The 57,671-nt window shown below is 49.4% G+C and carries 56 protein-coding genes and 1 pseudogene (1 of these 57 running past the window's edge); 28 read left to right on the top strand and 29 right to left on the bottom strand.

Annotation, left to right across the window (positions count from 1 at the left end):
• From GN112_RS01370 to GN112_RS01345, 6 genes are all read left to right on the top strand, one after another.
• A protein-coding gene (locus GN112_RS01370; RefSeq protein ID WP_155308577.1) for a proton-conducting transporter transmembrane domain-containing protein crosses the window boundary here: on the top strand, window positions 1-952 show its end. 1,004 nt of this gene lie to the left of the window's left edge; the window shows 952 of its 1,956 coding nt (coding positions 1,005-1,956); its start codon lies beyond the left edge, outside the window; the stop codon is at window positions 950-952.
• Window positions 953-1,037: 85 nt separating this feature from the next.
• Window positions 1,038-1,958: a respiratory chain complex I subunit 1 family protein gene (locus GN112_RS01365; protein ID WP_155308576.1), complete on the top strand. Its 921-nt coding sequence runs from the start codon at window positions 1,038-1,040 to the stop codon at window positions 1,956-1,958.
• A complete protein-coding gene (locus GN112_RS01360) occupies window positions 1,955-2,596 on the top strand; it encodes an NADH-quinone oxidoreductase subunit K (RefSeq protein WP_155308575.1) in 642 nt (213 codons plus the stop codon). Before GN112_RS01365 ends, GN112_RS01360 begins: the two co-directional genes overlap by 4 nt.
• A 10-nt stretch (window positions 2,597-2,606) precedes the next feature.
• Entirely contained in the window at window positions 2,607-4,028 is a 1,422-nt protein-coding gene (locus GN112_RS01355; RefSeq protein WP_155308574.1) for a proton-conducting transporter transmembrane domain-containing protein, read from the top strand.
• Complete coding sequence (locus tag GN112_RS01350) at window positions 4,028-5,545, top strand: hydrogenase large subunit (RefSeq protein WP_155308573.1); 1,518 nt, start codon at window positions 4,028-4,030, stop codon at window positions 5,543-5,545. Before GN112_RS01355 ends, GN112_RS01350 begins: the two co-directional genes overlap by 1 nt.
• Before the next feature lie 128 nt (window positions 5,546-5,673).
• Complete coding sequence (locus tag GN112_RS01345; protein WP_155308572.1) at window positions 5,674-6,417, top strand: NADH-quinone oxidoreductase subunit B family protein; 744 nt, start codon at window positions 5,674-5,676, stop codon at window positions 6,415-6,417.
• Window positions 6,418-6,426: 9 nt separating this feature from the next.
• Here GN112_RS01345 and GN112_RS01340 read toward each other — a convergent pair whose 3' ends face one another.
• Both GN112_RS01340 and GN112_RS01335 read right to left on the bottom strand, forming a co-directional pair.
• Window positions 6,427-7,851, bottom strand: a complete 1,425-nt coding sequence (locus GN112_RS01340; protein ID WP_155308571.1) for a transferase — start codon at window positions 7,849-7,851, stop codon at window positions 6,427-6,429.
• Window positions 7,848-8,420 carry a CBS domain-containing protein gene (locus GN112_RS01335; protein ID WP_155308570.1) on the bottom strand — a complete coding sequence of 191 codons (573 nt, stop codon included), beginning with the start codon at window positions 8,418-8,420 and terminating at the stop codon, window positions 7,848-7,850. Before GN112_RS01335 ends, GN112_RS01340 begins: the two co-directional genes overlap by 4 nt.
• A 447-nt stretch (window positions 8,421-8,867) precedes the next feature.
• On the opposite strand from GN112_RS01335, the gene GN112_RS01330 reads away from it, so the two are divergent.
• The 16 genes from GN112_RS01330 (at window position 8,868) to GN112_RS35085 (ending at window position 24,249) form a co-directional block, all read left to right on the top strand.
• Window positions 8,868-9,422 carry a CBS domain-containing protein gene (locus tag GN112_RS01330; protein ID WP_231716905.1) on the top strand — a complete coding sequence of 185 codons (555 nt, stop codon included), beginning with the start codon at window positions 8,868-8,870 and terminating at the stop codon, window positions 9,420-9,422.
• 72 nt (window positions 9,423-9,494) lie between these two features.
• Window positions 9,495-10,976 (top strand): SLC13 family permease, encoded by a 1,482-nt coding sequence (locus GN112_RS01325; protein WP_155308569.1) that lies wholly within the window; start codon window positions 9,495-9,497, stop codon window positions 10,974-10,976.
• A 367-nt stretch (window positions 10,977-11,343) separates the two neighbouring features.
• Window positions 11,344-11,814, top strand: coding sequence for a universal stress protein (locus GN112_RS01320; RefSeq protein WP_162458724.1), 471 nt, complete (start codon window positions 11,344-11,346; stop codon window positions 11,812-11,814).
• Between the two features lie 68 nt (window positions 11,815-11,882).
• Window positions 11,883-12,569 carry a CBS and ACT domain-containing protein gene (locus GN112_RS01315; RefSeq protein WP_155308567.1) on the top strand — a complete coding sequence of 229 codons (687 nt, stop codon included), beginning with the start codon at window positions 11,883-11,885 and terminating at the stop codon, window positions 12,567-12,569.
• A 122-nt stretch (window positions 12,570-12,691) separates the two neighbouring features.
• A complete protein-coding gene (locus GN112_RS01310; RefSeq protein WP_155308566.1) occupies window positions 12,692-13,069 on the top strand; it encodes a response regulator in 378 nt (125 codons plus the stop codon).
• 29 nt (window positions 13,070-13,098) lie between these two features.
• The gene (locus GN112_RS01305) at window positions 13,099-14,814 is read left to right on the top strand and encodes a sensor histidine kinase (protein ID WP_155308565.1); all 1,716 of its coding nucleotides are present in this window, start codon (window positions 13,099-13,101) and stop codon (window positions 14,812-14,814) included.
• Window positions 14,815-14,962: 148 nt separating this feature from the next.
• Window positions 14,963-15,409 (top strand): response regulator, encoded by a 447-nt coding sequence (locus tag GN112_RS01300; RefSeq protein WP_155308564.1) that lies wholly within the window; start codon window positions 14,963-14,965, stop codon window positions 15,407-15,409.
• A 29-nt stretch (window positions 15,410-15,438) separates the two neighbouring features.
• Window positions 15,439-17,289: an SLC13 family permease gene (locus tag GN112_RS01295; RefSeq protein ID WP_155308563.1), complete on the top strand. Its 1,851-nt coding sequence runs from the start codon at window positions 15,439-15,441 to the stop codon at window positions 17,287-17,289.
• An 11-nt stretch (window positions 17,290-17,300) separates the two neighbouring features.
• A complete protein-coding gene (locus GN112_RS01290; protein WP_155308562.1) occupies window positions 17,301-17,459 on the top strand; it encodes a hypothetical protein in 159 nt (52 codons plus the stop codon).
• A gap of 1 nt (window position 17,460) precedes the next feature.
• The gene (locus GN112_RS01285; RefSeq protein ID WP_155308561.1) at window positions 17,461-17,991 is read left to right on the top strand and encodes a hypothetical protein; all 531 of its coding nucleotides are present in this window, start codon (window positions 17,461-17,463) and stop codon (window positions 17,989-17,991) included.
• Window positions 17,992-18,078: 87 nt separating this feature from the next.
• A complete protein-coding gene (locus GN112_RS01280; protein WP_155308560.1) occupies window positions 18,079-18,984 on the top strand; it encodes a CBS domain-containing protein in 906 nt (301 codons plus the stop codon).
• Between the two features lie 413 nt (window positions 18,985-19,397).
• A complete protein-coding gene (locus GN112_RS01275; RefSeq protein ID WP_162458723.1) occupies window positions 19,398-21,086 on the top strand; it encodes an SLC13 family permease in 1,689 nt (562 codons plus the stop codon).
• Between the two features lie 54 nt (window positions 21,087-21,140).
• Window positions 21,141-22,808 carry a sensor histidine kinase gene (locus GN112_RS01270; protein WP_162458722.1) on the top strand — a complete coding sequence of 556 codons (1,668 nt, stop codon included), beginning with the start codon at window positions 21,141-21,143 and terminating at the stop codon, window positions 22,806-22,808.
• A gap of 9 nt (window positions 22,809-22,817) precedes the next feature.
• Window positions 22,818-23,273 carry a response regulator gene (locus tag GN112_RS01265; RefSeq protein ID WP_155308557.1) on the top strand — a complete coding sequence of 152 codons (456 nt, stop codon included), beginning with the start codon at window positions 22,818-22,820 and terminating at the stop codon, window positions 23,271-23,273.
• A 25-nt stretch (window positions 23,274-23,298) separates the two neighbouring features.
• Window positions 23,299-23,853, top strand: coding sequence for a CBS domain-containing protein (locus tag GN112_RS01260; RefSeq protein WP_155308556.1), 555 nt, complete (start codon window positions 23,299-23,301; stop codon window positions 23,851-23,853).
• A 153-nt stretch (window positions 23,854-24,006) separates the two neighbouring features.
• Window positions 24,007-24,249 carry a type II toxin-antitoxin system PemK/MazF family toxin gene (locus tag GN112_RS35085; protein WP_155314094.1) on the top strand — a complete coding sequence of 81 codons (243 nt, stop codon included), beginning with the start codon at window positions 24,007-24,009 and terminating at the stop codon, window positions 24,247-24,249.
• A 69-nt stretch (window positions 24,250-24,318) separates the two neighbouring features.
• On the opposite strand, the gene GN112_RS01250 is transcribed toward GN112_RS35085, so the two are convergent.
• The 7 genes from GN112_RS01250 to GN112_RS01220 all read right to left on the bottom strand — a co-directional run bounded on the left by GN112_RS01250 (window position 24,319) and on the right by GN112_RS01220 (window position 28,767).
• Window positions 24,319-24,975, bottom strand: coding sequence for a hypothetical protein (locus GN112_RS01250; RefSeq protein ID WP_155308555.1), 657 nt, complete (start codon window positions 24,973-24,975; stop codon window positions 24,319-24,321).
• A complete protein-coding gene (locus GN112_RS01245; protein WP_155308554.1) occupies window positions 24,975-25,478 on the bottom strand; it encodes a hypothetical protein in 504 nt (167 codons plus the stop codon). Before GN112_RS01245 ends, GN112_RS01250 begins: the two co-directional genes overlap by 1 nt.
• A 157-nt stretch (window positions 25,479-25,635) precedes the next feature.
• A complete protein-coding gene (locus GN112_RS01240; RefSeq protein ID WP_155308553.1) occupies window positions 25,636-25,848 on the bottom strand; it encodes a hypothetical protein in 213 nt (70 codons plus the stop codon).
• Between the two features lie 96 nt (window positions 25,849-25,944).
• Window positions 25,945-26,400, bottom strand: a complete 456-nt coding sequence (locus GN112_RS01235; RefSeq protein WP_162458721.1) for a flavodoxin family protein — start codon at window positions 26,398-26,400, stop codon at window positions 25,945-25,947.
• A gap of 379 nt (window positions 26,401-26,779) precedes the next feature.
• On the bottom strand, window positions 26,780-27,148 hold the full coding sequence (locus tag GN112_RS01230) for a DUF5615 family PIN-like protein (RefSeq protein WP_155308551.1): 369 nt from the start codon (window positions 27,146-27,148) through the stop codon (window positions 26,780-26,782).
• Window positions 27,145-27,381 carry a DUF433 domain-containing protein gene (locus tag GN112_RS01225; RefSeq protein ID WP_155308550.1) on the bottom strand — a complete coding sequence of 79 codons (237 nt, stop codon included), beginning with the start codon at window positions 27,379-27,381 and terminating at the stop codon, window positions 27,145-27,147. The genes GN112_RS01230 and GN112_RS01225 overlap by 4 nt, the downstream gene beginning before the upstream one ends.
• A gap of 1,065 nt (window positions 27,382-28,446) precedes the next feature.
• Window positions 28,447-28,767 (bottom strand): hypothetical protein, encoded by a 321-nt coding sequence (locus GN112_RS01220; RefSeq protein WP_155308549.1) that lies wholly within the window; start codon window positions 28,765-28,767, stop codon window positions 28,447-28,449.
• A 210-nt stretch (window positions 28,768-28,977) separates the two neighbouring features.
• Here GN112_RS01220 and tnpC (GN112_RS01215) point away from each other — a divergent pair, with 210 nt between their 5' ends.
• Window positions 28,978-30,372, top strand: a complete 1,395-nt coding sequence (gene tnpC / locus GN112_RS01215) for an IS66 family transposase (RefSeq protein WP_155308548.1) — start codon at window positions 28,978-28,980, stop codon at window positions 30,370-30,372.
• Window positions 30,373-30,571: 199 nt separating this feature from the next.
• Here the strand turns inward: tnpC (GN112_RS01215) and GN112_RS01210 are convergent, their stop codons facing one another.
• The 3 genes from GN112_RS01210 to GN112_RS01200 form a co-directional block, all read right to left on the bottom strand.
• A complete protein-coding gene (locus GN112_RS01210) occupies window positions 30,572-30,838 on the bottom strand; it encodes a Txe/YoeB family addiction module toxin (RefSeq protein WP_155308547.1) in 267 nt (88 codons plus the stop codon).
• Entirely contained in the window at window positions 30,832-31,074 is a 243-nt protein-coding gene (locus GN112_RS01205; RefSeq protein ID WP_083456022.1) for a type II toxin-antitoxin system Phd/YefM family antitoxin, read from the bottom strand. The genes GN112_RS01210 and GN112_RS01205 overlap by 7 nt, the downstream gene beginning before the upstream one ends.
• Before the next feature lie 340 nt (window positions 31,075-31,414).
• Window positions 31,415-32,053 carry a reverse transcriptase domain-containing protein gene (locus GN112_RS01200; RefSeq protein ID WP_155308546.1) on the bottom strand — a complete coding sequence of 213 codons (639 nt, stop codon included), beginning with the start codon at window positions 32,051-32,053 and terminating at the stop codon, window positions 31,415-31,417.
• Window positions 32,054-32,407: 354 nt separating this feature from the next.
• Here GN112_RS01200 and GN112_RS01195 point away from each other — a divergent pair, with 354 nt between their 5' ends.
• Both GN112_RS01195 and GN112_RS35035 read left to right on the top strand, forming a co-directional pair.
• Window positions 32,408-32,644, top strand: a complete 237-nt coding sequence (locus tag GN112_RS01195) for a type II toxin-antitoxin system HicB family antitoxin (RefSeq protein WP_054699606.1) — start codon at window positions 32,408-32,410, stop codon at window positions 32,642-32,644.
• Window positions 32,529-32,813: a type II toxin-antitoxin system HicA family toxin gene (locus tag GN112_RS35035; RefSeq protein ID WP_331457507.1), complete on the top strand. Its 285-nt coding sequence runs from the start codon at window positions 32,529-32,531 to the stop codon at window positions 32,811-32,813. The genes GN112_RS01195 and GN112_RS35035 overlap by 116 nt, the downstream gene beginning before the upstream one ends.
• Window positions 32,814-33,361: 548 nt before the next feature.
• Here the strand turns inward: GN112_RS35035 and GN112_RS01185 are convergent.
• From GN112_RS01185 to GN112_RS01155, 7 genes and pseudogenes are all read right to left on the bottom strand, one after another.
• Window positions 33,362-33,808, bottom strand: a complete 447-nt coding sequence (locus GN112_RS01185; RefSeq protein WP_155308508.1) for a hypothetical protein — start codon at window positions 33,806-33,808, stop codon at window positions 33,362-33,364.
• A gap of 503 nt (window positions 33,809-34,311) precedes the next feature.
• Window positions 34,312-34,596 carry a hypothetical protein gene (locus GN112_RS01180; RefSeq protein ID WP_155308544.1) on the bottom strand — a complete coding sequence of 95 codons (285 nt, stop codon included), beginning with the start codon at window positions 34,594-34,596 and terminating at the stop codon, window positions 34,312-34,314.
• A 23-nt stretch (window positions 34,597-34,619) separates the two neighbouring features.
• Complete coding sequence (gene tnpC / locus GN112_RS01175) at window positions 34,620-36,014, bottom strand: IS66 family transposase (RefSeq protein WP_155308543.1); 1,395 nt, start codon at window positions 36,012-36,014, stop codon at window positions 34,620-34,622.
• 153 nt (window positions 36,015-36,167) lie between these two features.
• A complete protein-coding gene (locus tag GN112_RS01170; RefSeq protein WP_155308542.1) occupies window positions 36,168-37,235 on the bottom strand; it encodes a hypothetical protein in 1,068 nt (355 codons plus the stop codon).
• Window positions 37,228-37,620, bottom strand: a complete 393-nt coding sequence (locus GN112_RS01165) for a hypothetical protein (RefSeq protein ID WP_155308541.1) — start codon at window positions 37,618-37,620, stop codon at window positions 37,228-37,230. Before GN112_RS01165 ends, GN112_RS01170 begins: the two co-directional genes overlap by 8 nt.
• 38 nt (window positions 37,621-37,658) lie before the next feature.
• Window positions 37,659-38,063 (bottom strand): hypothetical protein, encoded by a 405-nt coding sequence (locus tag GN112_RS01160; protein WP_155308540.1) that lies wholly within the window; start codon window positions 38,061-38,063, stop codon window positions 37,659-37,661.
• Between the two features lie 23 nt (window positions 38,064-38,086).
• A pseudogene (locus GN112_RS01155) lies at window positions 38,087-38,692 on the bottom strand (ankyrin repeat domain-containing protein); the annotation flags it as partial.
• Between the two features lie 143 nt (window positions 38,693-38,835).
• Here GN112_RS01155 and GN112_RS01145 point away from each other — a divergent pair.
• Window positions 38,836-40,200: an IS4 family transposase gene (locus GN112_RS01145; protein ID WP_155308537.1), complete on the top strand. Its 1,365-nt coding sequence runs from the start codon at window positions 38,836-38,838 to the stop codon at window positions 40,198-40,200.
• Here the strand turns inward: GN112_RS01145 and GN112_RS01140 are convergent.
• Window positions 40,115-41,920: an ABC transporter substrate-binding protein gene (locus GN112_RS01140; protein WP_155308536.1), complete on the bottom strand. Its 1,806-nt coding sequence runs from the start codon at window positions 41,918-41,920 to the stop codon at window positions 40,115-40,117. The two genes, GN112_RS01145 and GN112_RS01140, sit on opposite strands and share 86 nt — an antisense overlap.
• A gap of 348 nt (window positions 41,921-42,268) precedes the next feature.
• Window positions 42,269-42,751, bottom strand: coding sequence for a hypothetical protein (locus GN112_RS01135; protein WP_155308535.1), 483 nt, complete (start codon window positions 42,749-42,751; stop codon window positions 42,269-42,271).
• Between the two features lie 818 nt (window positions 42,752-43,569).
• Between GN112_RS01135 and ltrA (GN112_RS01130) the strand changes: the two genes are divergently transcribed.
• Window positions 43,570-44,880, top strand: a complete 1,311-nt coding sequence (gene ltrA, locus GN112_RS01130) for a group II intron reverse transcriptase/maturase (protein ID WP_231716902.1) — start codon at window positions 43,570-43,572, stop codon at window positions 44,878-44,880.
• Between the two features lie 73 nt (window positions 44,881-44,953).
• Here ltrA (GN112_RS01130) and GN112_RS01125 read toward each other — a convergent pair whose 3' ends face one another.
• From GN112_RS01125 to GN112_RS35080, 3 genes are all read right to left on the bottom strand, one after another.
• On the bottom strand, window positions 44,954-45,313 hold the full coding sequence (locus GN112_RS01125) for a hypothetical protein (protein ID WP_155308534.1): 360 nt from the start codon (window positions 45,311-45,313) through the stop codon (window positions 44,954-44,956).
• Window positions 45,314-45,552: 239 nt separating this feature from the next.
• Window positions 45,553-46,350 carry a transposase gene (locus GN112_RS01120; protein WP_197743230.1) on the bottom strand — a complete coding sequence of 266 codons (798 nt, stop codon included), beginning with the start codon at window positions 46,348-46,350 and terminating at the stop codon, window positions 45,553-45,555.
• An 88-nt stretch (window positions 46,351-46,438) separates the two neighbouring features.
• Complete coding sequence (locus tag GN112_RS35080; protein ID WP_174247681.1) at window positions 46,439-46,588, bottom strand: DNA cytosine methyltransferase; 150 nt, start codon at window positions 46,586-46,588, stop codon at window positions 46,439-46,441.
• Window positions 46,589-46,938: 350 nt separating this feature from the next.
• Here GN112_RS35080 and GN112_RS34160 point away from each other — a divergent pair, with 350 nt between their 5' ends.
• Complete coding sequence (locus GN112_RS34160; protein ID WP_231716904.1) at window positions 46,939-48,195, top strand: hypothetical protein; 1,257 nt, start codon at window positions 46,939-46,941, stop codon at window positions 48,193-48,195.
• 300 nt (window positions 48,196-48,495) lie between these two features.
• On the opposite strand, the gene GN112_RS01105 is transcribed toward GN112_RS34160, so the two are convergent.
• The 5 genes from GN112_RS01105 to GN112_RS01085 all read right to left on the bottom strand — a co-directional run bounded on the left by GN112_RS01105 (window position 48,496) and on the right by GN112_RS01085 (window position 57,521).
• Window positions 48,496-48,675 carry a type II toxin-antitoxin system HicA family toxin gene (locus GN112_RS01105; RefSeq protein WP_155308532.1) on the bottom strand — a complete coding sequence of 60 codons (180 nt, stop codon included), beginning with the start codon at window positions 48,673-48,675 and terminating at the stop codon, window positions 48,496-48,498.
• Entirely contained in the window at window positions 48,672-48,890 is a 219-nt protein-coding gene (locus GN112_RS01100) for a type II toxin-antitoxin system HicB family antitoxin (protein ID WP_155308531.1), read from the bottom strand. The genes GN112_RS01105 and GN112_RS01100 overlap by 4 nt, the downstream gene beginning before the upstream one ends.
• Before the next feature lie 112 nt (window positions 48,891-49,002).
• Window positions 49,003-50,097 (bottom strand): group II intron reverse transcriptase/maturase, encoded by a 1,095-nt coding sequence (ltrA, locus tag GN112_RS35030; protein ID WP_155314092.1) that lies wholly within the window; start codon window positions 50,095-50,097, stop codon window positions 49,003-49,005.
• Between the two features lie 560 nt (window positions 50,098-50,657).
• Complete coding sequence (locus tag GN112_RS01090; protein ID WP_155308530.1) at window positions 50,658-56,144, bottom strand: hypothetical protein; 5,487 nt, start codon at window positions 56,142-56,144, stop codon at window positions 50,658-50,660.
• A 45-nt stretch (window positions 56,145-56,189) separates the two neighbouring features.
• Window positions 56,190-57,521 carry an IS701 family transposase gene (locus GN112_RS01085; protein ID WP_155308529.1) on the bottom strand — a complete coding sequence of 444 codons (1,332 nt, stop codon included), beginning with the start codon at window positions 57,519-57,521 and terminating at the stop codon, window positions 56,190-56,192.
• Between the last annotated feature and the right edge of the window lie 150 nt (window positions 57,522-57,671).

The raw sequence follows: 57,671 nt of genomic DNA, 5'->3' as shown, positions 1-57,671 counted from the left end.
GCATGTGCTCAACCATGCCATTTTCAAATCCCTGCTGTTCATGGGGGCCGGCATGATCCTGCATAAAACCGGAACCCGCACCATCGATGCCCTGGGCGGCCTGCTGAAACGGATGAAGATTACCGGGGTGACATTCCTCATCGGCTCCCTGGCCATTGCCGGCCTTCCTCCCTTCAACGGTTTCGTGAGCGAATTTCTCATCTATCTGGGCAGCTTTCGGGGTATTGCCGGAAATCCGGAGGTCTTCGCCCTCAGCCTGCTGGCCATCGTCGGCCTGGCGCTGATCGGTGGTCTGGCGCTGGCCTGTTTCACCAAGGTGGTCGGCGTGGTGTTCCAGGGCGAGCCGAGAAGTCCGGCAGCCGAGCAGGTCGATGAAAAAGGCCCGGCCATGCTGCTGCCCATGCTCATCCTGGCCGCCGGTTGCGCCCTGATCGGCATCTATCCCGGCGCCTTCATGTTTCTGGCCACCAAAGCGGTCGCCTCCCTGGGCCTTCCCTATGGCCGCATTCCCACTTTGCCATTTGCCCATCTGTCGGCCAACATCACCCTGGCGGCCACGCTCTTTCTGGCAGCCGTGCTGTTCATTCTGGCCCTGCGCAAAATCCTCTACCAGGGAAAACCGATGGGCCGGGGCGGCACCTGGGGATGCGGTTTTACGCAGCCGACCGCCCGCATGCAGTACACCGGGTCGTCATACGCCGGATCGATCCTGGAATTTTTCAAACCGGTGGCCCCGCTTCAGGAGGATCATCCGCCGGTGGAGGGTCTTTTCCCGAGCACGACCCATTACCACAGCCAGATCCATGACATTGTGGCGTTGCATCTGGATCGTTTCGTGGTGGCGCCGGTGGTATGGCTGTTCGATAAATTACGCTGGATCCAGCATGGCGACATTCACCTGTACATCGGTTACATCCTGCTGGCGATCGTGGTTCTGCTCTTTTTCGTCTGATTGTCAAGAATGCCGTCTTCAGGCACGCCATCGCCACGTCGAATGTGCCGGGCGATTTGTTTTCCAGTAGCAATGGGAAGAGCTTATGATTGAATCTGTCTTATTGTGGGTGTTTGCCCTGTTATCCGCTCCGCTGTTTGCCGGGGTCATCTTCAAAGTCAAGGCCTTTTTCGGCGGCCGCCGGGGATCTCCGCTGCTGATCAATTACTACACCCTGTTCAAGCTGATTAAAAAAGGATCGGTGTACAGTACCAGCACCACCTTCATTTTCAAGCTGGGGCCGGTGGTTTCCCTGGGGGCGGTGGCCACCGCCCTGCTCTTCATGCCGCTGGCCGGCCATGCGCCGGTACTCTCATTCAACGGCGATGTGATCTTCATCCTCTATCTTCTTGGGTTGGCCCGCTTCTTCACCATTGCCGCGGCCATGGACACCGCCTCCCCGTTTGAAGGCATGGGCGCTGCCCGGGAGGCGTATTTCCCGATCATCTGCGAAGCCAGCATTTTCATGATCCTGATTCTCTTCTACCGCCTGACCGGTGACCTGGCCCTGGCCCGCTACTTTTCCGGCGGGCAGCCGTTCGGTCTCTGGCAGACGGCCGGCCCGCCCCTTCTGTTCGTGGTGATGGCCCTGTTTATCATTCTGCTGACCGAAAACGCCCGCGTGCCGGTCGATGATCCCGCCACCCACCTCGAGCTGACCATGATCCATGAAGTAATGGTGCTGGATCACAGCGGTCCCGATTTCGCCTTCATCGAACTGGGATCGTTTCTCAAACTCTTTTTTTACGCCGCCATGATCGCCCGCCTGATCCTGCCCTTCGAGCTGGGCAACTCATTTCTGAACCTGGGGCTTTTTTCAGCCGGCGTGCTGATCGTGGTGGTGGCGGTCGGCATCATCGAATCGGTCATGGCCCGCTACCGCATGGACCGGGTGCCCAAATTCGTGCTGACCGCTTTTGCCCTCGCTTTTTTTGCAACCGCCATCACGTTGGAGTTTTTGAAATGATCAACCCGATCGATACCATCCTGTCGCTGGCGCTGTTGTCGATTCTCTTCTCCTTTGGATCGAGCCGGCTGCCATCCCTGATCAAAGTCCTGGCCTTCCAGGGCATCGTCGTGTGCATCGTTCCCCTGTTCATCGGCCATGCCATGTCCGGCGGCAACCTCGCCTTTGTCATCGCCACGCTGACCATCCGCGGCATTGTCATTCCCGGATGCATCTACCTGGCCATCAAGAAAGTTGCCATCGCACGGGAGGTGGAGCCGATTGTCGGTTACCATGCATCGATTTTTTGCGGGCTTCTGCTGATTGTCGGCGCGACCATGGCCAGCCGCCATTTCGACATCGCTTACAGCAGTCTCAGCGATCTTCTCCTGCCGACGGCCATTGCTCTGCTGGGCGCCGGAATGTTTCTGCTCATGGCCCGCCGCAACGCCATCGCCATGGTGCTCGGGTACATGATGATGGAAAACGGCATCTATCTGGTGGGCACCACCTTCTCCATCCGGGCCCGCCACATCGTGGAATTCGGCATCCTGCTGGACATCCTCGCCGGTGTCATGATCATGGCCGTTATCCTGCAGAACATGAAACAGACCTTTGATGATGTGGACACGGCCCGCTTACGGACCCTCAAGGAGTAAATGAACCGGCATGCTTGAAATCATCTTTCTGATCCCCTTTGTCACCGGTGCCGCGGCTTTTTTTCTGCCCCGGGCCATTGGGCGCACCTTATTGGTACTGACCGGCGCCATCCATCTGCTGTTTTCGCTGTTCGTCTGGGTCAGCCAGCCGGCCGCCCGCTTTCCGGAATACTTTGCCATTGCACCGGAAGGACTTTTATCCCTGCTGGTCATTTCGCTGCTCTTTTTTCTCATCTCTATTTACACCATCGGCTACCTCAAGGCGTCGGCCGTCCAGCGTGAGAATATCTTTACCGGATCCATGCTGCTGTTCCTGTCGACCATGACCATGGTGACCCTGTCGGACCATATTATGGTCATGTGGATCGCCATTGAAGCCACCACCCTGGCCAGCGCGCCCCTGATCTACACCCATCGCAGCGCATCGGCCCTGGAAGCCACCTGGAAATACGTGCTGATCTGTTCGGTGGGCATCGCCATGGCCCTGTTGGGTTCCGTGCTGGTCACGGTCGCCATGGATGTGGGCCATGTTGAGGCACAGGTCTCCTTTACCGCCCTCACCGGCATCGCCGGCCAACTGGATCCTGGCTGGCTGAAAGCCGGATTCGTCTTCATTCTGGTCGGATACGGCACCAAAATGGGCCTGGCGCCCATGCACACCTGGCTGCCCGACGCCCACAGTGAAGCGCCCAGTCCGGCCTCGGCCCTGCTTTCCGGTGTGCTGCTCAATTGCGCCTACCTGGGGATCTTTAAAACCAACGCCATTATGCACGCTGCGGGCCTGGACGGATTTTCAGGACCCATCCTGATCATCTTCGGCCTGCTCTCCATCATGGCCGCAGCGACGTTTATTCTCAAACAGACCGAGTACAAACGCATGCTGGCCTATTCCAGCATCGAGAACATGGGCATCATCGCTTTCGGTACCGGTATCGGTGGCACGGCCGCCTACGGTGCCATGATCTGCCTGATTCATCACAGCCTGATCAAGTCCAGCCTTTTCCTCACTTCCGGCAACATCCTTCTGGGATTCGGCAGCCGGCTGATCGAAAAGACCGGTTCCCTGGCCACCCGCATGCCCAAAACCTTTGTGGCCTTTTTCGGGGGTTTCGCGGCCATCTCCGGGTTCCCCCCGTTCGGCCTCTTCATCGGCGAAGTGCTGATTATCATCGCCGCTTTTCGGTCGGGCAATGTGGTGGTAACCGCTGTTTTTATTCTCAGTCTGTGTGTGATTTTTGCCGGCCTGGCCAACAACGTCATGCGCATATCATTCAGTCCGGCCGACAGCAACACACCAATCAAAGACCAGACCAGCCTGGTGTGGCCGCAGTACGCATTGCTGCTCACCTCGGTGGCGCTCTGCTTCTGGATGCCCGAAACCCTGCAGCAGACCATTGTCCATGCGGTCAAGGCCATTGGTGGAGGATTCTGATGACAACCGGTTTCAACGACTTTACCCCCATCCGTAACGGCGAGGCGATCCCGCTCTCCTCGGTCTCTCACCTGCCCTTTGATGAGTTCGCCGCCCAGGCCCTGGGAATCATCGCCAACGGCGGAAAAGTGGTTCAGTTCTTCGCCTACCCGGCGGACGGTAAGGTTCGCCTGATGGCCGTTTTGCGCTCCGACGCGCTCTTTGTGGCCACCTGCGACGCCCCGGAGCGCTATCCGGCCCTGAGCGTGCACTGTGAGCCGTTCCACCTGTTCGAAAGAGAAATCGCCGAGCAGTACGGCATCCGCCCCGAGGGGCATCCATGGATGAAAATGGTCCGCTACCACGCCAACTGCCGCGGGGTTGAGGACATCTTCGGCAATGACTACGCCGAAGATATTCCCGGCAACTATGATTATTACCAGGTGTCCGGGGAAGAAATTCACGAGGTCGCCGTGGGCCCGGTTCACGCCGGAGTCATCGAACCGGGCCATTTCCGGTTCAACTGCATTGGCGAACGGGTGCTGAATTTGGAGATTCAACTGGGCTACCAGCACCGCGGTGTGGAAGAACTCCTTCTCCAGGCAGATCCCGGGCGACTGCCCTTCATCGCCGAGAACATTGCCGGCGACACCTCCATCGGCCACAGCCTGTGCCATGCCCAGGCCATGGAAGCGCTGTGCGGCAGTGCCGTTGATATGGGCGCCAAACGCATCCGCACGATTGCCCTTGAGCTTGAACGCATCGCCAACCATGTGGGCGACCTGGGGGCGCTCAGCGGCGATGTGGCCTTCCTTCCGCCGGCCAATTACTGCGGGCGCATGCGCGGCGATTTTCTTAACATGAGTCTTCTGCTTTGCGGCAATCGTTTTGGCAAAGGACTGGTCAGGCCCGGCGGCGTCCGTTTTGCCCTGACGGACGAAATCCGCCTTGATCTATCCTCCCGGATCGATGACCTCAAGCCCCAGGTCGATCATGTTCTGGCACTGCTGATGAACACGCCCAGTGTCCTGGCCCGGTTCGAGGGCTGTGGCCGGGTCAGCCGCGATGACGCGGAAAAACTGGGTCTGGTGGGACCGGCCGGCAGGGCCTGCGGTTTGCCCTACGATGTCCGGCGGGCATTTCCCACCGAGTATTATGATCGGCTGGATATACCCGAAAATGCCGAATCCACCGGGGACGTCCGGGCCAGGGCCAAGGTGCGCTGCGATGAGGTGATGCAGTCCATCGCCATCATCGAATCCCTGCTTGGGGATGCGACGGAAACCGCAACCGCCCTTCGACCGGAAGGCTGTCCCGCTTCGGACAGCCTGGTGGTAACCCTTAACGAAGCCTGGCGCGGGGAGCTGTCGCATTGTGTGCTAACGGATCATCGCGGGGGCATGTTGCGCTACAAAATCAAGGATCCCTCTTTCCACAACTGGAACGGGCTCTCCATGTCGCTGAGAGATACGGGAATTTCTGACTTTCCGCTGAACAACAAGAGTTATAACCTTTCCTATTGCGGGTTCGATCTATAGCATTCAAGATAATGTTTTTGGGCGGCGTTATCGGTCGTCGCGGTATGGGTTATACAGCTTCCTCCCTCTGGCCTTGCCAAAAACATTATCTTGAATGCTATATGAGATTATAAGGAAATGAATCAATTATGCTGAGTGTGCTGAAAAACAGGTTGGAACAGGGGTGCCGGACCTCCCGTTACCCCAAAGAGACGGTCGAGTTGCCGCCCCGCTACCGGGGACGGCCGGAAATCGATGCGCAGGCTCCGGCGGATCTGGCCGACGCCTGCGCCGCCGCCTGCCCCCAGGCGGCCATCGATGCATCGGCCCGAACCATCGACATGGGGCGCTGCGTCTTCTGCGGCACCTGCGAACGAGTTTCCGAAGGGCGCTTTGTGCGCTTCACTCAGGATTATGAAACTGCCGTAGCGGAGAAATCGCAACTGGTCACCCGGGGCGAGCTTCCCGACCTGGCCGCCCACAGCCGACAGCACTTCAAGAAACTCTTCGGCCGATCCCTGCAGCTTCGCCAGGTATCCGCCGCCGGATGCAATGCCTGCGAGGCGGACCTGAACGTACTGGCAACGCCCTTTTTCGATCTGGCCCGCTTCGGCATCAATTTCGTGGCCTCTCCGCGCCACGCCGACGGCATTGTCGTGACCGGTCCCGTCTCGCGCAACATGAAAACGGCCCTGATGCAGACCTTTGAGGCCACACCCGAGCCGCGCGTGGTAATTGCCGTAGGCAGCTGCACCCTCTCGGGCGGCCCTTTCCGGGGTAGCCCGGAAATCACTGAAGGACTGGACACCCTGCTTCCCGTCGATCTGTTTATCCCGGGGTGCCCGCCCCACCCCATGACCAACCTGCATGCCCTGCTCAGTTTCTTTAAATAGAAACCGTTTTTACGGTTGAATAATAATCGTCGGGTACAGGCCTTCCTTGTCACCGCCCTTGGGATAGGGCTGGATGGTATTGAACGAGATATTCTGGTTGCGCTGGGCGTGGCCCCGGTTGTTATTGTTGCTATAGAAGGCGCCATTGGCCTCCAAAATGTGATGGATCCGCTCCTGGAATCCGGTGACAAAACTCTTTCCGCTGCCCTCGAACAGCATGCGTCCCTTGCTCATCCGACTTTCGATCTTCGAGAAATCCTTGAGCGACATGCTGTTGGCCTGCAAATCATCGGCATTTTTGATCAACCCCCAGACCAGGTGGCCGGGTGGAATGACCAGCGGCTTGCTGATATCGATGATCGTGTGGGGCATAACCACACACTCCTGTCCGATTTTGAGACGGGCATTGGGACGCCCTCTCAGGAAGCTATTGAACCCGACGAAGACGGTCTTGCCCATGTCGGCCTCGATGATCTTGGCGCCGTGGGCCGTGACGTCGTTGCCCTCCAGAACCGAGTTGATGATATAGCAGTTTTCCTGGGCATTGGCCCCCTTACCGAGGGTCGAATTTTGCAAAAAGGCCCGCTGGGCAACGAGAACGTTATCACCAATGCTGGTCTTGGGCTTGATGACGGCAAACCGGTCCACCGACGCACTGGTCGGAACCGTCACCGGCGCCTTGAAGTTGACGATATTGAAAACCTGTTCGAATGCCGCCTTACGATCCTCCACAAAATCCATGAAAACGCCCTGGGGCACGTTGCCTGGTGTAAAGTAGATATAATTGGTCAGCCGATCGCTGGGATGGCGGTACAGGAAATTGAATTCGTCCGGCAGGCGCACCCACACGGTTCCCGGGTCGACATTCAAGTGGCTGATTTCACCGGCCTGGACATACGCATAGGCACCCACCAGACAGTCCCGGATGGTGGTCAGATCCACCGTGGAAAAAGGCCCGTAAAAGCATCCGTCGGATGGCGACCCATGAATATTGGCGTAATGGGTCGACACGGTGTCGCGGATAAAAAACGTCTCCAAGGTTTCCGGATCATGGGAAAAATTATGGACCAGGGTCTTGATCAGGAAACTGTCGTCTATGCATATCTCTTCATCCTGGTCCACGGGGATATTGAAATCCTGATATTGAAACAGGTCTCCTTTTTGTTTCAATTCATCCCCCCGGATATCGCTCTTGTAAAGCAATGAATTGGTCACACGCACTTTACCCAGGAAATAGCTGCCCGATAAATTGGAATGCCGAAACACGAAATTAAGCGGATGATGGGGAGTCAGGCCATAAAAGGCATAGAATCGGGTCATTTGCCGGGTGGGAATGAGCTTGTTGACCAGCGGATTGACATCGAATTCCAATTCTCGCAGGTTAATATTGACACGCTGGACAATCCGGTCAAACAGTTTCTCTAATTCTTTCATCCTGTCTCTCCATTGGCATTTTGAGATTCCTTCATCGAATGATAAACCGCGGCAAAAACATCGGCGAGCCTGAGTATGCCAACGATCTCAGACTTCCGGGTCACTAAAAGAGACAAGTTTCCCCCCGCAGTGAGCTGATGCAAGGCCACATCCAGGGATGCATTTTCATCCACATACTCACCCTCGGTGGGGCGCTGCATGAAATGGGTCACGTTCATGGAGGCGGCTTTGGAATAGACATCCAGAATCGATTGTGATGTTTTTAAATGTTCTTCCTGCTGCAGGGCGACGGCTTTACGGGAAAAACCGAATTGCGTGAATTTACGGATTTGATCCAGGTTGGCGTCCTTGGGCTCCAGGGCGGTTAGGAAATCCATCTGGCTCAGCTTGCCGATCACCTTCTTGTTTTTATCCAGGATCAGCACCGCCCGGTGGGAGTAACGGTTCTGCTGGAACTGTTCCTGAGCCTCTTCCAGGGCCAGCACAGCCTCGAATAACGTGGCCTCTTCCGGAACGGTGGCATACTCCGAAATCGGCACCATCAGATCTTTGACAAGGTGATTCTTCAATGAACATCCTCCAGCTGTATGGTTAGGCGATAATCGTCGGTCAAGCAGGATCATCTTCTCCAAGGCGAAGGTAGGGGGTGGTACGGGGGCCGCCGCCCTTGCATGGACAATTTTAGACGTCGGATAATTTTGCCGTAACTATCACGAATAAGTCATCAAATCAAATGAAACCATTTTGGGCTGAAAAATTCGTATGACCCTTTGACGCCCAAAATTGAGAACCGCCAGGCGGGGTCGCCCATATGACGGAAAACCGTTTTCAACCGTATGCCGGTCACCACTGTCGGATGTATCAAAACCGAACACCATTCTCTTGATCTTTTCCCTCCCCCTATGGTAGACAACTTGTTCGAATTCAAAATCAAATTCCCCCCGCGAAACAAACAGCACAACCCGTATCATGGGCAACGCGCCCAATAGAAAATTGACGTTTAGAGAAGGAGGTTCATGGTGAAAAAGTACAAAATTGAAGACCTGATGGTCCCCCTGTCGGAATACGCCACGGTGACTGTCGGTGCAACCCTATTCGAGGCGGTACTGGCCCTGGAAAAGGCCCAGGCCGATTTCGATCAGACCAAGTATCGACATCGGGCGGTTCTGGTCCTCGACAACAAGGGAGAGGTCGTCGGCAAAATCAGCCAGCACACCGCCTTGAAGGCGCTGGAGCCGCAATACCTCAAAATGGCCTCCAGGGCATCGGCGTCCCACTACGGATTCAGCGTCTCTTTCCTTAAGGATCTTCAGGACCAGTACAGCCTGCTCGATGGTGCCCTGGAAGGGATTTGCCAGAAAGCCGCCGACACCAAGGTCGAGCAATTCATGTCCAAGCTGACCGAAGGTGAAGTCATCGATGCCGATGCATCCCTGGACCGGGCCATCCACATGCTGGTCATGGGGCATTACCAGTCCCTGATGGTTAAAAAGGCGGGTAAAATGGTCGGCATATTGAGGCTCACCGACGTCTTTGCAGCCGTATTTCATGTGATGAAAAGCTGCTCTTAGTTCAACAGTTACCGACAGTCACGCAAATGGGGAGCATGATCTGTTGCAAATGGGTTTAGAGGAGGTTGTTGTATGGCTAATGATGTCGACATCGCGGGTTCGAATTATAACTATAAAAAATTGATCTGGCTTTTTTTGGGCGTCGCTTTTTTCGTTGTCACATACTATTCACCCATGTGGCCGGATGCCATTGATCCCACGGGCAAGCATTTCGCCCTTTCCAAGGAGGGCAAAGGCGCCCTTGCCGTCTTCCTGCTGGCCGGCACATGGTGGGTGTTTGAAGTGGTGCCCATCGGTGTGACCAGCCTGGCCATCGGCGTGCTCCAGGCGCTCTTTCTGATCCGTCCGGCCAAAGTGGCCTTCAAGGATTTCATGGATCCGTCGGTCATGTTCATCTTCGGCTCCATCGTCATCGGTCTGGTATTCACCAAGACCGGCCTGACCCGCCGCCTGGCCTACAAGATGCTCGCCATCGTGGGCGAAAAAACAAGCATGATCTACCTGGGCTGCTTTCTGGTCACGGCGGCGCTGACCCATATCATGGCCCACACGGCCGTGGCCGCCACGATCTACCCGCTGCTGGTGGCCATCTACGCCCTTTATGGGGAAGGCGACAAGCCCACCAAATTCGGCAAGGGACTGTTCATGGGCATGGCCTATGTGGCCGGTGCCGGCAGCATCGTCACCCTGCTGGGTGCCGCCCGGGGTGCCGTGGCCATCGGTTTTTTCAAGGATGTCATGAACCAGGACATCGGTTTCTTTGAACTCACCTATTACATGTTCCCCATCGGCTGGCTGATGACGTTCCTGCTGTGGGGCTTCTTCATGATTTTCTGCAAACCGGAAAAAAAGGCCATCCCCGGTTTGAAAGAGCGGGCCAAACGCCTGTATGCCGAACTGGGCGGCATTACCCGCAAGGAAGTGGTTGCCGCCACCATCGTGGGGCTGTGCATTCTGGCCCTGGCCGTATCGGCCATCCTCAAGGCGGCGATACCGGGTTTCGTTCCGCCCCACAAAACGGCCCTGATTCTCATGTCCACGATTCTCTTCTTCATCACCGGCATCCTTGACATCAACGATCTGGAATCGATTCCCTGGAACATCATCCTGCTGTTCGCCGGTGCCATGAGCATCGGTTTCTGCCTCTGGGACACCGGCGCGGCCGAGTGGATGGCCATCAACTGGCTGGTCATGTTCCAGAATGCCAACTGGTTCGTCTTCGTAATGGGTATCGCTTTCTTCGTGCTGATGATGACCAACTTCATCATGAACGTGGCCGCCATTGCCATCTCCCTGCCGGTGGCCCTGGTGATCGCCCCCTACCTCAACGTGGCCGGCGAGGTGATTCTCTTCGCTTCCCTGGTCACCGCCGGGATGCCCTTTTTGCTCCTGGTGGGCGCGGCACCCAACGCCATCGCCTACGACTCCAAGCAATTCACCACCGGCGAGTTCTTTCTCTACGGGATCCCGGCCAGCGTTCTCCTGATGGTGGTCACCGGGTTTGCCGTCTATGTGCTGTGGCCAATCATGGGCATGCCGATTCTGCTGAAATAGGATTATCCGTTACCCTGCCCGGCGCCGTTGAATCGGTGCCGGGCGGCATCATCAAACCAAGCGCGTGGGTGAGCACCGTTCTCATCCATGCGCTTTTTTGTTTCGTCCGGTTCCCACCACGTCAGTGGCGACTTCTCCGGGCATGAGCAGCCCTTCCTCCCCTTTTACACCCTGTCAAAAGGTCCGACACCGACGTATTGGCCGTTTTCCCCCAACACGATCTTGACGAATAGTTAACCCACCGGTTTTTTATACTTTTTTCATTTTCCCGACACGGTCTTCAAGTGGCATAGCGATTGCTCAAACCATGGCAAGGGAGCAGCACCCATCCCGATCCATTCCAACCGGTTTCAGAAAGGAGTGCCTGATGACAGAAAAGCTTAAAATTTTGACCGCCGTCGACCTTTCGGATTTTTCAGCGACAACCGTCCGTTATGGAATCTGGATGGCCGAAAAAACCGATGCGGAACTGATCCTGATCAATGTGATCAATCAGCGGGACCTGGACATGGTCCGGCGGGCCATGGTGGGCTATGATTCCTTTTCCTTCCCCAACTACCTCGAAGAACAGATCCATGACCGAAAGACAAGAATGCAGGAGTTGTTTGAAGATGCCGCCCATAGCGGGATCAATTGCCGCTATCTGGTCAAGGACGGCATCCCCTATTACGAAATCCTCGAGGCCATCAAGGCGGAAGCAGCCAACATGCTGATTCTGAGCACCAAAGGCCGCAGCAATCTGGTCGATGTCGTGGTCGGCTCGACGGCGAGAAAGCTGTTTCGTCGATGCACGGTTCCGCTGATCACCATCCCGGCCACATATGCACAGGTCCCCTGATACAGGGCCAAATGGTGTGAGCGGCCCCGCTTCTCCTCACCGGGCAACATCTCAAAGGAGATTCTATCATGTTAGTCAGATACTGGATGAGCAAACCGGCAATTACCGTCGAAAAAACACAGACCATGCAGCAGGCCATGGCCTTGATCAAAGAGAAGCGCATCCGCCTGCTGCCCGTCACCGACAACAATCAATTGTGTGGTGTCGTCAGCGACCGTGACCTGAAACGGTCCTCCGCCTCAGATGCCACCAGCCTGGACGTTCATGAACTGCTCTATCTGATTTCAAAAATCAAGGTCGCCGAAATCATGACCCGCGAAGTGATCACCATGCACCAGGACTGGACCATGGAAGAAGCCGCCGATCTCATGCTGCTGCACAAAATTTCCGGTGCCCCGGTTGTTGACGACGACGGTGCGATCAGTGGCGTGATTACCCAGTCGGATATGTTCAGGGCCACGCTTTACCTGACCGGCCTGAAAAAACGGGGTTTTCAGATCTCCCTGATTCTGGAGGACACCCCCGGATCAATTATGGAAATCGCCAACGTCATCAGACAGTTCGGTGGACGGATAGCCAGCATCCTGTCGACTTACGAGCGCGCCCCCAGCGGTTATCGCAATGTCTACCTGAGGTTCTATGAGGTCTCCAGGGACCGGATCGACGAAATGACGGAAATTCTCAAACAGAAGGCCAAGTTGAGATATCTGGTGGACCACCGCGAAAACCGCCGGATGGTTTTTGATAAACACTGATGCGGTCAACCGACCGGACGGGTCAGCAGCAAAGTGGTCCAGGCCGCTCACGACCATACGGTATGGGTCGTAATCTGAAGTTTTTCTTTGATGTTGCCTACCGCACGTGAAAGGGCAGCAAGGTGAACAAGCCATATCACCTTCTCATTGCAGACAAAAACCCCCACATCAGAAATTTTCTGAAACGGGAATTCACGGCGTCGGGATATATTGTTCATCTTGCAGAAACCGGAAAAGAATTGCTCAACATCACATATGGGCCAACCCCACTGGACCTGTTGATCATCGATCCTGATTTTCCGGATGCCGATGAGAGTTATTTAACCAAAAAATTACAGAATCGCATGCCTCAACTGCCGGTGGTTCTGCACACGTTGAACACCGAACTGGACACCGGGTTCCCGCCCCTGCGGGTCGCCCAGTTGATCGAGAAAGACGGCAGCAGTGTTGAAAATCTCAAACAAGCCGTCGCCAAAATGTTGGCTGCCCTGGTTCCTTAAAAACAACGGTTTAATCGACAGGAAACGCCATGCCTCAAAAATCCACGAAAAACAGCGCCCCAGCCTATGCCGGTGTGAAACGGTTTGTCCTGATCAATATGATCGTGGTGCCGTTCATTCCTTTCCTTCTGGCCCTGATCATCGGCAACCACTCCTTTTCCAAATCATTGCAGGAAAACACGATCAGCGCCATGGAACGAATCGCTGCCGATCATCGCCAAATGATCGAGTCATTCCTCCTGGAACGTAAAAATGATCTGGAACTGATCGTCAACACAACCCGCTTCGATGAAATTGTGCAACCTGGCCGATTGGACGCTGTTTTCGACGAGCTTCAGCAGACTTCCAGTGCATTCGTGGACCTGGGAATTTTCGATGCCACGGGCATGCATGTGGCCTACCACGGTCCTTTTGACCTTACCGGAAAAAATTATCGCCAAACCGACTGGTTCCAACAGACACTGGAAAATTCCATCTACATCAGCGATGTTTTTCTGGGCTTTCGCAACGTTCCCCATTTCATCATTGCCGTGGCCCAAAAAGAAGCCGGACGGAATTGGGTGATCCGCGCCACGGTCGATTCCCAGCGGTTCAACAATCTGGTTCGCAAAATCCGCATCGGTAAAACCGGCGAAGCCTATTTGCTCAACCGCCAGGGCGTGTTGCAGACCGACCGGCGCAGCGGCGGCAACCTCATGGAAACCCCGGCCGAAAAAATTCCGCTGCCCGCCAACGGGCGGACCATCAACAGCTTTATCCATCGCCAGGGAACGGAAGAACCGTTTCTCTATGCCACCTGCTGGCTCAAGGACAACAACTGGATCCTGGTGATCCGCCAGGAAAAAGCCGACGCCTTCATGGCGCTGCAGAATGCGCGGCTGCCGATCCTGTTCATCTGTCTGGTGGGCGGTGGCTGCATCGTTGCCGCCGCCTTTACCCTGACCGGGGTCATCGTAAGAAAAATGGAACAGACCGATGCGGAAAAAGCGCTGTTGAATCAGCAGCTCATCGGTGCCTCCCGGCTTGCCGAACTGGGCGAAATGGCTGCCGGGTTCGCCCATGAGATCAACAACCCCCTGCAGATCATCAGCAGTGAGCTGTCGATGATCCGGGTCCTGCACGAGGAAATGGTCGAGTCCGCTGAGCTGACGCCGGGTGAGTCCTTCGATCAGGTGAACGACAGTGTGGCACAGATCAAGATGCAGCTGGAGCGATGCGCCCGCATCACCGCGGCAATTCTAAAATTTGGCCGCCAAGGAGAATCCAGCGCCGAAGAGCTGGATCTGACGGTCGTCATTCCGGAAATCACTCATATGGCTCAGAAGAAGGCAGAAGTCAACGGCATCCTGCTTCAAAAAGAACTCCCGTCTCTGCCCATCCGGGTGTATGCCGACGCCTCCCGTCTCCAGCAGGTGGTCCTGAATCTGCTCAATAATGCCATGGATGCCATTATGGACCATCACGGCACGGCGGGAGGAAGCGTCATCGTTTCCATTTCACAGGGAGATAACGAATCGGCGACCATCAGTGTGAAGGACAACGGTTCCGGGATTACACAGGAAAACATGGAAAAGATCTTCTCTCCATTTTTCACGACCAAGCCGGTTGGGAAAGGGACGGGACTCGGTCTTTCGGTCTGTTACGGTATTGTGCAGCAAATGGGCGGCAAAATGGAAGTTGCCAGCAGCGTCGGTCAGGGAACCACATTCTCCATTGTTCTGCCTGCGCTGCCGTCCGCTGCATGATGGCCCCATGAGCAGACATGGCGCGTGTGCCCCATGCCACGATAGTGTTTTTCGATATTTCCCCGGTGGGCTGCCAGGGAATTTTCTTTAACGGTGCAACCGCAGCATTCATCCGGTAGCACCCTATTTGTAAAACAGGAGTGAAAGGATGGAAAACTTAAAGATGATGCTCGTTGATGATGAGGAACGATTTCTCTCCACGACAAAGAAATTATTGGAGAGAAAGGGATTCGAGGTTCAGACCGCCTCCAGCGGTGGCCAGGCGCTTGAATTGCTTCGTTCCGAGCCGGTTCACGTCGTGGTTCTGGACGTAAAAATGCCAGGCATGGATGGCGTGGCCACGCTTCGTGAAATCAAACGCCAGTTTCCCATGGTGGAGGTCATCATGCTCACCGGCCATGCCACCGTGGAATCGGCCATCGATGGTCTCAAATCCGGTGCCGTCGACTATCTGATGAAGCCGGCCGACCTGGAAGAAATCGTCGCCAAGGCAACGAATGCCTTTAACCGGCGGGTGGACATCGAAGAAAAAATCCGTGTGGCACGCATGCGCGGATTGATGAAATCGCCCCGCGAGATGCTGAAAAACGCCTGAACCGTAACGTGAAAAAGAGGGGTTTATCAATGGCCAAGAAGGAAAAAAAAGTCACCGGATACGACAAATATGTGGACTGGAAGATGTTCTCGATTCCAGTGGTACTTCTGTTTGTGCTGCTTTTGATGCCCACGCCATACGGGATGAAGGATGTGGGCACCGAGTACCGCATCGGCCCCAAAGCCGTCATTGAACATGTTACCCAGGCTTTCTTCAATACGTCCAGCGACAGCGCCCTGCAGTGGCAGCTGCTGGCTGCCCGGATCATGGAACAGAACATGAACATGGGCGCGTTGACGCGTGACCGTTATTTGAAACGCGACCTCAAATGGTGCCGCCAGAACAAGATCAAGGCCGTCAAGGCCAATTTCGAGAAGGCCCGCAGTTTCATCGACACCCAGGTGGATGATGCGACTTACCTGGCACTGATGAAAGCATCGATGACCCTCCGCAAGGATGGGTTGAAGTACGAAGAGCTCACTGAAAAAGATCGCATCGAAGCCGACAAAGGGGCCTGGTTCATCAAGGTCTCCATCGCCATGGGGGTCTTCGTGGTGCTCTGTTTCCTCACCGAGTGCATCCCGCTTCCCGGCGTCTCTTTCTGCATCGGCCTGATTCTGGTATTCAGCGGCGTCACCTCGCGAAAAGAGGTGGCCATGCTCTATTGGGATGACGCCTGCTGGTTCATCATGGGCAGCCTGATGTTTGCCGCCGCGTTTGTCAAGACAGGCGTGGACAAACGGGTCTGCCTGATGATGTTCAGGAAACTGGCCGTTCCCAACGTGCGTTGGATCACGCTGATCTTCATTGTGATCATCGCTCCCCTGGCCGCGTTTATTTCCGACCACGCCCTGGCCGCCATGTTCCTGCCCATTGGCATGCTGCTTTACCAGAACAGCCTCACCCGGGAAACCCCCAGCGATCCGGAACTGGGCAAAATGCTGATGATCGCCATTGCCATGGCCTGTAACATCGGCGGTCCCGGCGCACCATCGGGCGGTGCCCGCAACGTCATCATGATGACCTACCTGGCCGACATGTTCGGCCAGGACATCGGCTATTTCCAGTGGATCACCTACTGTTTCCCCTACCTGTTCGTCATGATCCCGGTTTCCTGGCTGATCCTCAACTGGCGCTTCAAGCCCACGATCACCTCCCTCGCGCCGGCCATGGACCATCTGCAGACCGAAATCGGCCGTATGGGCGGCTGGAATCGCAAACAGATCATTGCCCTGATCATCTTTCTGGTGATGGTGTTCGGCTGGTTCACCGAAAAAGAGTTTTACAACATGGGCATTTATCCGGTTCGCCTGGGCATCGGTGTCATCGCCGTGGGCGGTGCCGTGGCCTACCTGTTGGCCGGCATCGTCAACTGGCGCGATTATCAGGACCGGGTTGACTGGGGCGTGATCTGGTTATACGCCGGCGCCATTATCTTTGGGCGCACCCTGGACAGCACCGGCGCCGCCTACTGGCTGGCCCGCAGCGCCATTGACGCCCTGGCCCCCCTGGGGATGGACTCCGGTTTGCCGCTGATGGCCACCAGCAACGGATTGACCGCCATCCTGACCAACCTGATGGCCGACGGACCGGCCGCTGCGGCCGTGGGACCGATTGCCCTGAACATGGCCGGGTTGGTGCATCCGGGCACCACATTCCTGCCTTTTATGGCCATGTCCACGGCGATTTCTTCCTCTTTTGCCTACTGCCTGATCATCGGCACGCCGCCCAATGCCATCGTCTACGCCAGCGGCTATCTGGAACCCAAGGACTATCTGCGGGTGGGCCTGCCCATCTGGGTCATGGCCAACATCGTTTTGCTGCTCCTGACGGCGGTGTACTGGGTATTTCGTGGATTTGGCGGTCTTCCAGGATTTTAGGAGAAAACTGAATGATCAAAAAAGACGATAATCCAAAGTTTCAAAAATTCGGACTGTGCTACCAGGACGGTCGCGTCTGGTTCACCCGCGAGGCGGAACGGCGATTCTATTTCATTCTGACCCTGATCATGCTGGTCACTGGCATCCTGTACAAGATAGGAGCGGTGTAACATGCAACACCAATGGCCATCCCTTTACGTTCGGACCCTGACCGCGCTGCTGACCCGCCCGGGCACCTTTTTCGCCAATGGATTTGCGGCCATTTCAATGGGACAAGCGACCGCCATTCTCATCGTTTCAGGTCTCTTTTTCGCGGTCAGCGGCACCTTTATGGCCCCTGGCACGGCATCCGTAAGCATGGGCGTCATCTGGTTTGTGAATGCCATCGGCATGGTCGCCATCGCCACCGCCATCGGCTATGTGGCGCTGGCAACCACGGCCGGCCGGCGGTACGCCTTTTCGCGCCTGTGGCGTATCTTTTCGCTCAGTTCGGGGACCGTCCTTTTGATCGCCTGGGTGCCGTCGGCATTCTTGCTGACCGAACCCTGGAAGTGGTGGCTGATTGGAACCGGCATGGTCAAGGGGCTGGGAATGAGCAAGCTCCGTGCCGTCATTACGGTGCTGTTCACCTTCGGCGCCACCGTGATGTTGATCTATTGGCTCTTGCCACTCGCCCATTCGCTGAAATCGCTTGCGGCGTAGGGCGATCGTAACAACGTTCCCGGTACCCATGACCGTTCGCCAAACGATGATTGTGACCGACCTAACGCCTTAAAGGAGGCAGGCAACATGACCCATAAAACCAAAGTATTGATGGTAGACGACGAAACCCAGTTTCGGGAAACCTCCCGGAAGCTGCTCGAGAAAAAAGGTTTCGAGACCCTGATGGCCGCCAATGGCCGCGAGGCCCTGGATCAGCTGGACAAGCAGCCCGATGTGGTGGTGCTGGACATTCGCATGCCCGATATGGACGGCAACGAAACCCTGGCCGAAATCCAGAAGCGGGTTCCCGGTCTGCCGGTGATCATGCTCACCGGCCATGGCGCCGACGAGAGTGCCAAACATGCCCTCAGCCACGGCGCTGTCGATTATCTGTCCAAACCCTGTGACATCGACCTGTTGGCATCCCGCATCATGGTCGCCATCGAGCACAGTAAGGCCGGTGATGAGGGCCAGGAGCAGGAACGACGGGTCGAGGAAGTAATGATTCCCCTGGCCGAATACACCACGCTGAATGAGAATCAGACCGTTGCCGAAGGGATTCAGGAACTGAAAAAATCCTTTACCCCCCAGATTCATACCAGCCGGATCATGGAAACCGGCCACCGCAGTCTGCTGGTTTTTGACGGTGCCGGTGAACTGAAAGGGATTCTGTCCATCATGGATCTTTTGGAGGGCATCATGCCCGGCTATCTTTCCGCCCCCAAACCATCCACGGCCGACAGCCTGCAATACTCCCCCATGTTCTGGACCGGCATGTTCAGCGTGGAGGCACATCGCTTGGCGGCCACCAGTGTTGGCGACCTCATGTCCCCTACCCCGCCGAGCATCGATGCCACGGCCAATCTCATGGAGGCCGCCTATATGATGGTCCAGTACCGCTGCCGCCGGATGATCGTATTCAAGGACGGCAAGGTGACCGGCGTCATCCGTGAACAGGATCTGTTTTTCGAATTGGAACGGGCGCTGCGTTAACCCGCCGTAGTACCCACCACCCCGAACCCGGAAACGGCACCTCCCCAGCTTCCCATCCGTTTCCGGGTTTTTTTTCATGGTCTTGCCGCGGGGCGGCCGGGTACGGAAAAAATACTCGCTTTCTCTCCTCCGTCATGGACAACAACGATCAAACGGCTCATTCAGTACCACCCGGCACCTTTACACCCTGTAAAACTTGCTGACAGGAAACGATTCCAACAGGTGTCGGCAATCTTTTCAACCAGTATTTTTATTATTTGTTTTCAACATGTTATCAATACGCTGAGTTCTCATCAACGATGGCATGTGCATTGCTCCCGCTAAAGCGAACGAGGGGAGACGTGTACCCATCCAAATGGGTATCAACATGCACCAGGGGTGGTGCCAAACAAGGAATTGATCAAGGAGGCAGCATGTCACATCAAACTGCAGTGGACCACGGTTTCGACCCATTGCTGGCGGACGGAATCGATGAACGCAAATGGACGTGGAAAAACAGGCCCGGATACAAACCGGCACTTTTTATCCTTGCCGCGGTTATCTTCACTTTTGCTGTCATGATGCCACCCACCCAGGGCATGCTTGACATGGTAAAAATTGAAAAACCCGCCGGCTACGCCCTGCCTGCGGGGGCCACGACCATTACGGACACGGTAAACAAAAAACTGCGCCCAGAGGCGTTCAAGGCAGCCCAAACCGGCGAAACCGAAGCCACCGGTGCAGCGCACGACAAGCATGTAAATCCCCTGTTAACCCACTACGAGGTGGCTCAGATAGCCAAGCTGACCGTCTGCATTCTCTTTCTGGCGGCCTTTTTGTGGGGCACCGAGGCCCTTCCCCTGGGGGCCACCGATATCATGGTGGGGGTGATGCTCTACCTGTTTGCCATTTTGCCGATCAACGAAATTTCCAAGGCGTACATGAAAGACGCCGTATTTTTCATCTTCGGCATTCTGGCCGTGGCCGTGGGGGTGGCCAAAACCGGCCTGGACAAACGCATCGGCCTGATTCTGCTCTCGCGCATCAAGAGTGCCAAGTCCTTTGCATTTTTGTTTCTGCCGATGCTGGCCATTTCAGCCGGCTTTCTGTCCGAGCATGCCCTGGTCGCCCTGCTGATTCCCGTGCTCATGGGCATATACAAGGTGACCTGCAAAATGAATGGGGTCAAAAAAGACCGCGCCCTGGCCATTTTCCTGCTTCTGGGCGTCTGCTTCGCCGCCAACCACGGTGGCCCCGGTTCACCGGCGGCCGGCGGCCGCAATGCCATCATGGTGGGGTATCTGGCTGAATACGGGATGCCCATCAGCTTTGTGGAGTGGATGAAAATCGGTATGCCGTTCGTTCCGGTGATGTCCTGGGCAATCGGTCTGGTCATGTATTTGCGGCTCAAACCCAAATTCAAGGTGCCGGATGTCAACCCCAGTGAAATCGTCAAGCAGGAAGTCAAAAGCATGCCCAAGTTCGGCGGCCAGGAAGCCATCATGGCCGTCATTCTGGTGGTTTTGGTCCTGGCCTGGATCATCTTGGGCGAGCATGCCGGTTTGGGCGGGCCGACCTTGTATGCGGTAATGGCCATGTTCCTGTGCCGCATTCTCACCTGGGACGACATTCAAAACGGCGTGGCCTTCGATGTGGTCGGCCTGTATGCCGCTGCCTGCGCCATGGGCGTAGCCCTCAAATTCAGCGGCGGAGCCCTGTGGCTGGCCAGCACGTTTGTCGACCTGCTGCCCGATTTTCTCACCAAGGGTGACGGACTGGTCATCGGCGTCAGCCTGCTGACCGGTACGATGACCAATTTCATGAGCGACGGGGCCACGGTCGCCGCCCTGGGACCCATCGTCCTGCCCATGGCCACCCTGGCCAATGTGAGTGTCTGGAAGGTGGGGCTGATCACCTCATTCTCCTCATCGTTCGCCAATTTCCTGGTGGTGGGAACGCCCAACAACGCCATCTGCTTCGGCATGGGCAAGGATCCGGAAACCGGCGAGCGGCTTCTGGATGTCATGGATTTTGTTAAGTTCGGTCTGCCCATCACGCTGCTGGCCTGGCTGGTGCTCTGGCTGTGGGGGGTACTCGGTTACTGGCAATTCCTCGCCTGGTAGACCATCGATGCGCGTTGCCACAGTTAAAACATGGGCCCTCATTTGGAGTCTGGCATGAAACTGACCCATTATAAAAACCTGCGCTTGAAACTTATCGCCATCACGTTGGCCGTGTCCATCGGTCCGCTGATTCTCCTGGGCACGGCCATCTATTACCAGTTCGGCAAGCTCTACCAGGAACGTATCGAAGACCAGATTCGTACCCTGGCCAGAACCCAGAGCAATGCCGTGGATGTTTTCCTGCGCGAACGCACCACCATCCTGGCCATGATCGTTGAGACCCAGTCCTTCGAGACGCTCAACAATCCGGAAAATCTCTCCAAACTCTTCTGGCAGATCAACCAGCGCGCCGAGGGGTTGGGACTGGTCGATCTGGGCGTCATTGACAAGGAGGGCAATCAGCTGGCTTACGCCGGCCCGTATAATCTGCAGGGACTCAACTACTATCAACAACCCTGGTTCGATGAGGTGTTGCGCCGGGGTCAATTCATCAGTAACGTATTCATGGGATTTCGCCAGGTCCCCCATGTCATCATTGCCGTCAAGGGGGTCACGGGAAATAATAGCTGGATCCTGAGAGCGACCATCGATTCCGAAATTCTCAACCGGCTGGTGAGAAGTGCCCAGGTGGGCACCAGCGGCGACGCGTTCATTGTCAACCGCGATGGCGTTTTCCAGACCAGCCCGCGATTCAAGGGGGTCATTCTCGGCCAGTCGAAAATCGAAACCCAGCGTTTCGGGGAAGGGACCACCGTCATCGAAACGCGGGAAGATAGCGGCGATATTCGTTACATCGGCGGCGCCTGGCTCAAGGATCGGGAATGGATGCTGGTCATCAGCCAAATCGCTGGCCAGGAACACGGCTGGATGGGAAACGCCCGCAACACCGAGATCATGATCATCGCCACCGGGTGCGTGGTGATCCTTTTTGCCATCGTCCTGATATCCAACACGCTGGTGCGTCACCTGGAGCAGGCCGACTGTGAAATGAACGAACTCAACAGTCAACTGATCCAGCAGGACAAGCTGGCTGCATTGGGTAAAATGGCCGCCGGCATCGCCCACGAAATCAACAACCCGTTGGCAGTGATCGGCGAAAAGGCTGGATGGATGGAGGATCTGCTGGCAGAAGAGGAATTTCAGAACAGCGAAAACTATAAGGAGTTTGCCGCATCCATCGGAAAGATCGAAGAGCATGTGGACCGGGCCAGGAAAATTACGCATAACATGCTGGGGTTTGCCCGCCGCATGGAACCGCGTCTGGACGATGTCGAGATCAACCACGTGCTTGATCAGACCATTGAGATGCTGTCCAATCATGCACGCATCAACGATATTGAAATTGTGAAACACTATACCGATCGGTTGCCGATAATCGCCAGTGACCAATCCCAGCTCCAGCAGGTGTTCCTGAACCTGATCAACAATGCCATCGACGCCATCGGCAGCGACGGTACAATTGATGTTTCCACCGGTATGGAAAAGGAGTATATTCGTATCAGCATTCACGACAATGGACCTGGAATTCCCGAGGCGATCCAGAAAAAGATTTTCGATCCGTTCTTTACCACCAAACATAATGGTAAAGGGACCGGCCTGGGACTTTCCATCAGTTATACCATCATTGAAAAAATGGGCGGCCAAATCTCCATAGACAGCCACGAAGACCAGGGAACCACCTTCGTGGTCCTTCTGCCACTGGTGCTGCCGGAAAAAAAATAAGGGGGAGACATGAATACATTCAGAATTCTGGTTGTGGATGACGAGACCGACTTTCTGGAAACCATCGTCAATCGTCTTAACAAGCGTAAGCTGGATGCCACGGGGGTGACCAGTGGCGAGGCGGCCATTGACGTGCTCAAAGAAGAACTTTACGACGTGGTGCTGCTGGACATTAAAATGCCCGGCGGCATGGATGGTATCGAAACCTTGAGGGAGATCAAGCGCATCCAGCCGCTGGTGGAAGTACTCCTGCTCACCGGCCACGCCTCGGTGGAAACCAGTATCGAAGGCATGAAACAAGGTGCATTTGACTACCTTCTGAAACCCATGAAATTCGAGGACCTGCTCACCAAGATGGCCCAGGCGTTCGAAAAAAAAGCCACCCATGACAAAAAGATCCGCGATGCCAAAATTCAGGAGCTGATCCGATACCCCAGCCGAGTCTTTGATCAGGAAAAAAAGTAGTCAAATCAGCCCGGAAAGGAACACGATGAAATCAACGACTGTTTTCAAACTGATGGTGCCCTTGTCGGAATATGCCCGGGTCTCCATCACGGCCACCCTTGACGAAGCGGTAGCAGCACTTTCCAAATCCCAAAAGGGCTTCGATCCCTCGAAATACCCCCATCGTGCCGTTCTCGTGGTGGACGAACACAACATGGTGGTCGGGAAAATCAGCCAGACCCAGGTGCTGAAAGCGTTGGAGCCCAAATATTTCGAAGAACTCGAAGTTGATGCCGACATGGGGATCAATCGGCTCAGCAACTATATCCTCAGAACCATGGTCGATAAATACGACCTGTTCAAGGAGCCGTTTGATGAAGCATGCCAAAGGGCGGCCAAGCTGCCGATCCGGCAGATCATGATCAAGCCCAAAGCAGACGAATTCATCGACCAGGACGAATCCCTTGGCCAGGCGATTCACCGGCTGGTCATGGGCTGCCATCAATCCCTTATCGTTCGCGAAGGCAAAATGGTCATCGGCATTCTTAGACTGACGGATGTCTTTTCCGCAGCCGCTGAAATCATGTGCCCGGCCCCGTAGCCCCGTATTCCGGCGCTCCGATGCATCGGACGCCTCAGGCGGGTTGTCGCCATCGGTTGTGGCGGCAACCCGCCTTTTCTTTTACCCCATTGTTGTAAAAAAGGTAATGCCGGACAAAGCCTGGTCAGTGCAGAATTCCTCATTTAAAATGATATCGGCAACAAATATTCAGGAACCATCACCATCATCCCAATTACCTCCCAGAAACTGGAAAAAATTTACCCGTTCGAGGTAAAGATTAAAAAAGGAACTGCCCACCTTCCAAAGGACTCCAAGGTTAAAGCTGACCAAATCCGACCCATTGACAAACGGCGTATCGTCAAACGAATCGGAGCCTTGGATAACGAATTGATAATTCGCGTGGAAACCGCTTTAAAAATTCACTTAAATCTCTGATCCTTAAGCGTCATTTTACGATTGGATTTTTCAATCAGCTTGATAACATAACAAATAGGATTGAATAGCTTAAAACCCCTCTTTCAACCAACGGAAAAATGCACGATGGCGGTTGGCAATGTTTTCAGATAGAATTTGGTTTTCGTGCTGCCAGCTCTGATAGCTATCGCGAATCGACCGTTTTGCCACTTCGGTGAGTTTTCCGGTGCTTATCGCGTCGAGCAGGGCCTCAATTCCTTTGTGCCGGATGTCCGCATCCACATGGGAACGCACGCGTGGCTGAAGTCGGTCCAGTAATTGAGCCTTAGCACGCTTTGTGTCGTAAACGATCGGCCCGTCCTCAGCCATTTCAAACACCACTTCCACGGATGGGGTACTCACCGTGTAAGTGACGCGACCAGTGGGCGCCGGCTGGCTTCCATAGCCGTAGATAGTCAGTTTGGCCGTAGTGCCGGGTGGCCACATGTCTGGCAAAGGTGGTGTGTAGCGCAACATGTCCGCATGCGGCACAAGGGTAGCGGCCTGATCGCGGGCCAAACGTTCGATCCGTACGGCTTTGTTTTCTATTGCCATTTGGGTATCCTCAGCTGAAATGTCATTCGCAATAGTCGTCGTGCATCGGGGGACCATAAAAAAAACGAAGACAGCAGCAAAGAGGCTCAATCGCCACCGCTGTGATGCTGACGAAGCATCGATGGCATCCTTAAAAAGTGCGTTGCGTTTCATTAAACATTTCTGACGCTCGCCACAGTTGTGCGTGACAGCGCTGGTGTTGCCGGAAAAACATCGCCATACCAGAGAAAATCAGTATCTTTGTGCCTTGATCGCCGCCTGGAGCTATTCAGTGAGGCCAGAAGCGCACGTGCCGTCTGGGCAATCTGGCTGGGGTCGAGATACGGGTCGCAGACATAGCCATCGGTGCCAGCGCCGGCATCGGTAAGGGCATCGCGAAGATTCCAGACATCGATGGCCTCTCCCACCGACCCGCTACTGTTCCTCGAGCTGCGGATAGTGGTCTCGATGATCTCGCGTGGTCTCAGACCACCGACCACAAAGGCGTGGTCAATGTTCGCATTGCCGCTCTTGACGATGGAGCCGAGCAGCGCAGACATCCCGCCCCCATGCAGCGCGCAGAGAATCGCAAAACTGACGGCTGCATGCTCTCCGCAATGACCGCAACCGACCTGCAGAATGAAGGCGGCATGATCATTCAGACTATAAGTATGCATGTCATCAATACTGTTCGGCACATTCATTGATAAGAGTATTGAGCAATAACTTTGGCGATATTCACATCAAATATTTCTAACAAATTATTTTTTACTGCTAATAACCAGTGAATACCAATTTTATAAAACTGTTTTAATTTTTCTCCAAGAAGAGTTACTAACCCGCAAACATATGGTCTTTTGCATTTGAATTGGAGCATGAAGATGAAGTTAGCAAGGTTTCGTTCTTATTATTTTCTTCAGATTCATGCTCATCTTTTTCATTTTCTCTGCTTATTATTTCCGTATCTTGTTTGAATGATAATAACAATAGATAAGCAATCATATACAAGTAGAATTGTATCTGTACGCCATGAGGAGATTGGCTCATTAAGTGAATTCCCTTGAAGGTTCTTTTTATGAAGCGAAAAAAAGTTTGACTTGCCACCTGTAAGCGTAAAGCATTATAATTTCGTAAGTTGTTAAATCATTTCTGTTTAAGTGGGGCTTTCATTGCCTCCAACGTAAAGCCCATATCCTCAACAGATTCTTGCTCGCATATTGCTGCAACAACGGCCTTTCTATTTTGATTTCCAAGTTGGCTGGACCAACTTCGCGGCCTATTGTTCTCAAATGTATAAAAGCAATAAAGACGATCAATGAACGCTTTCATCCAAGATGTGATATTGTAATTGTGGGTTGGAGATACCAATACCAAACCTTTTGATGAATACAGTTTTGCGTATAGTGATGTCATGCCGTCAATTAATCCTGTGCATATTTTTGTTTTTCTGCACTGTTCGCACCCAATACACCCCTTGAATTGTACATCAGTTAAGTTCCATGTTGTTGCAGGAATACTAAGTTGTTTAACTCCTGAAATGATGGTTTTTAACAATATATCTGAATTGCCATTTTTTCCTTGGGCTACCGCTAAATCCAAGAACTTTATTTTCAGGTTTGGTATGTGACAAATCAATTATTAATGATTCTGGCATGGTTGTTTTTTCAAAAGTTAACGGGCTGCGGATCAGCGGCAGGTTCGCCGCCTAATGTGTCGCGTAGCGACACGATTAGGTGGCGGTTCTGTCCGCTGCACCCGCTTGATGGCTGGCGCGTAGCGACAGCCATCAAGCGGATGGCAATCCGCAGCCCGATGGCGTGGCGCGAAGCGCCACGCCATCGTTTCAGTTCACCAGGGCGCAGGGATGGATAGAAAATCCTTTAAAAATGAATAAGATTTTAGGGGAACAATGCATCTCAAAAATGCCTCGGCCCCTGCGCTCTGGTGAAACTGGTGGTTCTGCCAAAAGGCAATTTGTTTATTTGCGAAGAGGAAGGATGCGAGCTCTAGATTTCTTTTCATCAATGGTAATCAAAGCCCCTTCATCGAGATGCTTTTCAAACTGATGTATCGCAGAAATGATATAACCGGATAAATGTTCAGGCGTTACATCCTGGATCCTAATTTGAATGACGCTTGGAAAATCCGTATTCGTTGCAGCGAGTATGGTGCCAAAATCCAAGTCGTGTGTAAAAATGACATATCCATTGGACTTGGCATATTCAAAAATTGTTTGGTCAGGCGCATTTGGTTTTCCAATAGACGACCAATGTTGGGCTTCCCAGCCGGCATCTTCAAACACAGATACCCACTGAGGGGAAAGATTCATATCTATCAGAAATTTCATGCAGATTCCTGTATAAGCGGGATATCAATCTCCTCGACACGCCAGGCAGCATAAGCAAGGGCTTCGTCAATATCTTCAGATTCAAGATAAGGATAAAGATTCAATATTTTTTCCTTGCTGTGGCCCGATGCCACTAATCCTACAATTGTACCGGCTGTTACCCGCATACCACGAATACAAGGTTTGCCTCCCATTACCCTTGAATCGAAGGTAATTCTTGCAATTGTCGACATGCTATTCTCCTAAATATAAGTTTAACTAACTTATAATAATACAGAAATTTAATACGCATGGCAAGCATCATTAAAACGCAGTTTTGTTTAGGGATCGGGTAGCCGGGGGATGTTGCCATCCCCAGGCCCCCTCAGAACCGTACGTGACAGTTTCCCGTCATACGGCTCAAGCATTCCGAAAGGCCAGCCTTTGTGAGACCACCCGCCGGGGTTAATAAAACGACTCCGACTTCGCGATACTTACTGACAGCCACAATGCCCATGGGCTTGAAGGCGCATCAGCTGTCTACATAGACGCCGTCATTTGCTTTCCTTCATGAATGCGGTTCTCCCAGTTTTCACGCGATGGAACACCTGCAGGACGTTAGCTCCCTTTCGGGCCGGGCCAAGTTCGAACCCGTATCCGATCCATTACAGACCGGCATTCGCTTTTTCCTGCTTCTTACGCCCGCATCCCCAACAGCGTGCCTTGCGGTTTCGCCTGCCGGATACATCCCGGCGGAGATACGGGGTTTCCACGTTCCACACAATTGCCAATTTGCGAGTGACTTAGGTTTGCCTTCTACACCGGCGGCACAACATCCCCGTATGGGCAGTTAGGAAACCCATAACCTGACCGCGATACCGTTTGGTCCAAGCCTGCCAGCCTCTTTGGCTTGTTCTCGTTGACGATGCTTGACGGCATTCACATTACATTAACCCTATCATTCCAACCCTAGCCCTTACCCGGATGAGGCTTCCAGGAAGGTATCCACCTCACGGTTTCCACCCCTCCCGCAAACGCGGGATTTGGTACATTGTCGAAAAGGGCTCCATACCAACTGCACGCGCAGCAAGCATGCCTCCTAGGGTACCAGCAGGGGAATGCTGGGATTGGTCAAGGCACCGTGACGGCCTTGCCAATCAGCCAATTGTGCGACATCGTGTCGCACTCCAACGCCATGCTAAGGGGCCGGGAAAAGGCACAGCCGAAGATCCAAAAAGCCTCGTAGTTTCAAGCAGTGCCATCTGTTCAAAATGGCACCGTAACTCCCGGTCCCACTTAAGCAACAGGTTCGCAATTTATCAGTCCGTAATTTGCAGTACATTTAAAAACATATCTTTAGATGCATTTATGAGGTCTTGTCGTTCTTGATCAGTAGCATCAAACTCAACATTGATGACAAATTTATCATTTGCTCCATATTTGATTGTAAATGTACGATGACCTATAACAACACTATTTACAATGTAATGGCCGGTCAAATGTTCATCATCACTTTCGATGTGACACTCTTTTCCGGGAAACTCGTAATTAAATTGAACGAGAAAATATGGACCTATTGAATTTACCACCTCATCAATGTCGTCATAATTGTCAGGCTCATCGAGATCATTATCAAACATAATCTGATAATAATCGCCATTTACCGAAACCCAGCATTTTTTATACTTTAAATGTAAGCGTTCACGGGGTATATTGGGCGCTCAATCCGGCGCACTTTTTTCGCTCCGCTAACCTCTCGTAATTTCAACATTCCCATACAAAATCAATAACTTGTTGAAATAATTAAAAATATCTAGACTTTCCATTTCTGGTATGCTATCGTGCTTTTCATGAAGTCCGATAGACCCATTTCAGATGCCGATTGGCAAGCTACTGCTGAACCGGTACGCCAGTACATCGTTTCTCTGGAAGATGAGCTGCGGGCGATTAAAACTCAAAACGACAAGCTGGAGAAAAACAACGAGAAGCTTGAAAAGCAAAAACGCCAAAACTCGACCAACTCCAGCAAACCGCCCTCATCCGATCCGCCCTATAACAAACCCAAACGCGAAAAGCCCAAAGGCGAGCGCAAACCGGGCGGACAAAAAGGACACCCGGGGCATGGGCAAATGCTGCTAACGCCCAACAATACTCAAAATGTGATGCCCAAGTGCTGCGGTTGCGGTCTCCATTCATCAGATTGGGATAATCTGCGACCCTTTCATACTCACCAACATATCGAATTGCCTGAAATCGAGATGGACATCACCCATTTTGTTCTGCACCAAGGTCAATGCCCTCGGTGCGGCAAGATTGTCAAAGCACAGGTTCCGGAGGCGTTTAGCACCGGCTACGGCCCGCGGTTTTGTGCGTTTATCGCCGAACTGAGTGGCATCAAGGCCATGAGTCGGAGAAATGTGCAGCAACTGGTCCACTCCGTGTTTGATATCAAAATCGCCACCGGCACGATCCAAAAGGTTATCGACCGCGCTTCCGAGGCCATTGCCTCCACCTATGAGCGTATCGGCCAGGTGGCCCGCAGCAGTGAGTGCAACTTCATCGATGAAACCAGCTGGTTTGAAAAACACAATCTGCAATGGCTCTGGGTAATGGTCAATACGATGGTGGCCTTTTTCCGCATCGATCCGAAAAGATCCAAACAGGCCTTTCTCGAACTGATCGCCGACTGGAAAGGCATCTTGATCAGCGACGGTTATGGCCTTTATTGCAAATGGGTCCATGGCCGGCAAACCTGCCTGGCCCATTTGATCCGAAAGGCCAAGGCGTTAATCGAGAGTAGAAAACTCAACGAAAGGCGAGGCGGCAAGTTAATTTTGGCACATTTGAATACCCTGATCGAATTTTCAAAAAACAAACCGCCACCTTTAAAATGGGAGCGTTTTTATAACTCCTTGTTGCTCATCCTCAGCCTTTTTGAAGACGACACCGATGATGCCGGACGCCTGGCCAGGCAAATAATACGAGAAATTGACGCATTGTGGACCTTTCTCGAACATGATGGCGTCGAACCCACCAACAACCGTGCCGAACGCTCTCTGCGCTTTGGCGTGCTATGGCGCAAATGTAGTCTGGGAACGCAAAGCGACAAAGGCAACCGCTGGGTCGAACGAATCTTGTCTGTAAAAGAAACCTGCCGACTGAGAGATAAAGCCACATTCCCGTTTCTGGTCGAATGCCTGGAATGTTACTTTGCAGGCATCTCTGTTGATGTGAGTTGGATCTAAGCCTCTCTTCAGCTAATAGCCCCGTGACCGTTTACCTTTAAATTTACCATAGTATTTTTCTGTTGCGAACGAAAAATTAAGGGGACGGGAAACGATAACCGAAGACGTATCTTTATAAAGTTGGAAAATCTGTTAAAGAATGCCTGCAAAAAGCGGCACAGCTTTTCCCGGTCTCACTTAAATGACGGGTTCTGCCTTGCTATTCATAATGTGTCCACATACGGATAACTTTTACAATCTTTTGGTCTTCGATAACCTCATAGACCAGTCGGTGTTGAATGTTTATACGACGGGAATATGCGCCAGCTAAATCGCCTACAAGTTTTTCATAGAAAGGAGGGGTCTGATAAGGATTTTCCCGCAATATTTCGATAATATTTTCGGCCTTTGTCTTGAGGCCGGCGGCGGATAATTTTTTCGCGTCTTTTTGTGCTTGTTTTGTAAAAACGACCTTGTAATTTACCAATCGAGTTCCTCTTTGCAATCCTCGACAGGTGTTGCCAAACCTTCACGAATTGACTCGCGCATGCCTGGGATGTTTAACAGGTACATTGTTTCTTGGATTGCCCGCCAATCGTCCTCGGATAGCAGAACAGCATTGCCTCTTTTACTTGTAATTACAATTGGTTCATGGGACAATGCGGTTTGGTCGATAAGACGGTAAAGTTTCGATCTTGCCTCAGTGGCTGATAAAGTCGGCATAAGTCACCTCAACGTATTTTTCATAAAACGTACGCCAATACGTACGACTTGTCAAGGTCTTTACAGGCAGAACGCTCAGCTTCACCGGCCGGGCGGATGGTTCGAACTATTCGGACTAACAATGATGAAATTCATGCAAGCACAGTGCTTTTTTAAAAATGCCGCCGTCCGCCCGGTCCTGTGTTCCGGGTAAAGGCACCGGTTACCCGGCGCCCTCCCCACTTCCCCGTACGTGAAGATTTCCCTCATACGGTTCTTCGATTCAGGCCCTTTTTACCGAGCCGTCAACCCATCAGGCGACACCCCGATGGGCGCATAACTTTGCCGCCCTGCAAGTTCTTTAGATATTATGGACGATTCGGGGGCGTGGGAGGGGATAGCGAGCAAGAATATTATCGAACTTCTTGTGGCTGATATACCCGTCCCGGTGCCGTCTGCCGAGCCAGCGCCTCCACGCTCTTTGGGCGTACTCGTACACCACCTCCAGCACCTTGAAATTGCTCCTCACCCCAAAATATTGATAAAACCCCCTCAGCTTGCTGCACAGCGTTTCGTGCTGCTCGCCTATGGGATCATGCCGGTTTTTCTTGCACCAGCTCCACAGCATGCGCATAAAGCGGTTGCGCCTTTTGCGCGCGGTTTTCTTTTTGATCACCCAGTTGCCCTTAAGGCTTTTGCCCCAGTAAAAGGTAAACCCAAGAAAATCAAAGGTCCCTTGAGGCTTTGCTTCTCGCGCCGGTCTTCCGAATGCGATCAGTCGGGTCTTTTGCGGATGAAGGGTTAGTGCGTACCGCTCAAAGCGCTTCGGTAGCACTTCCATCAGTCGCCTGGCATCCGTCTCCAATTGGAATCCAATGATAAAATCATCGGCGAAGCGGATCAGGAAACACTTACCCCGCATGCGCGGTTGGACCGTCTTGACGAACCAGTCATCCAGCACGTAGTGCAAAAAAATATTACTGAGCGTCGGTGAAATCACCCCGCCTTATGCTATACATTTTTCGGGGCTCAATACAGAGCCTGCAATCTCGCTCCATCCAGCTTCAGACCTCCGTTACCGGTTTTGCCTGTGGATTTCGCTAATGAGCTGTTGGCTAAACTTTACTCATGTGGGACTTGCACCCACTGGGTAACAACATCGAATTTCATCCTCCTTTGTGGTGGAATCCCAACGATTCGGATTTATCTGGGCACTAGAAAGCTGTTGTTATGAGGCCCTTCATATTTTATAATATCCAAATACAATGGCAACTATTACAAGCTGGGGTCACATTGGCATTATGAAATAAAACATTTTTATCCATTTTTTTAGATGGGTTAGGAATTCGTAAAAATGATCAACTACACAGCCAAATACACAAAAATCGATTCAGGGTACATGGGCCAATTAGTTGAATGGCCCGAGGTCCTCACCGAAGGCAAAGACCTTGAAGAATGCCGAGCCATGCTTCGGGATGCTCTCAATGAGATGGTGCTTGCTTACCGCCAAACTGGCAGGGAAATGCCGAACGGAAACGCTCTTATTGAGCAACTGGCCATTGAGGTTCAGCATGTCGGTCAAACGGCGTGATCTCATCCGACACATGGAACAGCATGGTTTTTACCTCGTAAGGGAAGGTGCAAATCATGCCATATATACAAATGGAACCAAAGTCATTCCTGTAAAACGCCATAGGCAACTCGATAGAATTACCGCAAATGAACTCTGCAAACAAGCCGGAATAAAACCCAAGTTCTAAGCAGCCCTCCTAATATTGGGGTTACATCAACCCTCTGCTATCGCTTAGCCTCATAACGTGGCCATCAGTTGCCGCCAGGGCTCCTACTGAAAGACCAAGTATTTGATGTTGACTCGTTTGATACTGACTTCCCAAATTCGCCCGGCCCTGGCGGTCAAATGCATGGCAGGGTTATAAGCTGCCCTTCTTAATTGGAGTCCAAGAACCTCCACTGCCATGATAAGTTTCAGCACTTAGTTTGAAAAGTTGCGTACAGCGAGGGCACTGAAAATAGTAAACCAATACATCCTCCCACGGATCTTTTGATTGAATTTCGGAAAACGGTGTGTTTGTTGTTTTTAGGTGCTGATCCGGCCAAAAGTCACTTTCAATTATAGTTCCATCTGCAATGTTATCTTGAACAACTCTGATCGCCTGTCTAAGATCAGATGGAAAATTAATCCTGTAGTTCTGACAAACCTCTTTGCAATGTTCGCATCCGTATTCGCTCATAGTATTTTTGCTTATAACGATTTAATCAGCCGCCCGGCTTTTGGGGTCGGCTGAATTTATTGGTTGGTTGCCCTTTGTTCTTTGAATCTTTGCATAATATGATTGATTCTATCCCCGATCTTATTGAAACGTTCCAGATCTCCGTTAAGGATGTCGGTCCCATGGTCTTTGAGCAATACTGCTGACCGCGCGATCTGTTGGTCTTGGTTTAGGATGTTTTTCTTCTTTTTCTTTTTTCGTTTTGCGAACGGTTTCCAGCCGGGTACCAAGCATCTGACTCCAACCGAACGATCGTGTTTGTCTTCAAGGGAAACCATGGCATCCATTCCGTAACTAACGCCCTCAACAACTAAAGTGATGGCCCCATTAGACAAGCGAAACTGGAACTGATTTACATACTTGCCTTTAGGCAGGGGCGCCGAAGCAAAGCCGAATTCGTCAATAAGAAACTGGAACTCACGCCTGCAAACAGATCTGAAATGTTGTAAAGCTTGTTCATTCATTTTTCATGCAACCAACGGTTGAGTTGAGACGCGCGCGCTTTTTGCGCGTCGATTCTCAAACGATTTGTTAGCGCTTCCTTTAACCTTTTTCCTTTTCATAGTCTTGAAATTTAATAAGTGAAAGCAAACCCATAAGGCCTATCAATAAAAATATTGTCAGTAATATCATGGCTTTGCCAGAACTCCAATTGATGCTGTTAAAGGTAAAAAGAAAAAATACAATCTCAATGAGAAAGCCCGATGTGAATGCTATAATCGCGGTAGACGGAATATGCCCCTGTTCATATCTGTTGATTATTCTTTCCCATTTGGGATTGAGTAAGACAAAGAGCCTAAAGCAACATAGAAATGCTGAGGCGAGGATATAGACCGATACCCTGAATGATGGATTATAGAAAAAGCTCTTTTTGTCGTTACTCATCATTAATCCAGAGCGCTAACGCTGCTTTTCAGCGGGCGCGAGCTTTTTGTGCTCCGCTGAAAAAGCCTTGTTATGTTTATTCTTAATAACAGGAAAAGCTTTTTTCTGGTTTAGCCTCTGGAGTATGCGTATCAATATAGAACTTGATATTTTTTTTGTCTTCCTCATTTACATCTATTCGTTTGTCAATATCACAATACAAATATTTTATAGACTCCTCTGCTTTCTTGGCTAAACGAGACCCCCCTTTATAATACGATGCCAAATCTTTTAATCTTTCTATATTAGAAGAGTATCTCAACAAAAATATATACTCAACTTCTCTACCATCGATTTTTTTTACATTAAACGATTTGTAAACGGTCACGGGGCTATTAGCTGAAGAGAGGCTTAGATCCAACTCACATCAACAGAGATGCCTGCAAAGTAACATTCCAGGCATTCGACTATAAACGGAAATGTGGCTTTATCTCTCAGTCGGCAGGTTTCTTTTACAGACAAGATTCGTTCGACCCAGCGGTTGCCTTTGTCGCTTTGCGTTCCCAGACTACATTTGCGCCATAGCACGCCAAAGCGCAGAGAGCGTTCGGCACGGTTGTTGGTGGGTTCGACGCCATCATGTTCGAGAAAGGTCCACAATGCGTCAATTTCTCGTATTATTTGCCTGGCCAGGCGACCGGCACCGTCGGTGTCGTCTTCAAAAAGGCTGAGGATGAGCAACAAGGAGTTATAAAAACGCTCCCATTTTAAAGGTGGCGGTTTGTTTTTTGAAAATTCGATCAGGGTATTCAAATGTGCCAAGATTAACTTGCCGCCTCGCCTTTCGTTGAGTTTTCTACTCTCGATTAACGCCTTGGCCTTTCGGATCAAATGGGCCAGGCAGGTTTGCCGGCCATGGACCCATTTGCAATAAAGGCGATAACCATCGCTGATCAAGATGCCTTTCCAGTCGGCGATCAGTTCGAGAAAGGCCTGTTTGGATCTTTTCGGATCGATGCGGAAAAAGGCCACCATCGTATTGACCATTACCCAGAGCCATTGCAGATTGTGCTTTTTAAACCAACTGGTTTCATCGATGAAGTTGCACTCACTGCTGCGGGCCACCTGGCCGATACGCTCATAGGTGGAGGCAATGGCCTCGGAAGCGCGGTCGATAACCTTTTGGATCGTGCCGGTGGCGATTTTGATATCAAACACGGAGTGGACCAGTTGCTGCACATTTCTCCGACTCATGGCCTTGATACCACTCAGTTCGGCGATAAACGCACAAAACCGCGGGCCGTAGCCGGTGCTAAACGCCTCCGGAACCTGTGCTTTGACAATCTTGCCGCACCCAGGGCATTGACCTTGGTGCAGAACAAAATGGGTGATGTCCATCTCGATTTCAGGCAATTCGATATGTTGGTGAGTATGAAAGGGTCGCAGATTATCCCAATCCGATGAATGGAGACCGCAACCGCAGCACTCGGGCATCACATTTTGAGTATTGTTGGGCGTTAGCAGCATTTGCCCATGCCCCGGGTGTCCTTTTTGTCCGCCCGGCTTGCGTTCGCCTTTGGGCTTTTCGCGTTTGGGTTTGTTATAGGGCGGATCGGATGAGGGCGGTTTGCTGGAGTTGGTCGAGTTTTGGCGTTTTTGCTTTTCAAGCTTCTCGTTGTTTTTCTCCAGCTTGTCGTTTTGAGTTTTAATCGCCCGCAGCTCATCTTCCAAAGAAACGATGTACTGGCGTACCGGTTCAGCAGTAGCTTGCCAATCGGCATCTGAAATGGGTCTATCGGGCTTCATGAAAAGCACGATAGCATACTAGAAATGGAAAGTCTAGATATTTTTAATTATTTCAATAAGTTATTGATTTTGTATAAAAATATTGAAATTACGAGAGGTTAGCGGAGCGAAAAAAGTGCGCCGGATTGAGCGCCCAATATACCCCGTGAACGCTTACAACGATTTTGATATAGAATTAGAGGAAAATAGCGCTTCTGAGGTAACAAGTATTTCACCACTATCCATCTGAGCAATATTCTTTGCATATTCGGACAAGGATAAATAAGGTTGATCTAACCAAGATTTTCTGAATTTATCTAAGTATGCCAATACTCTATCCCCATCGATATATGCAATTTTTCCCAATATAAAATTGTCTACCTTAGTTAGTACATATTTCTTATCGATAATAATGTATGGATATTCATCATAAAATTCATCATTAACAGCAGGCCTAACATTATTGTAACCTGCTAAAAATAGTGTTCTATTTGGCAATAACAAATAGCCACCTGATAAAAATTGAGCTGAATACGGTCCAAGGCTATTATATCTGTAAAAATAGTAATCTATGTTAACAATAGCTTTAAAATCGATTTTCTCGTTTTTTATCGAAGTGTATAAATACTCCATTAATTTAGGACTGCTCATCAGCTCTTGAAATGAATGCCCACCCAAAAAAACATACACAGATTCACGAGCGTTTTTAATGATATTTTCATAATGCACAACTTCTGGAAATGTAATACTATGTATGCTCGTTTCCTTAACAAATTTTTCTTTCGTCCTAATATCATAACCTTCTGTGACTATTTTGAATTGATATATCCCTTGCTCAACAGCTTGCACTCTGACTTCAAACTCATCGATTTCTCCAGCGCTATATTTAAACTTCTGATCTGTAATTAAGAATTCTGTTTTAGTTGAATTTATCTCTACAGTGTATGAATATTTCGCGACTGGCGCGAGTGGTCCTCTTGGAAATGTGTAAATCTTATATTTCTTATAATCGATAATTTTTACAAATAGTTTATCAACAAGAACTGTTCCATCTCCAGAATTCGATAATATAAATTTGACAATTTTTTCATATTTTGAATTCCCAGAGTTACGAGACAATGCTGAAAAATTATAATTTGGCTCGATTTTATCTGAGTATGGTTTAATATCGACATTAATAGGATACTCAGCTACAGAAATCCCTGGCACTAAGAGCAGCACAATGAAAAATATTTTATTCATTTGTAATCTCTATTAGTTCTAGGTTTGATTTTTGTCTTTTGTGCTTATCATATGCGAATGCAGATATACTAAGTATCGTTACTAGTGTGGCAATATATGCAAGCACTAACATTTTCCTTGTTTTTTCCTTACTTTTTAATTTTACCCATTCAATTATTTTTTCTTCTCCTATCTTGTCTGGGATTGAATTACCAATCAGGTGTTCTAATGCCTTGTTTCTATCAATATCATTCTTATACTTATCCAATATTTTTTCAGCTTCTTTGACTGGCTTCGTATTAAGCCATGCTCTCCATGAAAATAATGCAATAATCGCTAAGTAAGCTACAAGAGACAAAGGTTCTCCAGCTACTTCCCCTATTATTTCAATTAATTCCTTATCCATAATAATTCCAGTTCATATAAGAAAACATAACGCTGAAATCAGCGGCGCGACTTTTTGCGTCCGCTGGATTTATTTGTTCGGCCTTTATTAGAGTTTAGAGCAGCTCCAATGCCAACCACGATGATCCACCCTATTAACAGGCCTAATACATTACCAAAAATGAATGGACCAGAATGATTCACCCAATTTCTAATAAAATATCCACGTAATAAACTAAAATCCATTTTTATAGCTGAAGTAATGAATACCATTGGATATCCGATCATAGAAATCAACCCAGTAATGAAACCATCAGGAAAGCCTTCACCTTCGATTTTCTGGTTGTCACCTGAACTTTCCGAGGTTTCGATATCGTTAGATGCCCCCTCGATTTTAGCAACTGCAATTCCTAAATTACTTGTGGCAATTAAGACTGTCAGAAATACTATAATTAATCGCTTCATCTAATACCCTCATTTTTTTGGCTTTATTCACTGATAGTTTTCTTGAGTTGCCTTGCAATGGAATCGTGTCCTTTGGCTTTCGCCCAGTCCGCAGCAGTCATACCTCGGTTATCCGACGTATCAACAATAGCTTTATTATCTATTAGCAAATTGATGGTCTCCTTATGTCCATTTGCTGCTGCTCCCATAAGCGCAGTTATACCATACTTCGAGTCTTTAATATTCACTTTCGCACCATTAGCTAATAGTGTTTTTGCAACCTTTGTATGACCATACATTGAGGCTACCATAAGCGCAGTTCGATTTAATTTGCTTTTTGCATTTACATCAGCGCCTTTAGCTATTAATGCTTCGACAATGTCAAGATACCCATACTGTGAGGCGCTTATGAGGGCGGTGATGCCCAGGTCCACACCGGTGTCTTTCAAGTTAACATCTGCATTGGCATCAAGTAGAAGGTGTACAACATCAGTGTGGCCTTAGCAGGCAACCATTAATGCTGTCAATCCTTGATTTGAATCTTGAACGTTGGGATCGGCACCATGGTTCAGAAGAATAGCTACAATGTCTTTATGGCCATGTTCTGATGCGTACATAAGTGCAGTTACTCCGCTACTATCTTTGGCATCGACTTTGGTGCCTTGACCAGCCCTTTCAAGGTAGTACTATCGGGCCACTTTAACTGATTGAACTTATGTATAAAACACTGAACAAATGCCTCTGTCTGAAGTACGGTACAGCAAAACAACTGTACCCAGAGGAGGTGGATCCTATGTTGAGTCCTGTTTTCACGCCGTTCATCAAGAGTTCCCCGATTTCCGTTATGGCCCGCGGCATGGTAGAGCGGGTGCTGAATCCCGAGCAGTTAGACGAATGGTTCGATACCACAGCAAAGGAGCAATACACAAAGGACCTTTTGTTTTCGACCCTTTTTAACCTGATGAGCCAGGTTGTCCAGGGCAGCCAGCGGTCGATTCACGCGGCTTTCCAGACCTCAAAAGAGGATATTACCGTTTCAATCACGTCAATTTACAACAAGTTGAACGGCATGGAACCCAGCACATCGGCAGCGTTGGTCCGATATGCCGCTGAGCAAGTGGAACCAATTATCCAAAAGCTGTTGGGGAAACAGAACTCCCCTTTGCCTGGCAAACGGATCAAGCTGCTTGATGGCAACTGTATCGAAAAAAGTCATCACCGAATCAAAGAGTTGCGGTCCATAGCGGCGGGTCCGCTTCCAGGAAAATCATTGGTTGTGTATGATCCGATGTTACACCTGCCCATCGATGTGTTTCCTTGTGAAGACGGCCATGCACAAGAACGCTCAATGTTGAAAACGGTGCTTGAAACCATTGTTGCCGATGATGTCTGGATTGCCGATCGCAATTTCTGCGTGGTTGAATTCACCTGCGGCATCGATAAGCGGGATGCGTGGTTCATCATCCGGGAGCATGGGAATTATCCTTTCGAGTTAATTGGAAAGGGAAAATATATCGGCAAAATTGAAACCGGAGCGGTATATGAGCAACCCATTCGGGTTCGTGATGAGGCCGGCGAAGAGCACCCCTTCAGGCGGATTCGCGTGAAGCTGAAGGGCGAAACCCGTGATGGAGATACCGAGATCCTCATCATCACGAATCTGTCAAAAAGCGCAGCGAACGCAAAGACAGTCGCGAGGTTGTATCGGGACCGTTGGACCATCGAAACCGCCTTTCAACGTCTCGCTGAATATTTAAATTCTGAAATTAACACCTTGGGCTATCCTCGTGCTGCCCTTTTCGGTTTTTGCGTTGCCCTGGTCGCCTACATCGGCATGTCCGTTGTAAAAGCCGCGCTGGGCAGTGTGCATGGTATCGATTTCATAGATCAAAATGTATCGGGCTATTATGTGGCCAATGAAATCGAAGGCGTCTACCAAGGGATGATGATCGTCATCGACGTTGAGCATTGGGTTGTTTTTCGGGATATGCCAACAGGCGACCTGGTTCGGTTACTTAAGAAACTATCTGGCAACGTAAAATTATCAAAGTACCAAAAGCACCCTCGAGGGCCTAAAAAACCACGGCCAAAGCGAATTGCAATGAAAAATAAACCACATGTCTCAACCGCAAGAATTCTTGCGGAGAGAAAAAAGTAAAAGTACTACCTTGAAAGGGCTGGTGGTCCGAATCTAAGTTTATTTTTACCTTTTCATGTATTGAGGCCAGGGTTTCCTTACCTGGCAGCCGCAGGGGCGGTTGCTTTTCCACGAACCGGTACAGGTTCCGCTCAAAGCGCTTCAAAGCTGCACTTTGACATCCATTCTGACGAACGAGCTGGTCCATATCATTACCCAGTGATACAGCATCGTCAATGTCACCGCGCACGGAAAACGCATCGCTGCCTATACCCTTGAATGCCATTCCGATCCCTGCATCGTAGGACAAACGGTTGCTGGAGTTATAGAGGCGCGGATCCGCAAATAAACCGGTCGGCACCTCCACCCACTCAATACATGAAGAGCTCTCATTGCCCCAAATGTCCCTGGTGATTCTTTCCTTAGCGCATTTAGAGACGGTAATGGGTACTTTATTACCTGGCAGACAGGCATCGCAGTGCTTTCCATAAGCTTCGAGATAATTTTTGTATATCGCACTGACAATCACGCTGTCCGGTTTGAGGCGCGCATTGTTAAAATCTCCTAAAAAGAGAGCAGTCAACTCTGTTTCATAATTTAACTCCCGGGCGTCAAAGCTGTCAGGCTTCAGTAGAGGCACTTTTTTTGGGGTTTTGGTCACGGATGTTTTCTTAAGATGTGCTTCATAATTTTGCTTGTTTATCTCCTTTTGCAATTTCCCCAGCAGCCTTTCAGGTGAATCTTTTACAAGAATATCTCTAAAGTCCGATTGTTGATGATTCGCTATGCTTATCCCCGAAACGTGATAGTCATAAGCCTTCCATACGCCATCTTTGACAAAAAAATCAAAGGTAAAAAAATTACTACCGGACTGTTCTAAAGTTGCAAACATAAAAGGTCGATTCTCATCGTTTTTATATGCCTTCTGGTCACCTTTATATTTCAAACTGAAAAAATGATTGCTGTTGCGTTGGATTCCCTTTTCCATTTTAAAGGCTACTTCTTCTCCATTGTTATTTTCGTCGCTAAGATAGCCTATCATAAATTTAATGAATCCATTTTCTAAAAGCTTTTGGTGAAGAATTAAAAATGATTGCTGTTGTTCAGACGTAAACTGATTCCAGTACCTGTTACCCAGCGCGCACCTTGAAAATTCATGAAAATCAAACAAGCCGCTTAAAATCGAACGAATTGATGCTCTTTTGTCCTCACCTATTTCGACAAAACTTGTTGTATTGACATCTAAATCTAATGTTGTAATTGTTTTATTTATAGTGCTCTGGAGCGTTCTAATAAGCGTCCCTCTTTCTAATCTCATCACCCATTTCATTCTGTCTTGAGAAGGTTTATGGCCATGGTTTGCGGCTTTTTGATACCACTTGATCGCTTCTATATTACTTTGCTGAACACCTTTACCGGACTCATATAAACACCCTAAATGAAAAGGCGCATATATATGGCCTTGATTTGCCGCTTTCAGGTACCACCTGGCGGCTTCTTTAAAATTTTCCTGGACCGGTTTACCGTCATAATGAATCGATTTGATTCGTTTGACCTCTTCTCCGTACTGATAGAGTTCTCCTAAGAGATATTGCGATTCAAGATCACCATTCTCAGCTGATAGTAGTACCCTATTAAAATCAGGTCCATTTCCCGCCCAGCCTATATTAAAAATTGAAATAATAAATGAACATACAAAAAAAACAAACTTCATTTTAGAAGCGGATGTTATTGAAATCATGTGAAAGATTCCTTATCTTATGAAGAAATATATTAAACATTCAAGTCGAGAATATTATTTAAAATCGCAAAATGTGATTTTAAAATACAAAAGCTTCCGAGAAGAAAAAGCGGTCAATCATGGTATGATTAAACATTTTTTCTAACATTATCCGGCCACCAGATATTGTGTCTGCCCGGAAACACTCACAGTAACTTTTATATATTATTAAAGATTCTCCGTCTCCGTTTTGAAGCACAACCCGAGCTAAGCGGGCCGGGAATAAAAACCGCCAACTGTTCAAAATAATTAGGGCTTTCAACAGACTACAATAGTCAAAATGCCACCGCTTTTCCCGGTCCGCTTAAGCTACTGGTTGGCAGTATTTTTACGACGCCTCTGTATGTATGGAGTGCCATTTCTAAATTTTGCCAGTAGCTTGCCTTCTTCAGTGATTGGTTTTGACCAATTGAATTTTATGCCTCTGACCCTATGGGAGTTTAAGAAAGTCGTATATTTATTTTCCCAAACGAGGTTGCACCGTGGTCCAAAGTTGATTTCTGAAAGAGTATTTACAAGTTTGAGATAAGTCTTAATACCAACATTTCGGAAATCAAGCATTTTTGCGATTAGATATCCAGGCCTTGGATCTTTTTCACTTGAAATAACAAATTCGAAAACTTCATCCAATGTTGCAGCTTCTTGATTATGCCAGTGCCATTGACAAATATTATTTCTTAAAGTTTCTGGAAATCCTAAGGAAAATAGCAAATCCAATTTTGGCCATGGTTTAGTAATGTCATCACTCTCGGTCATTTCTTTGAGAATATCTTTTACATTTTGTTTTACCATATGAAATTTCTTCTCTGCCAACGTGAAAGTGAGGGGCCGGGAGATTAAAACTTGAGGCCTTCATTATATTTACTGGATGTCAATTACCGACATACGTTAAAAAATGCACGGCTTCTCCCGGTCCCGCTCAACTGTTAGGTTGTGTGCCGGGCACGGCACACATCTTAAAAGTGAGCCAAGCATATCAGTCGGTTGGATCGCTTGGCAAGTCTTAGACCCAGCCCGATGGAGGCGAAGGGTGTAGCGACATGGCAACTGGGTATCCGGCAACGGTGCCTGGGGAGGAAGCCGCCCTGCTGCGGCAGGGCCGTCGCGAAGGTACGGGGTGACGAACAGAAATCGAGTCAGGCGCGCATCTGTGGGACCAGCCTGCAACACAAGGTTAAGTCCTCTATCCATCTCAGGCAGTGCTCGTATACTCGGCGCTTACGTACCGAAAGATGTGTGTTTACCCCGGGAGGCCCGCTGCATCTCGGGACTTGTCGTGTGAAATTGCCGGTAGGGGGGATTCCGGCCACCAAAACCCCCGGCATCGTCGGAAGACCGGCTCCTGACCGGCGATGAGCCAAACTCCGCTATGGAGAGGGACACGAAACCAAAGGATCCGGCGGCGGCAGATGATCCGAGTGAGCAAACCGCAAGGTGCGCCCACCGTGCAGCGGGAGTCAGCAGAGGGCATAATGTAACCGGAGGAAACGAGATGCGCGAGCTACCCGCGGGTCAAGCGTAACAGGAGGCTCACCCCGGTGAAAGGCCCGAACGGTGCCCGGCCCGAATGGTACGGGTAAATGAAAATGACCATTAGGAGACGTGTACTTATGAACATAAAGCCACAGCAGATGGAAATGTTTGTAGCGTCGCGGCTTGCCGAAAGTCTGGGAGGCAGAGAGCAGTTGTTGGAGTTGATTCTCGAACGACGTAATGTGCTCAGAGCAATGAACCAGGTCGTTGCCAATAAAGGCGCCCCGGGTGTGGACGGCATGAAAACCAACCACTTGAAAGGGTACCTGAAAAGGCACTGGCCGAAGATCAAGCAGGACCTGCTAAATGGGGATTATCGTCCCTTACCGGTCAGAAGGAAGGAGATCGACAAACCGGATGGCGGTGTCCGCCTGCTTGGTATCCCCACGGTATTGGACCGCCTTATCCAACAGACGATAGCTCAGGTATTGGAGCAGATCTGGGACCCGACCTTTTCTGAGTACAGCTACGGATTCAGACCAGGACGATCAGCCCATGACGCTGTCCTACAAGCCAAAGGCTATCTGCTGGACGGGTACACCCACGTGGTTGACATGGATTTGTCCAAGTTTTTTGACCGAGTTAACCACGACCGGCTTTTAAGCCGGCTGGCCACCAGGGTCCGGGACAAACGGGTCTTGAAATTGATCCGCCGGTACCTTACGGCCGGAACGATGATCGGGGGGCTTGTCAGTCCCAGCATAGAAGGAACGCCCCAGGGTGGTCCTCTGTCGCCGTTGCTCTCCAACATCGTACTCGATGAACTGGATAAGGAATTGGAGAAGCGGGGTCACCAATTCGTCAGGTATGCTGACGACTTCAGGATCTACTGCAAAAGCCGGAAAGCCGCCGAGCGTGTGAACAAGAGCATCACGAAGTTCATCACCGCGAAGCTCAAGCTCAAGGTGAACGAGGAGAAAAGCGCAGTGAGCCGACCATGGCTCCGCAAATTCCTGGGATTTACCTTTATCAGTATGTGTGGACAGACCAAGATCCGGATCCACCGGAAAACAATTTCACGTTTCAAGGAGCGAGTCCGGGAACTGACGAACCGTAATCAAGGGAGAAGTCTGAGCCAGATTATCAAAGATCTGAATCAGTACCTGATTGGCTGGTGGAACTATTATCGCCTGACAGAAGCCAGGCACCTGTTCAAGTCACTCAATGGCTGGATCATCCGCCGGCTGCGGTGCGTTGTCTGGAAACAATGGAAAAACCCCAGGACCAAGGTCCGAAACCTCAAAAAGCTTGGCATTGCGCATAAGGACGCCATGCTTTGCGGTAACGCCCGCAAAAAGTACTGGCGCATGAGCAAGGTCAAGTGGGTGATATTTGCTCTACCAAACCGTTACTTCTTCGAACGAGGACTATTCCTGCCTGCTCAATAACCTTCCTGATCAGCCGAACCGCCTTGGTACGCGATCCGTATGCCGGGTGGTGTGGGAGGGGGTGGCCGCGAGGCTACTCCCTATCCCGATATACAGAAGCTTTCATTATATCAGATAGTTCTTTAATAACTTTTGAAAAGGATTTCGAGATATCAATTTCGATAATTATTTTGTTTGAACTTGGTTTATCGAGAATTTTTACAGCCTTTTTTGGAATGTCAATAATTGATATTGCGTCGCTAAATTCGCGCCAGCTTTTAATTCCAAGACCTTTGCAAGGGTAAAAGTCTCTCCATGTTATTTGCGACAAATCATATAGCGATAAGGACTCACCAAAATGTTTTCGTATACCATTACATAGCCGCTTAGAAAGATTTAAAATTTTTGCGACTTCATCAATGCTTTTCTTATCATAAAGTGATGAATTGTTCATTACTTTTGCCTGTATAACGCCATGCTAAGGGGCCGGGAAAAGGCACAGCCGAAGATCCAAAAATCCTCGTAGTTTCAAGCAGGGGTTTCCGGGTCAGGGGTTTCCGGGTCGCACCAGGGGTTTCCGGGTCGCACCAAATTAAACCATTGTAATTAAGTGGAAAAAGACATTTTCTACACCCATTATTGTAGCTTAGATGGCATGTTTGAGCCGCAAAAACATCATTTTAATATCATGACCTAAAGAACCAAGGGGATGGTATTGTCCCAAGGCTCTTTCAATTCGTCTTTATGCTGAGGGATGCGATCCTCGTTCCCGTATTTCTCTATGGTTTCTCGTAGATGATATTCATCGCTTCGTAATCGGCGTTTCTTTTTACCTATTGATTTGATTCCCAAAGCTGTCTGTAGCTTTTTAATGAATGGTTCTCCACCTACAGCAATACTTTCTACGAAATGTTTTTGTCGCTGCGGTTTTTCTATCAGCTGGCTTGAGATCCAATCTAAATGGGCTGTGGCTAATCTTTCATGCGAGTCCACATTAAGCAATCTTTTTAGCGCACGGTGATCGATTAAGCGATATCGGTCCTTCGGGTGTTGGATTTCATGATATCCACTCCATTTCCATTCTGACGGGTGGTTCACGACACCTGCCCGAACCATGTTCAGGTCGACATATACCAGGCATCGCCATAAATGTTTGCCGGATTCGATGGCAGTTGCATGATAGCGGTCTTGCCAAAAGGCACCTTTTCGTTTTTTGCGTCGATTATATTCCTGTGCCGTTCTGCCAGCTATCAACTGCATGGCTCCGGGGATGGCCTGAGGGTTCTCACTTGATGATAGAATGAGATGAATATGATTGGATGTGATAATAAAATTGAGGATTGATAGACTGAACTTCATTTTTGCTTCGAAGAGGAGTTCCATCCAACGTGTTCGATCTTTGGCGAATTTTAAAAGAAAATCTCTTTTGTGGCATCGGTGGGTGATGTGCCAATTATATCCAGGAATAAAGTGTCTGTAAGCGCGTGCCATCGTTTATATTTGCTTAGAATAGGTTTTTTGGCCCTAAAAGTGGCCGCCTAAGGTGCTTTCAGAGGCTATTTTTTCATCTTTTATTCTTTTATGTCAATTGGTTAATTTGGTGCGACCCCCTATCCTCAGAATGAGTTGCGGAATTTGGAAAGTTCTCAAGATAAGTCTTTTGGGCAAAATTATTCCATTCACTTGAAAATACGCATCGCCCGCCGTGTTCCTCAAAGCCAATACGCATTCCTCCAATACCGGAAAACAGATCAACAAACCGGAACAATGAATTATTTTGTGACTCATTATTTAAAAATGGGAGAAGACGTTGCCGGATTGCATCAGCAAGATAGGGTGGAGGACTATATTCACGAACTTCCCATCGACGGACTGTTCTTACATCTACGTCCAGAATATATGAAATTTCCTGATTATAACGGATTTTGGGGAGTTTGATTCCAATAAGCCGAACATACAGTGGCCTATCCCCCGACAAAAACACAACATGTTGATATTATTGAAGATTTGAGTCTAGACTTTTTACTAATAATTTTATATAGTTAGAGACACATCCCGCCAAAGGAGGTCTCTAACTATATGGGAATAGCAGATACAAGATCCGCTAACCGAAACAACAGAATCATATGTTTGCCCTTTTCTCAAGGCAATTATGAATGCAACATACTCAACCCGGTTGATTTCAGAACTTCCGTAAACAAAAGGATCGAACTGTTTCCGGAATTATTCCCGGCTGAAATCGAAAATGGATATCGGATGAAGGATCTTTATTACTCAAAAAAACAATCCATATGGATCCGTCGAATTAAAATATCCGGTGTTGCTTACACCATTCGTCCTTCATTTGTACTGCCATACCTCGTTGGATTTGTTGACGAAATCGAAGATGCAATGTTTTTTAGAAAGTTCGACATACCATTTTGGGCCATAAGTCGTGTTTTCGGAAAAGATCCCATGTATTGGTATCGAATCGAACAATCTATCGGGCGAAACAGCATTGTCGGAACAACTGTCCGAAATCCTCAAGATGTTCCCGAACATCTTGCCGCTGATGAAAAGCATACTCGAATTTTAGGTGAAAAAACGTATGTGGCCACGACAGTTGGTGATGGCTGTATTCTCGGTGCAGCCGTTGCCAAAGACGCCGGAGAACAAGCGTTAACAGATGCGTATCAAGTGTACAAACAAGAGGCCCAGTGTATAAAGCCGGAATATTCACCGGAAACCGTGAATATGGACGGCTGGAAAGCCACCCGAAATGCGTGGCAATTCCTCTTCCCGGCAGTAGTTATCATTTGCTGTTTTCTTCATGTGTTTATCAAAATTCGTGACCGTGCCAAAAAGAAATACCGAGATATTTTTGAAAACGCCGCATCAAAGCTATGGGAGTGTTATCGCGCTGAAAGTAAGGCATCGTTTTCCCAAAGAATAAGAAGGTTGTACGAATGGTGCGAAAAGAATGCTGTGCCATCCGTTATCATAGATCCCATAACGAAGTTACGGAAAAACATTGCCGCCTATCGTGTTGCCTACGATCATCCTAAAGCACACCGAACCAGTAACATGGTTGACCGGTTGATGCAAAGAATGGATCGCCACCTGTACAGTACCCAATATTTTCATGGATCGATGGATGCAGCGCAGTTGAGTATTCGAGGATGGACGCTCATCAATAATTTTTCACCATACAATCCTCGAACGGTTAAGTTGCACAATGGATTTAAAAGTCCGGCGGAACAGCTAAACCAATTCAGATATCACAACAACTGGTTGCAAAACTTGTACGTTTCGGCTTCTTTGGGTGGGTACCGGAGACCTCCCCAAAATCCGATATAATCAGGAAATTTCTTTCTGGGTATATCGTGTTCTTGCTTCTTTAATTAGGTCAAGAGCGTTTTCTTTGTACATTGCATTTCCTTAATCAGAGGGAATATTTGAGGTCATAATGTCCGCTTTTTATCCCTTTGTCAAGAAGGATCGTTCTTTTGCGATATGGTATTGCTCTAACGTCCAGCTTCAGCCGCTGGCGGATTAATTGCAATTAATAAGGACAAAATGACAATCTTTCAAATAACACTTAAATTCAACAAAACGCCCGCGATAAGCCAGTCGGACTGCAAGCTGTTGGTTCGGTCTTTATTCTGCACCCAGATTCTTCAAGATCTTTTTTGCCAATGGTTCTTTTATTTCATTGTGTCTGGGGACAGCTTCAATCGTTCCATTCTTTGGGTTGATCCAAAGTGAATGTGAAGCGCCCTCTCTCTTCAAGTAGCAACCCGAAATTCTCAACCGGCGCTCTAAGTCTCGTCGTTTCATCCTATCAGTACCTTATCTTGGATTGCGTCATTTGGTAAGCCCCGAAGAATGTCAGTCTTTCGATCTTCAAAAATTAACTCAATGGCCTGTCGCAAATTAGTCTTGGTTTCCTCTATCGTTTCGCCCTGTCCGTTGGCGCCAGGCACCTCAGGACAGATAGCCCAGAAGCCGCCTTCAGGTGCAGTCTCTATGATTGCTGTGAATTCTGCCTTCATTAGCATCTCCTATAGTTTGTTATTGACCGAATCGGGATAGGGAGGAGCCTCACGACTCCCCTCCTCCCACACCACCGGGCATACGGATCACGTACCACGGCGGTTCGGTTGATTAAGTCGGTTTTACAAACAGTCTTGGCAATCCTAGACGTGCGAAATACTTTGCCGGTAATGCAAAAGCTAAACCCGGACTGCGGCTCAGCCTCCATGGACCATGCGCCGATTTCGACGTATTCCAAGCAAGATCTCTACTCACTCCACGCTTTCTCAACTCCCAATAGCCACGGCGACCCCATTGCTTCCAGAGGTAACACCGAAGACGTCTTTTAATCCAGGCGTCCAGTTCTCTTAGAACGTGCCGCACCTCTGTGAAATTAAAGTACGCATGCCGGCCTAACATAAACCGGCGAAGCTCCTTCACAATTACTTCGATACGTCTACCACGTGTTCGACAGGTGATTTCTCTAATCCTATCCTTGAAACGTTTGATCGCCTTCAAGCTAATGCGTCTGTTCTGGCGAGAACTGAGAGTAAACCCTAGAAACTGACGTTTCCATGGCCGATCAACCGCACTTTTTGCCTCATTAACTGAGAGCTTTAAGTGACAATTCAAAAATCGGCTGATACTTCGCAAAACCCTCGTTCCGGCCCGTTTACTTCTGACATAGATGTTACAGTCATCCGCATAACGCACAAACCGGTGACCTCGTCGCTCCAGTTCACGATCCAGATTATCAAGCAGAAGGTTAGCCAGCAACGGAGACAACGGCCCTCCTTGTGGAGTTCCCATTTCCGTTTTAAGTAAACTGCCTTCATGCTCTACTACGGATCGTAGAAAACTTTGAATCAGATCATTTACCCGCCTATCTCTAACACGTTTCAGGACCACGCTCATCAGCTTATCGTGATTTACTCGGTCGAAAAACTTCTCGAGATCCATGTCAACAACCCAGCGATATCCCTGTTTGAGATACCTTTGGGACTGTTTAATGGCTTGGTGGGCGCTCCTCTTGGGCCTGAATCCATAACTGAAATCAGAAAAGGTTGAGTCCCACTCTTCCTGCAATACCTGCAATAATGCCTGCTGGATAAATCGATCCAGCACGGTGGGGATACCAAGCTGTCGTATCCCTCCTCCAGGCTTAGGTATTTCTACTCGTCTTACTGGTTGCGGTTCATATGTCCCGCTCAGTAATTGACCACGGATCTTTGGCCACTTCCCTTCTCAGGGAACCGTTCGGGCCTTCGTCGGGTGAGGCCTCCGCTTCTCACGGCTCGTTTCCAATCACGCTTTGGCGTGACTTCCTAGACTACTATGCCTTCTGCTGACTTCTGTACAGCGCTCAGAGTGAATTACTCCACCCTCAGTCTTTATATTTCAAAAGACACCGTACAGATCTCCCGGGGTAAGACACAGAACTTTCTGCGCGTAAACGCCGGATTTATAAAGCACACCCCAATTGCGGATGGAGGACTTCGTGGTCACGTGCCCACTCGTCCCGGATGTACCACACCTCAGATCCGGTTCCTGTTCGTCGCCCCGCGCTTTCGGATTGGGCTTCCTCCAGACCCCGCCTCACGACGACGCCCTTGCCCTTCTCCTAACCTTAGGCTCCGCGAACACCTGGTACGAGGACTTGCACCTCGCTAGTTCTGTGCCATGCCCGGCACACACGGTTAAATCACCGGCAGCAAAAAGCAGAGCGAGGAACGAGCGGTGCTTTTTGCTGTCCGAGTGTATGTGATTGTTAGCCAATTATTCCATTATTAAGTGAAAGCTGGAGGAACTGGCCACTGATTGTCGATACGCCCTTGATTTACCGCTTGGAATGTATTGATTGTGGCGACTCCATAATCTTTGTAGTGCTCTGGTTTAACCGGACTTTGCTTTACAGTATTATCCATACCTGTACGCTGTTTAAATATTCTATCAACTCCCTTATTCATGATATCGTTTACAATTGCCGGGGAATTATGATCGCCCGGTATATCATCCCAGAGCAATGCATGGCCTATTTCATGGCTAAGAGTTTCACCAATAAGCCTGCCATACACTTTTGTAGCAACAGAAATGAGGTTTGAATGCCCGGGCAAATCTGTTTTGATTTGTAATATTAATGCCTGCGTTTCAGTATCTACATCGATATCATCTGGCTCATCATACATTCCCGGATATATTTCGATTGTTTCGTTAAATGTGTCAGCATTAGTCGCACTGGATGTAACACCTAATTGTCCTTTACTACTTGGATCATTATTTTTAACGGTAGCAACAACCACATTACTAGCTGGTACATGAGCCGGTACATTTTCGCTATAACTTCCAACTTTCCAAAAAACACGAACATTTGATTTTGACAACAAATACTCAACTACTTTTTTCATCTCATCTACAATTGCGTTCTTCTGCGTAGGCAGCTTGATACTTGTCAATGCTTCATCAAATAAGGCTTTATCTTCGGTTACAGTGACACATTGAGGAACGGATAACTGGATTCGTTCGATCGCAATTTGGTTTCCTCCAGCATCAAGCAACTTAACTGTCAAAGTTTGTTTACCCGGTTTTATACCTCGTACTCGAGTTATAGGCGAGTTTGGATTGTCTATTTTCAAAGCGTTTGGATCAGCTGACCATTGCAAATGTGAACCACTTGGAGCATCAATCAAGCCTACCCCAATATCAATGACCAACGATTTATCGTTTGCCGAAGGCTTAAACGCTCGGTGGTCTGCCGATGAAGTTTCGTCTGTAAGGAAAATGACTGGTTTGGTCGCGCTATCTTGCGCAGTCTTTCGGGCGTCAACCTCAACTTTCTCACCGCTGGAACGAGTCACTTTTATAGATGCTTTGTTCTGACCAGCGGTCTTTGTTAGTTGCTCAACTTCTTTATTTGTTGCCCCTTTTTCCTGCTTCTTCGTTGGCTCGCCCACCATCGAACTTATGGCGCTGTATGCCAGTTTGTTGGCCTGATCCTTGGTAATTTGCTTATTTTTCTCAGCTTCACTTACGGTCTTCAGTGTTTTACCAATGTCTTTCTTCATGGATTCTTGTTTTTTAAGATCAGCTGCCATGCCAGCCAAGTCAGTGACGCTTTTCGATGTGGTCTTTAACGCTTCAATCGCATTTGCCTGTGTGCCAGCTAGACCTGTCATGTCCTTGAATACGTCACTCTTGCCCAGTAGATTGAATGCAGCACCCAATCCGGTTGGATCAGGCGCATTCGGTGCATTCTGCATGTTGATGATGCTGGAAGGAAGATCCTTTACCTGAAGATTATCTGTATCGCCTCTTCGACTCTCGGTTGATACCGAGTCAATAGCTGTAGGTTTAGTACCACATGGCACATCATCAAAGCGCCAATGTCTGGTTTCATCAATTTCTTCACAACTATTACATTTGCCCATAACTGATTCCGCATAAACTCCTTTCGTTGGAACGCTAATCCTAAATGGGTCAGGTTTCGTTGTCGGCTGATAATAAGCAATCAAGTCTTCTACACTCCTGAAAACTGGATCGAGACGCTCACCAGGCACGACTTTTAGCACCAAATTGTTGCCGACAATGCCCATAATCTTATTCTCGACTACGCTCGCGACGCTTCTATAACCAGAGTTCGGTGCAATATAGCCATCCAATAAACCAAATAAGCGGCTGGCATCCATGCTTGACCAAATGGCTTTATGCGCTAATTCCAAGTGCTCATTCAAATAACTGAGTAACGCAGCGGCAGCTTGCTGATCTTCTTTTCGAGGATTTCGCTGTTCTTGCGCGTTTAAAGGTGTATACATCAAAGCTGCATCGGTTTTAGTTTGAATCTCTATAAAAGGTGGTGTGGTTATATCAACATGAACCTCCACCGTGTTGATAATGTCATTGTTGATACGACTGTTACGTATAATAGCCTCATTCAGATGCTTAGTTCGGTAATACAGATAAACCGAGCGCAGGATAATTCTTGACGAGGCTTTTACCGGTGTATTGGCGCGGAATCGTAAGTGTTTGATCTGCCGACGGGTAATTGTTGGCACCGTGCGGGCGGCTATATTGACCGTTAACGGTACACCATGCCGATAATTAGAAAGCAGGGTAACATCCAAATCCAATCGTGCTTCACTACCGTCTTCGGCAATTCCGTATACATCTAGCTTATCAATAAAAGTACGCACAATCTCAGGCGCATATTCCGCCTCAAAAATAGCGTCCTTTTCAGCCTCGGTTAGCGGGACCTCGCGTTCAAGCGAAAACTTCATCACCCCAAAAAACCAAGGAAATGGAACGTTTAGATCGTATTTTTCGGTCTTAGTAGCTTCTTCGATTTCCGAAATATAGGGACGCTGCAATTCGAAGGAGATCGAGAAATTACCAGTAAAATCTTCAATAGTTTCATCGGCATAACTGCCGATCGGGAAGTCCGAATCGGCATAATGGTTGGAAATGCGCTCAATCGCATCAAAGCCGCGGCGTAATTGCATTCCGTATATCACTCGGCGTAGAGTGTTTTTCCAACGTAAAATTTTCGGATGGTCGAATAGGCTCATTGGCAAGGGTACAAACAAGCATTCCTGCACATCGACCAACTCCTGCTCAATCGCATAATGTCGCAACACTTCAAAATATTCTATGGTGATTGCATGACAATGGTTGTTATTTTTTACCACTTCGGTTTGCACCGATACAGTTTCATTTTGCCCAACAGTTTGAATTACCGTGTTACGCTGTGTCCTTAGTGACGATGCCGATTGTGAGATAGTGTCCTGCAAACGGTTTAAAGTACTGCCAGATAAATTGCGTGCTGAATTTTGTGTGGCCGTCGATTTGGACGAAGCCCCAGAATGTGATACACCACCAAATAAACCTCCAATAGCCCCAAAAATACCGCCACCAATTCCAGCACTAGTGCCGCTAGTTTTGTTGTATGAGCTGGCGCTGATATTTTCTCTGAACGACGAATTGATGATCTCACTGATATCTCGATCATGCGAAAGACCGGCAGCCAAGGACTCAGACACTGTCTGCCCTTCTGACCGTGCGGCACGTTCTTCCCTGTCCCAATCAACAATCGCGATTTGCTTTTCCTGACAAGGCGCGAGAGGGAGGCTGTACAATAAATCACCTAAAGAATAGCCATCGGCCTTCCATTGTTGCTTGAAATGCAAGATGTGACCATGTGCAATGGTTGTATTCTCGTAAATCGTCGGTGTTTCATCCCAATCGATGCTCGCCTCAATGCTAAGCTCTTTGCGGCCTGGATGATCAGAAATATAGGCACTCTCTATGGCTTCAATGTGGTTGATGGCGACGTAGATTTGTCGCTTCAAAGCACTCAACGAGACACGAATAGAGTCATAGTTTTTGACAAAATAATCATCTTCCAGCGAAATCAGGAAGTTAGAACTGCCGTTGTAAAAACTATGGAATTTCTCCAATAAATACAAAAATGATGAAATACTAATGATATATGTATCATAATTAGCGCGTATTGTAAGTATCTCACCTAAAGACAAGACAGACTTATTACGCAATGTATCCCGGGTGTCTTCAAATTGTTGTAGCATACACATAACACCCATTGTTTGCGTTTTCCTTGGAGGACAGGGCTCGAAATTATATAAACCATACTCACTTGCTTCTGCGAGTTCACTGATCAAACGGCGTAAATATCCCAGCAATTCCTCTTGATCCTGACTTTCTACAGTTTGTTTATCAACAGCCTCAATCAGCTTTTCAGTACGGTTCTTAACAATGGTAATCGATGCTGCATCTACAAATGGCCGTTGCAACGTCTCTTTGATATTTTCAACAAAGGCCACCAACTGCTTTGGGAGTGAGATATTTTGGAAAAAGTCATCAGAGCTTTGGTCGATGTATTGCTTGATATGGCCAAGCAAAGATTCCACGGAGGCTCTATTGAGGAAGTCTTGGGAAATGAGAGTTTCGCAATATGTCTTGGCTTGGGGAGCACCTTGTTTTCCACAATACGCGGCAGCTAATTCATAGTGTAATTGCTGTAGCTTCGCCTTACGTTTAGCCTGTTCCGCGAGCAATTTCAATATGCCGCCAAAATCATACTTTAATTGCACAGTGCTAAATTTTACCTTCCCAACTCCGGTATCAAGCTTCAATCGATACACTGGGGCAGCCGAAATAGCACTCCCAGATGAAGCATTTGTACCTGTGCTGATGTTACCAACCGGCATAGTCTCGTCATGCCCTGTCAACGGCTGGGTTGAAGCCTTAGTAGTTTCGTCGCTATCTTCATCAACCGAATAACTCACTAAGTTCAAGGTGCCCATAGAACTATTGATACGACCCAAAACCGCAAATAAATCATCCGAGAGTGTCAGTAACTCTGTCTTTAGACGCTTGCTTTCAAGGGCGGTAATTGTCAGACCGCGGATTTCGGGCTCAGTAGTCCGAACCGTGTGATAAAAACTAAATTCCTCCAAGGTACGATTAGGAATCGTAAAATCAACACATTTTCCTCCAATGTCCTGTGAAAACGATGTGTTCCCCACGAGTTCACTGGCATCTGGTAAAGTTGGAACCACAGTTGTTGCTATGCCTACGTCCGCGGGCAATCCCGACAAATCGCCCAACAATAATAAATTCTTAGGAATTTTTTTGTTTTCTAGCTCAATCTGAATCGGTTCATCGCTTAGTCCAGCAATCAATCCATACGCTTGCTCATGGTCTTTATTGTCGATTTGACCAAAGAAATAACCATCATTATTCGTTTGAGCGGTAAAAATTGGTTGGAAACTTTGACTATTCAAAGTTGCCTCAGGATTATTGCTGGCGACTATTACTATTTGCAAGCCTGAAGTCCGGTTCTCACCAGAAATGTCAACCACCCGCCCTGATATTTTTCGAGAAATATTTAGGACTGGATTCGATTGATTAAACTGAATGACTTTGGGATCAATTTGTATCTCAAACGGTTGGGTGTCATCTTCTGCATTTTCAGCAATATTTGCCGCGTGCAAACTACCATAACTGTATACTTGCTTGCCCAAAAGATCGCCATCAGGAGCAAATACCTCTATGGTCACGTTTTGTCCGCTTAATAAATCTTCTTTGGGTAGGAAAAACCGGAAAGCACCGTTCTCCTCTACATCAGTGCGATCCTTACTATAAATTGAGTTTCCACTTATTTCTTGGGTATAGCTGATTTTCAAAAAATGACCAAGGTATTGATCCTTTACAACTTCATTTGTGGTAGGTTTTAACAAACCATTAATACTTACTCTGTTCATCTTTAATTCCTCCATAGTATTATATCTAAAGTTTCCTAAATTCAATCAAGCCGCCATGCGCAGCAGTACGTCCACGAGAGAATTAAAGACGGATTTGCGTGGCACCGGGAAGAGCCTACCAAAATCCTTGTCCATCGCGGCCTTTGTAACGGATCGGCGGACATCCGAAAAGGCAAAATGACGGCGGCCGCCGACGGCATGCCGGCGAGATGGCGTTTTCTCGACCCGGCTGGCGTAAATCCAGGCGACGGTGGTCGCCAGCATGCAAAAGTGCAGATGGTTGCTGACGGCCTGCGGATGACGGCTTTGCGTGTCAGCGCTGCCGATGTCGTTTTTCAATTCCTTGAATAAGGCTTCGATCTTCCAGCGGGCCCCATAGTATTCGATAATCTGCTCAGCCGAAAGGGACAGGTCGGTGGAATAAAGTGCCACCCACTGTGTCTTACGATAGACCCAGACCACCTTGACCGCACATCGGATGGTCTTGAGCATCACCACGCGTTCATAGGCTACGATGTTCCGGTTGCGGCCATACAGGTTGACGATGTATTCTTTTGCCAGCGATTTGAATCGAACGGCCAACGCTGCCGCATTCCCCAGCTTGCGGCCATATTTACGCGGGCGGCCTTGTCGTCCGGTCGGAGGTGGCGGCAGTTCAAATATTGTGCTGTTGGATCGAAGCCTGGAAATCATATCCACCCATATGCCCAACTGTTTTTTCAATGGCTTCCACAGGCCGCCATTGCCGAACCATGAGTCGGTGATGATGACAATCCGTTTTCTGGGAAACACCGCGGCAATCTCACCGATCATGTCGACCGCCATGGCAAGCTTGCTCTTGAATGTCACTTCCGGTCCATTGCTGTCACGGTTCATTCGTTCGATGGTTTTCTTCAGGAGGTAGAAACGATAACTCAGCGGCAGACAGGCCCAACGTCCCTTGATCATCTTCAACAACCCCACAGCAACGATGTTCTGGGCCCACGGATACCTGGACTGGTTTTGCTTGGCAGCATGATCGAAAACCTTGTCGCAGGCGAAAATCTTCTTGCCTGTCTTGGCGTTGATACTGTCATCCAGAGCCAGCATTAACCGCCCACCGGTCGTTGGCAGCGGAATCAATTTCCACAGCGTGGGCCATAACCGTTGCCATGGAATCCGTGGGGATGCCATGAAGGTATAGAACTTTTTACGACTGATCCCGGAAAAGCCGAACACCGTCTTCAAGCACCGTAGAATGTTTGAGGTCCTCGATGAGGCGAAAGGAACAATGATCGCCACGATCGTGTATACGAACCATATTCCCCGTTCCTGACCTTTACTGGACTGAGCAAATTCGTTTTTGAGTTTTTCAAGGATGTCGTGTAGGATAAGCATGCGAGGCCTCCGGTTGGGTTGTTTGTTTGTGGAAGAAGAAACATACCACAACCGAGCCTCGCAATCAACATTAACATACTGTATTAACTAAATATTTGATCATATTGCCAAAAATCGGTCCCGATATCTGTAATGATTTCAATAGGTTAC

Origin of the sequence: Desulfosarcina ovata subsp. ovata (genome assembly GCF_009689005.1) — a bacterium.
In the GTDB taxonomy this organism is placed as follows: Bacteria; Desulfobacterota; Desulfobacteria; order Desulfobacterales; family Desulfosarcinaceae; genus Desulfosarcina; species Desulfosarcina ovata.
This window is presented reverse-complemented; position numbering and strand designations above follow the sequence as displayed.

Excerpts from the sequence above, each read along its gene's own strand:
- GN112_RS01205 (WP_083456022.1), bottom strand. The coding sequence starts at position 31,074 with ATGCCGACTTTATCAGCCACTGAGGCAAGATCGAAACTTTACCGTCTT.
- GN112_RS01320 (WP_162458724.1), top strand. The coding sequence starts at position 11,344 with ATGACAGAAAAGCTTAAAATTTTGACCGCCGTCGACCTTTCGGATTTT.
- GN112_RS01300 (WP_155308564.1), top strand. The coding sequence starts at position 14,963 with ATGGAAAACTTAAAGATGATGCTCGTTGATGATGAGGAACGATTTCTC.
- GN112_RS01090 (WP_155308530.1), bottom strand. The coding sequence starts at position 56,144 with ATGAACAGAGTAAGTATTAATGGTTTGTTAAAACCTACCACAAATGAA.
- GN112_RS01230 (WP_155308551.1), bottom strand. The coding sequence starts at position 27,148 with ATGAAATTTCTGATAGATATGAATCTTTCCCCTCAGTGGGTATCTGTG.
- GN112_RS01165 (WP_155308541.1), bottom strand. The coding sequence starts at position 37,620 with ATGGATAAGGAATTAATTGAAATAATAGGGGAAGTAGCTGGAGAACCT.
- GN112_RS01305 (WP_155308565.1), top strand. The coding sequence starts at position 13,099 with ATGCCTCAAAAATCCACGAAAAACAGCGCCCCAGCCTATGCCGGTGTG.
- GN112_RS01105 (WP_155308532.1), bottom strand. The coding sequence starts at position 48,675 with ATGAAACGACGAGACTTAGAGCGCCGGTTGAGAATTTCGGGTTGCTAC.
- GN112_RS01260 (WP_155308556.1), top strand. The coding sequence starts at position 23,299 with ATGAAATCAACGACTGTTTTCAAACTGATGGTGCCCTTGTCGGAATAT.
- GN112_RS01360 (WP_155308575.1), top strand. The coding sequence starts at position 1,955 with ATGATCAACCCGATCGATACCATCCTGTCGCTGGCGCTGTTGTCGATT.
- GN112_RS01350 (WP_155308573.1), top strand. The coding sequence starts at position 4,028 with ATGACAACCGGTTTCAACGACTTTACCCCCATCCGTAACGGCGAGGCG.
- GN112_RS01125 (WP_155308534.1), bottom strand. The coding sequence starts at position 45,313 with ATGAACAATTCATCACTTTATGATAAGAAAAGCATTGATGAAGTCGCA.
- GN112_RS01120 (WP_197743230.1), bottom strand. The coding sequence starts at position 46,350 with ATGGCACGCGCTTACAGACACTTTATTCCTGGATATAATTGGCACATC.
- GN112_RS01085 (WP_155308529.1), bottom strand. The coding sequence starts at position 57,521 with ATGCTTATCCTACACGACATCCTTGAAAAACTCAAAAACGAATTTGCT.
- GN112_RS01290 (WP_155308562.1), top strand. The coding sequence starts at position 17,301 with ATGATCAAAAAAGACGATAATCCAAAGTTTCAAAAATTCGGACTGTGC.
- GN112_RS01240 (WP_155308553.1), bottom strand. The coding sequence starts at position 25,848 with ATGAGCCAATCTCCTCATGGCGTACAGATACAATTCTACTTGTATATG.
- GN112_RS01225 (WP_155308550.1), bottom strand. The coding sequence starts at position 27,381 with ATGTCGACAATTGCAAGAATTACCTTCGATTCAAGGGTAATGGGAGGC.
- GN112_RS01365 (WP_155308576.1), top strand. The coding sequence starts at position 1,038 with ATGATTGAATCTGTCTTATTGTGGGTGTTTGCCCTGTTATCCGCTCCG.
- GN112_RS35035 (WP_331457507.1), top strand. The coding sequence starts at position 32,529 with ATGCTCTCAATGAGATGGTGCTTGCTTACCGCCAAACTGGCAGGGAAA.
- GN112_RS01195 (WP_054699606.1), top strand. The coding sequence starts at position 32,408 with ATGATCAACTACACAGCCAAATACACAAAAATCGATTCAGGGTACATG.
- GN112_RS01295 (WP_155308563.1), top strand. The coding sequence starts at position 15,439 with ATGGCCAAGAAGGAAAAAAAAGTCACCGGATACGACAAATATGTGGAC.
- GN112_RS34160 (WP_231716904.1), top strand. The coding sequence starts at position 46,939 with ATGGGAATAGCAGATACAAGATCCGCTAACCGAAACAACAGAATCATA.
- GN112_RS01285 (WP_155308561.1), top strand. The coding sequence starts at position 17,461 with ATGCAACACCAATGGCCATCCCTTTACGTTCGGACCCTGACCGCGCTG.
- GN112_RS01220 (WP_155308549.1), bottom strand. The coding sequence starts at position 28,767 with ATGTTTGATAATGATCTCGATGAGCCTGACAATTATGACGACATTGAT.
- tnpC (WP_155308548.1), top strand. The coding sequence starts at position 28,978 with ATGAAGTCCGATAGACCCATTTCAGATGCCGATTGGCAAGCTACTGCT.
- GN112_RS01250 (WP_155308555.1), bottom strand. The coding sequence starts at position 24,975 with ATGAAACGCAACGCACTTTTTAAGGATGCCATCGATGCTTCGTCAGCA.
- GN112_RS01170 (WP_155308542.1), bottom strand. The coding sequence starts at position 37,235 with ATGAATAAAATATTTTTCATTGTGCTGCTCTTAGTGCCAGGGATTTCT.
- GN112_RS01340 (WP_155308571.1), bottom strand. The coding sequence starts at position 7,851 with ATGAAAGAATTAGAGAAACTGTTTGACCGGATTGTCCAGCGTGTCAAT.
- GN112_RS01325 (WP_155308569.1), top strand. The coding sequence starts at position 9,495 with ATGGCTAATGATGTCGACATCGCGGGTTCGAATTATAACTATAAAAAA.
- GN112_RS01100 (WP_155308531.1), bottom strand. The coding sequence starts at position 48,890 with ATGAAGGCAGAATTCACAGCAATCATAGAGACTGCACCTGAAGGCGGC.
- ltrA (WP_231716902.1), top strand. The coding sequence starts at position 43,570 with ATGAACATAAAGCCACAGCAGATGGAAATGTTTGTAGCGTCGCGGCTT.
- GN112_RS01280 (WP_155308560.1), top strand. The coding sequence starts at position 18,079 with ATGACCCATAAAACCAAAGTATTGATGGTAGACGACGAAACCCAGTTT.
- GN112_RS01345 (WP_155308572.1), top strand. The coding sequence starts at position 5,674 with ATGCTGAGTGTGCTGAAAAACAGGTTGGAACAGGGGTGCCGGACCTCC.
- GN112_RS01160 (WP_155308540.1), bottom strand. The coding sequence starts at position 38,063 with ATGAAGCGATTAATTATAGTATTTCTGACAGTCTTAATTGCCACAAGT.
- GN112_RS01265 (WP_155308557.1), top strand. The coding sequence starts at position 22,818 with ATGAATACATTCAGAATTCTGGTTGTGGATGACGAGACCGACTTTCTG.
- GN112_RS35080 (WP_174247681.1), bottom strand. The coding sequence starts at position 46,588 with ATGCGTATTGGCTTTGAGGAACACGGCGGGCGATGCGTATTTTCAAGT.
- GN112_RS01355 (WP_155308574.1), top strand. The coding sequence starts at position 2,607 with ATGCTTGAAATCATCTTTCTGATCCCCTTTGTCACCGGTGCCGCGGCT.
- GN112_RS01275 (WP_162458723.1), top strand. The coding sequence starts at position 19,398 with ATGTCACATCAAACTGCAGTGGACCACGGTTTCGACCCATTGCTGGCG.
- tnpC (WP_155308543.1), bottom strand. The coding sequence starts at position 36,014 with ATGAAGCCCGATAGACCCATTTCAGATGCCGATTGGCAAGCTACTGCT.
- GN112_RS01245 (WP_155308554.1), bottom strand. The coding sequence starts at position 25,478 with ATGCATACTTATAGTCTGAATGATCATGCCGCCTTCATTCTGCAGGTC.
- GN112_RS01315 (WP_155308567.1), top strand. The coding sequence starts at position 11,883 with ATGTTAGTCAGATACTGGATGAGCAAACCGGCAATTACCGTCGAAAAA.
- GN112_RS01185 (WP_155308508.1), bottom strand. The coding sequence starts at position 33,808 with ATGAATGAACAAGCTTTACAACATTTCAGATCTGTTTGCAGGCGTGAG.
- GN112_RS01270 (WP_162458722.1), top strand. The coding sequence starts at position 21,141 with ATGAAACTGACCCATTATAAAAACCTGCGCTTGAAACTTATCGCCATC.
- GN112_RS01145 (WP_155308537.1), top strand. The coding sequence starts at position 38,836 with ATGTTGAGTCCTGTTTTCACGCCGTTCATCAAGAGTTCCCCGATTTCC.
- GN112_RS01135 (WP_155308535.1), bottom strand. The coding sequence starts at position 42,751 with ATGGTAAAACAAAATGTAAAAGATATTCTCAAAGAAATGACCGAGAGT.
- GN112_RS01330 (WP_231716905.1), top strand. The coding sequence starts at position 8,868 with ATGGTGAAAAAGTACAAAATTGAAGACCTGATGGTCCCCCTGTCGGAA.
- GN112_RS01140 (WP_155308536.1), bottom strand. The coding sequence starts at position 41,920 with ATGATTTCAATAACATCCGCTTCTAAAATGAAGTTTGTTTTTTTTGTA.